This is a genomic window from Micrococcus porci (genome assembly GCF_020097155.1).
GTDB lineage: Bacteria > Actinomycetota > Actinomycetes > Actinomycetales > Micrococcaceae > Micrococcus > Micrococcus porci.
Genome location: NZ_CP083691.1, coordinates 169,905 through 226,100 on the forward strand (window position 1 = coordinate 169,905; position 56,196 = coordinate 226,100).

Here is a 56,196-nt window from a genome sequence, read left to right on the forward strand (position 1 = left end):
TCGGCGCCGCGGAGCACGAGGTAGCTCACCAGGTACGCGGTGACGAGGTAGTAGAGGCCGTTCTGGCCGAGACGCAGGCCGGCGGTCACGAGCACGGGGCGGGCGTGATGGCGCAGCAGCTCGACGACGGGCGCGCGGCTGACGGTCCCCACGTCCCGGTGCACGCGGAACTCCGCCGAGTCCTCGACGCCGAGGCGGATGGCCAGGCCCACCACCACGAGCAGGCCCGAGGCGAGGAACGGCAGGCGCCAGCCGAACGCGGCGAACTGCTCGTCGGTGGTGACCAGCTTGACCAGGGAGAACGCGCCGGTGGCCAGGAGCATGCCGGCCGAGGAGCCGACCTGCGTGAACGAGCCGAACAGGCCGCGTCGGCCCGCGGGGGCGTGCTCCACCGACATCAGGGCGGCCCCGCCCCACTCCATGCCGGCCGAGACGCCCTGCAGGCAGCGCAGCAGCACGAGTCCGGCCACCGCCCACCAGCCCGCCTGGGCGAACGTGGGCAGGACGCCGATGAGCATCGAGGCGCCGCCCATCAGCAGCAGCGAGATGACCAGCAGGGCCTTGCGGCCCACGCGGTCCCCGAAGTGGCCGGCCACGATCCCGCCCAGCGGGCGCAGCACGACGCCGACGGCGAGCGTGGCGAACGAGGCGAGGGTCGCCCCGAACGCGGTCTGGCCGGGGAAGAACTGCACGTTGAACACGAGCGCGGCGGCCAGGCCGTAGAGGTAGAAGTCGTACCACTCGATGGTGGTGCCGATGAACGAGCCGAGCGCGGCCCGGCGACGGTGGGTGCGCAGGGTGCTCATCGGGCGGCCTCCCCGGGGGCGGGGGCGTCGCCGAGGGGCGCGGAGGCGGCCGGGGCGTCGCCGATCGCGTTGAGGCCCTCGGGCACGGTGCCGTTGATCCAGTAGTCGCCGATCGCCCGGGCACGGAACGCGATGGGGTTGTGCGTGGCCACGGTCTGGGCGTTGCGCCAGTGCCGGTCCAGGCCCTTGGCGGTGCTCGTGGCGGAGGCCCCGCCGGTGAGGAACAGCTCCTGGGCGGCGCCGAGGGCCAGCTCCGGGACGGTCACCTGGGCGTGCTCCACCGCGAGCTCGGCCCACGTGAAGGAGGCGGGCACCTCCTCGGGGGCGCCGGAGCCGGTGCGGCCGGCGTCGTGGTCCGCGAGCGCCGCGTCCAGGGCGTCCGCCGCCGAGAGCACCGCGGCCTCGGCCGTGAACGCCTTGGCCGCGATCCGTCCGACGGCCTCCTGGATCAGCGGGTCCTCCCGGAACGGCAGGCCCAGGCCCGTGTTGAAGGTGCGCACGCGGGCGGCCACGGCGTCGGCGGCGTCCCGGCGGGCCGCCCGGGCGATCCCGGCGAGGACCGCGAGCAGGATGAGCTGGAACCACGCCGCCTCGTAGACGGCCTCGGCGCTGCCGGGCACCCGGTCGAGCACGTCCTGCGGCGGCACGGCGACGCCGTCGAACACCGCGGTGCCCGTGCCGGTCAGGCGCTGGCCGAACCCGTCCCAGTCGTCGTCCAGCCGCACGCCCGGGGCCTCCACCGGCACGACGGCGAAGCGCCGGCCCGGGGCCGGGTGCCCGTCCGCGTCGGTCTGGGCGGCGGAGACCCGCGTGTGCGAGGAGAAGATCGAGCCGGTCGCGTAGAACTTGGTGCCGGTCAGGGTCCACGGGCCGTCGCCCGCGGCCGGCGGGGTCAGGACCGTGTTGAGTGTGCCCAGCGCGTTGCCGCCCTTCTCGGTGGATGCGTTGCCGACCGTGGCGCCGGCCAGGATCCGGGCATGCCAGCGCTCGCGGACGGCGGCGGGCTGGAAGCGGAGGGAGTCGAGGAAGCCCAGGTGCGAGCGGTAGAGGTGCGCGACGTTCGCGTCCGCCTCCGCGAGGTCGATCAGCAGGGCCACGGCGGTCCGCACGTCCACACCGGGCCCACCGGCCTCCGCGGGGACCCGCAGCGTGGCGAAGCCGGCCTCGTTGAGCGCGCGGACCTCCGCGAACGGGAGGATCCGGCGGCGGTCGCGCTCGCGGGAGCCTTCGGCGACCCGCGCGAACACCGGGGCGAAGTGGCGGCGCAGGCCGGCCAGGTCGCGGGGCAGGTCCGCGGGGCGCACGAGCGGCGGGACGGTGCCGAGCGGGGTGGGCGCGTCCGTCGGGTCGGTGAGTGGCATGTCGATCTCCTCGGTCCGGAGGCGTGCATCCCGCCGGGCGCGGTGCCGCGGGGCGTGGGTCGTGTGGAGGCCCACGCTAGGAGCAGCGCCGGGGCCGTGTGCCGGCCGCGGTCACATTCGGCGGGCCGGGCGCGGGGAGGGCGCCGGCCGGGGCCGGGGTGGCGCGGCGCGCCCCTAGGCTGAGCCCGTGCGCCTCGTCCTGCTCGTCCTGCTCTCGCTGCTGAGCCAGCAGCTCGGCGCGTCCGTGGCGGGCCTGCTGTTCGACGACGTCGGCGCGTCCGCCATGGTCGCCCTGCGCGTGGTGTTCTCCGCGGCCGTGCTGCTGCTCGTCACCCGGCCGAGCCGCGCCGCCCTCGCCGGCCTGGGCCCCCGGGGGTGGGCCGCCGTCGTCGGGCTGGGCGCGGCGATGACCGGGATGAACCTGGCCATCTACGAGGCGTTCGCGCGGATCCCGCAGGGCGTGGCCGTGACGTTCGAGGTGCTCGGGCCGCTGGCGCTGTCCGTGGCGGCGCGGCCGTCGTGGCGGTCGGCGGCGTGGGCGGCACTCGCTCTCGCCGGGATCGGGGTGCTCGGCCGGGAGGGGTTCAGCGCGGACGGCGGGATCGGCGGGGCGGGGCTGGACCCGGTGGGGGTGGCGCTCGCGCTGGCCGCGGCGGCGTGCTGGGCGGCGTACATCCTGCTCTCCCGGCGTGCGGGGACCCATCTGCCGGGGGTGCAGGGGCTGGCCCTGGCGACGGCGGCCGGGTCCCTCGTGGCACTGCCGGTCGGCGTCGCGACGGCGGGAGCGGCCCTGCTCTCTCCCGTGGTGCTGGGCGTGGGGCTGGCCGTGGCGCTGCTGTCCACGGCGGTGCCGTACGGAATCGACCTGCAGGTGCTGCGCCGCATGCCGACCGCCCTGTTCTCCCTGCTGACGTGCCTGTCGCCGATCGCGGCGGCGCTGACGGCGTGGGCCGTGCGCGGGCAGGAGCTCACCCCGCTGGACCTGGCGGGGATGCTGCTGGTCATCGCGGCGTGCGCGGCCGCCGTCTGGACGAGCCGGTCACCGGGTGTGGCGGGCGGGGGCCGAGGCTAGCCTGGGTCGATGCCCCACCCGCCCCGTCCCACCCCCGACGACGTCCCCGCCGCCGAGCGCGCCGCCCTGCGCCGTGGGCGCTGGATCCCCTGGCTGCCCTACCTGCTCACCGCGGCGGTCAGCGCCGGTCTGCTGGTGTGGGCCATCGTCGCACTCCCGGGCCTGCCGGACCGGGTCCCCGTCCACTGGGGCATCGACGGCCGGCCGGACGCGTGGGAGGAGAAGTCCTTCGGCACGGTGGCGTTCGGCCCGCTGTTGGGGCTCGGCATGACCGCGCTCCTGGCATTCTGCGCGGCGCTGACGCCCGCCATGACCGCCACCCCACAGGACGCCTCCCCCTGGCGCCGCGTCCGCCAGGAGGGCGTGAACCGGGGCGTGCGCGAAGCCCTGGGCTGGCTCACCCTGCTGATCGCCCTGGCCACGGCCCCGTCCACGGTGGAGGTCCTGTCCAACGGCGCCTGGCGTCCCGCGTGGTGGCTCATGCCGCTCGTCCTCACCCTCGTGATGCTCGGGACCGTCGGCGTCTTCGGCCCCGCCCTGCGCCGCTGGACCGGCTGGGCGGACCGCACCGCACAGGACCTCGGCTACCGCGCCGACTTCGCGGAGCTCGCCGAGGACGCGAAGTGGACGCCCCTGGGCCTGAAGAACGACCCCGAGGACCCCTCCGCCTTCCCTGCCAAGCGGGAGGGCTACGGCGTGGGGGCCACCGTCAACCTCGCCACCACCACAGGCCGCCTGCTCGTCTACGGCTTCGTCGCCCTGTTCGTGATCGGCCTGCCCGCCGCCCTCTGGATCGGGGCGTTCCTGAACCGATGACCACGCGCCTGCTCCTGATCGCCGACACCCACATCCCGCGGCGTGCCCGTGCCCTGCCCGCGCAGGTGCGGGCCGAGGTGGCGCGGGCCGACGTCGTGCTCCACGCCGGTGACTGGGTGGCCGAGGACGTGCTCGACGACCTCGACGCGCAGGCCGCCCGGCTGGTGGGCGTGTGGGGCAACAACGACGGGCCTCGGCTGCGGGCGCGGCTGCCCGAGGTGGCGCGCGTGGAGATCGGCGGGGTGCGGATCGCGATGGTCCACGAGACGGGCCCGGCGGCCGGCCGCGAGCGCCGCATGGCCGCGGCGTTCCCGGACGCGGACGTGCTGGTGTTCGGGCACAGCCACATCCCGTGGGACACCGTGGCCGGGCCGGAGACCGCGAACCCGGGCCTGCGGCTGCTCAACCCCGGCTCCTGCACGGACCGGCGGCGGCAGCCGGTGTGCACCCTCATGCGGGCCGTGGTGCGGGGCGGGCGGCTCGAGGACGTGGAGCTGGTGCCCGTGGACCGCACGCCGTGACCGACGGGCCGGCCGCTCCCCGCAACGCGGGTTGAGTTATCGCGGGTCCAGGCGGCTCGCACCCGTGATAACTCAACCCGCGTCGTGCCGGGGCCACCGTATCCGGCGGGCCGGCCGCTCCTGCACAGCCACCACGACGACGGCGGCCCTCCCCAGGGCGCATCGGTTCGGCTCGTCGCAGGGTCCGGGGGCGGCAGGCTCGCCCCATGACCGCGCGCACGCCCCTGCCGCCCGCCCTCGCCGCGGGCGCCTTCACGACGGCCGAGCTGCACGCCGCCGGCCTGCCGTGGCGCCGGACCCTCGCGGCAGACCTCGCCCGGATCTGCCGCGGCGTGCACACCGCGGGCGTCCCCGACCCGTGCGCCCCGGACGGCGCGGCCGCGCTGGCCCGCCTCACGGGCGGGGTGGTCTCCCACGTCTCTGCCGCCCTCTGGCACGGACTGCCGCTGCCGCCCCGCCTCGCGCGGCCGGCCGGGCTGCACCTGACCTTCGACCGGTCCGCGCGCACGCACCGGAGCGACCTGGGCGGCGTCGTCAGCCACCGGGTGCGGCTGCCCTCCGACCACGTGCTCGAGCTTCCCGACGGCCAGCGCGTCACGACGGCGGCGCGCACCTGGTTCGACCTCGCCGGGATGTTCCGCCCCCACGAGGTGGACTGGCTCATCGCGGCCGGCGACCACCTGGTGCGTCCGCCGTGGACGCCGACGGGCCGGGCGGATCCCGTGGCCACCGTGCCCGGGCTGTCGGAGGTGCTCGCCCGCTGCCGTGGCCGGCCGGGCGTCCGTCTCGCACGTGCCGCGCTGGCGGAGGTGCGCGTCGGGGCCGACTCCCCGCCCGAGACCTTCCTCCGGCTCGCGCTGATCCGGGCCGGGCTGCCGGAGCCGGAGCTGCAGGTCGCCGTCGACCCGGCCGACCCGGCCTCGCCTGTCGTGGACCTCGGGTACCGGGCGGCTCGCCTGGCCCTCCAGTACGACGGCGCCGGCCACCGCACGGCTCAGCAGCAGGCGAGGGACGCCCGTCGGGACGCGTACTGCCTCGAGCGGGAATGGACGACCCTGCGCTGCACCTGGGAGGACCAGCGCGCTGGGTTCGGGCGGATCGTGGGGCTGGTCCGGCGTCGGCTCGCCCGCACGCGCTGATCCGCCCCCGCCCGGCCAACGCGGGTTGAGTTGTCACGGGTCCAGGCCCGCGTAACCGGTGATAACTCAACCCGCGTTGCACGGCACCGGCCTGCGCCGCGTGACGCTCTGCGACGTGCCCACCCTGCCCCCGGCGCACCTCGCCCGGGACAATGGGACGGACTGTCCCGAAGCCTCCATCGAAAGGACCCCCGTGGCTGACCACGAGTTCGGCTTCCGCACCCAGGCGCTGCACGCGGGCGCCGTCCCGGACGCCGTCCACGGCTCCCGCGCGGTGCCGATCCACCAGACCAGCTCCTTCGTGTTCGAGTCCGCCGAGGACGCCGCGAACCTCTTCGCGCTGCAGAAGTACGGCAACATCTACTCGCGGATCGGCAACCCCACGGTCGCCGCGTTCGAGGAGCGGGTCGCCACGCTCGAGGGTGGGATCGGGGCCGTCGCGACGGCGTCCGGCATGGCCGCCGAGTTCGTCACCTTCGCGGCCCTCGCCGGAGCCGGCGACCACATCGTGGCGTCTTCGAAGCTCTACGGCGGCACGATCACCCAGCTGGACGTCTCCCTGCGCCGGTTCGGCGTCGAGACCACGTTCGTGGACTCCGCCGAGGCCGCGGACTTCGAGGCTGCCCTCCAGCCCAACACCAAGGCGGTCTACACGGAGATCGTCGCCAACCCCTCCGGTGACGTCGTGGACCTGCCCGGCCTGGCCGACGTCGCCCACCGGCACGGCGTGCCGCTCGTCGTGGATGCGACCCTCACCCCGCCCTACCTGATCCGGCCGATCGAGCACGGCGCGGACATCGTCATCCATTCGGCCACGAAGTTCCTCGGCGGGCAGGGCACCACACTCGGCGGCGTCGTGGTGGAGTCCGGCCGCTTCCCGTGGGACAACGGCAAGTTCCCGTCCATGACGGAGCCCGTGCCCTCGTACGGCGGCGTCTCCTGGTGGGGCAACTTCGGCGAGTACGGCTTCCTCACCAAGCTCCGCTCGGAGCAGCTGCGCGACTTCGGCCCGTCGCTGGCCCCGCAGTCGGCGTTCCAGCTGCTGCTCGGCGTCGAGACGCTGGCCCCGCGCATGGACGCCCACCTCGCCAACGCCCGCGCCGTCGCCACCTGGCTGGACGAGGACCCGCGCGTCTCCTGGGTCCGCTACGCGGGGCTGCCCGACCATCCGCACCACGCCCGCGCGCAGCAGCTGCTGCCCCGGGGCGTCGGCTCGGTGTTCAGCTTCGGCGTGGCCCCGGCGGCCACGGACACCGACGACGGCGCCTCCGGTCCGGAGGCCGGGCGCGCGACGGCGTCGCGCTTCATCTCCGCGCTGCAGCTGGCCTCCCACCTGGCCAACATCGGCGACGCGAAGACGCTGGTGCTGCACCCCGCCACGACGACCCATCAGCAGCTCACCGCCGAGCAGCTCGTGGCCGCGGGCATCCCGGCGGACCTGATCCGCATCTCGGTGGGCATCGAGGACCTCGAGGACATCCTCTGGGACCTGGACCAGGCCCTGACCGAGGCCACCGGACGCACCCGCGACGGCGCCGTCGTCCCCGCAGAGCAGGAGGCCTGAGCCATGAGCACCACCCACCCCGAGCGCACCTGGACCGGCCCGGGCGCCCCCGAGCGCCTCGCGATCCTGCGGCGCACCCGGTCGATCGCGATCGTCGGCGCCTCGGACAAGCCGGCCCGTGCGTCGTACTTCGTGGCCACGTACCTGCTGAGCTCGACCACGTACGACGTCTACTTCGTGAATCCCGTGCTCGCCGCGGCCGGCAAGGAGATCCTCGGCCACCGCGTGTACGCCTCGCTGGACGACCTGCCCGTCACCCCGGACCTCGTGGAGGTGTTCCGCAAGTCCTCCGACGCCCCCGAGGTGGTGGCGGACGCCGCCCGCGTGGGCGCCCGGACCGTGTGGCTGCAGCTGGGCATCTGGAACGAGGACGCCGCGCGTCAGGCCGAGGCCGCGGGCCTGGAGATCGTGATGGACCGCTGCGTGAAGATCGAGCACGCCCGCTTCCACGGCGGGCTCAACCTCGCCGGCTTCGTCACCGGCGTGATCAGCTCGCGGCGCCAGGAACTGGACCGCTAGGCGGGCGACGCCCCGTGTCGGGCGTCGTCCGGCCGTCGTTGCGCACCCGCCCGTCGATGGCGTGGAATGGGGCCATGACCGCCGACCGCGCCTCCGAGCTGCCCTCCGCCGCCCTCTCCCCCGCCTGGACGGGCCGCACCGACGGCGACGCCCCCGAGCACCTGCGCTGGCACCAGGTCGTCCGCTCCGCTGACGGCGGCGCGCCGGCTCAGACCGTCGACGCCGCCCCCGCCCGCTCGACGGCCCTCGTCGGCTTCGCCTCGGACGAGGGCGTGCGCCGGAACCACGGCCGCGTGGGCGCCGAGGACGGCCCGGACGCGCTGCGCGGCGCGCTCGCCTCGCTCGCGTACCTCGAGGGCACGGGCGCGCTCGTGGACGCGGGCGACGTGTCCGTGGACCGCGGCGACGACGACGCCCCGGGCGAGCTCGAGGCCGGCCAGGCCGAGCTGGCCACGGTGGTCAGCGGGCTGCTGAACGCCCACGACCTGGCCGTGGTGCTCGGCGGCGGACACGAGACCGCCTACGCCTCGATCACGGGCCTGACCGGCTCCACGCGCGTGGCTGCGGGCACCCGCGTGGGCATCCTCAACCTGGACGCGCACTTCGACCTGCGCGAGGCGCCGCGGCCCAGCTCCGGCACCCCGTTCCTGCAGGCGCTGCGCGACGCCGAGGAGGCGGAGCATCAGCTCTCCTACGCGGTGGTGGGCATCAGCGAGGCCAACAACACCCGCGCCCTGTTCGACACCGCGCGCGAACGCGGGGTCACGTGGGTGACCGACGAGCAGGCCCAGACCGCCGACGTCACCGGCGTGCGCCGCTGGGTGCGCTCGTTCATCGACGCCGTGGACGTGCTCTACCTGACGATCGACCTGGATGTGCTGCCGGCCGCCGTCGCCCCGGGGGTGAGCGCACCGGCGGGCTTCGGCGTGCCGTACGAGGTGATCCACGCGTGCACGCTGGAGGCCACCCAGTCCGGGAAGCTGGCCCTGGCCGACGTCGTGGAGCTCAACCCCGCCCTGGACGTGGACGGCCGCACGGCGAAGGCCGCGGCCCGGCTGATCCACACGATCGTCAGCCGTCACCGGACGGACGCGTCGCTGCTGGCCTGAGGCGGGCGGGGGTCCATGCAGGCGCGGGGGCCGCGCGTCAGCGTCCCGCCGCCCACGGGGCCGGGGGCTCGGCGCTGCCGTGGGCCGCGCGTCGGGCGGCGTAGTCCAGCGCCGAGCGTGCCAGGAAGTCGTGCAGGGCCAGCACCCCGGCCCGGGCTCCTGCCGAGTCCCTCCGGGTCACCGCCTCCAGCGCCGGGACGTAGAACGCCCGGCCGCGCTCGACCTCGTCGGGCAGACCCTTCGTGGTGGCGAGCCAGAACCGCCGGGAGAGCCCCTGGAGCGGGACCAGGGAATCGGCGAGATAGCGGTTGTTCGCGATCGTGCGCAGGAGTTCGTGCGAGCGCCCGACGGCGGCGACGTACGCCGGCAGGTCCTCCACCGTGCGCAGGTGCCGCACGTGGGCCGCGACGGCGGCCAGCTGCTCCTCGTCCGCCCGCGCGCAGGCCAGTCCCACGGCCAGCGCCTCGAGCGACCGCCGCACCTCCAGCCTCTCCAGCTGGTCGTCCACGGAGATCGGGGGCACCTGCAGGCCACGTCCCCCACCGACCAGGAGCCAGTGGTCTCGGATGAGGCGCTGCACCGCCTCGCGCAGGGGCGTGCGCCCCGTCTCAGCGGCGTCGATGAGGGCCGCCTCGCTGAGGATGGCTCCCGGTGGCAGCTCCCCGGTCTCGATCTTCTGCGTCAGGCGGGCGTAGGCCTCCTCCGACTTGTTCATGGGCCCAGCCTAGGCAGTCAGCTGCCCCCCTCCGCTTGATATATCCGGGATATGCGGCGTAGCGTGGCTCACACCCTGTTACCGGCATCACATGGAGGACTCATGAAGTACCGCCCGCAGCACGAGGCCAACCCCCTGCCCTTCTCCCCCTTCAAGAGCTCCACCGTGCCGCGGCCCATCGGCTGGCTGTCCTCCGTGAGCACGGACGGCCGGGAGAACATCGCCCCCTACAGCCAGTGGCAGAACCTCACCTTCGACCCGCCCATGGTGATGTTCTCCGCGAACCAGTACCCGGACGGACGCCGCAAGGACACCGTCCTCAACGCGGAGCAGACCGGCTGGTTCGTATGGAACATGGCCACCTACGACCTGCGCGAGGCCGTCAACGTCTCCGCCATGGCCCTGGAGCCGAGCGAGAGCGAGTGGGACCGCATCGCGGAGCACGGCGTCACCAAGGTCTACGCGGACAACCACCCCATCCCGATGGTCGCCGAGTCCCCCGTGCGCTTCGAGTGCCGCTACCACTCGACGCACCGCATCAAGGGCGACTCGAACGTGGGCACCATCGACGTGGTCTTCGCCCACGTCGACACCATCCACATCGACGACGACGTCATCACCGCCGACGGCCGCATCGACATCCCGCGCATCCAGCCGATCGCCCGCCTGGGCTACTTCGACTACACCGTGGTGCGGGAGACCTTCGAGATGCGGGTGCCCGGCGCCGACGGCGATGCCCAGGCCGGCCTCGAGGGACGGGCATGAGCACCGCGGCCACCGGCGCGGCCCGGCCCGCTCCCGTGCCCCGGACCCGCCCCCGGAGCCTGAAGGACATGCTGGCCGTGAACTTCGGCAACGCGCTGGAGTGGTACGACTGGAACGTCTACACGATCTTCGCCCCGGTCTTCGCGGCGCAGATCTTCCACGCGGACAACCCCACCTCCGAGCTGCTCGCCACCCTGGCCGTCTTCGCGGTGGGCTTCGTCGCCCGCCCCATCGGCGGCTACGTGTTCGGCGCCTACGCGGACCGGGTGGGCCGCAAGCGCAGCCTCTTCGCGGCGATGATGATCACCGCGCTCGGCAGCCTGATCATCGCCTTCACCCCCACCTACGGCATGGTGGGCGTCCTCGCCTCGGTGATCCTCGTCATCGCCCGCCTGCTGCAGGGCCTGGCGCACGGAGGCGAGATGGGCACCTCCGTGACCTACCTCGTGGAGCGGGCGCCGCAGGGCCGGCGCGGGCTGTTCGGGGCGACGTCGTGGGTGTCCGTGGTGGTGGGCACGATCCTGGCGACGCTCGTGGGCCTGACCATCAACACCCTGCTCACCCACGAGCAGGTGGCCTCCTGGGGCTGGCGGGTGGCGTTCGGCATCGGCGGCGTCCTCGGCCTCTACGCGTTGTACCTGCGACGGAGCCTGACGGAGTCGGAGCACTTCACGGCGGCACAGCAGGTGGTGCCCACCGCCGACGACGCTCCCCGCCGGGAGTCGGGTGCGGTGTGGCGCGGCCTGCTGACGATCTTCCTGGTCTCCGCGGGCGGCTCCCTGATGTTCTACACGTGGCTGATCTACCTGCCCACGCACGCGCAGGTGGCCCATCACATGGACAAGTCCACCACCCTCTCGGCCTCGCTCCTGGCCCAGGTGATCTTCCTGGCCGCCATCCTCGGGGCGGGCCTGCTGGGCGACCGGGTCGGCCGCCGTCCGCTGGTCATCGCCTTCGGCCTGCTCTTCGTGCTGCTGCCGTTCCCGCTGTTCGGCATGCTCGACGGCACCTTCGCCTCGTTCCTGCTCGTGCAGACCATCGCCCTGCTGGCCGTGGCGCTGCTGTTCGGCGTCAACGGCGCCGTCTGGTCCGAGGCGCTGCCCACGGCGGTGCGCGCCAAGGGCGTGGCCACCATGCTCTCGCTGGCCACCGCGATCTTCGGCGGCACGGCGCCGTACCTGATCACGTGGCTGACGGCGCAGGGGTGGACCAGCGCGTTCCCGATCTACCTCATGGTGGTCGGCGGCCTCACCGGGCTGACCGGCCTGGTCATGAAGGAGACGAAGGACGTGGACCTGGCGGCCTGAGCCAGCAGGGCCGCCCGCACACAGAGTGGTCACGACACGCCGTCTCGTGCAGACGCACGCGGCATGTCGTGACCACTCTGTGGCGTCTGACCGCTCGGCGGCGTCAGTGTCCCTCGGCCTCGGCGCCCGCGGACTCCTCGGCCAGGTCCTGCGGCTCGGCGTCGGCGGACGCGCCCGCGAGCGCCTCCGCCACGGCGGCCAGCACGGACCCGTCGCGCAGGGCCTGCTCGGCGGCGGCCAGCTGCGGGGCCATGTACTGGTCCGGGCCGGGGCCGGGGACGCCGGCCTCGCGGATCACGCGGACGGCGGCACCGGTCGCGGCGGAGGGCTGCAGCGGGGCGCGCAGCTCGATCGCGCGGGCGGCGGCCACGAGTTCGACGGCGAGCACGCGGCGGAAGTTCTCCACGGCCGAGCGCAGCTTGCGGGCGGCGTGCCAGCCCATGGAGACGTGGTCCTCCTGCATCGCGGAGGAGGGGATGGAGTCCACGGACGCGGGCACGGCCAGGCGCTTCATGTCCGAGACGAGCCCGGCCTGCGTGTACTGGGCGATCATCATGCCGGAGTCCACGCCCGGGTCGTCCACGAGGAACGCGGGCAGCCCGTGCGAGCGGGCCGGGTCCAGCATGCGGTCGGTGCGGCGCTCGGACATGCTGGCGACGTCGGCCACCGGGATGGCCAGGAAGTCCAGCACGTACGCCACGGGTGCCCCGTGGAAGTTGCCGTTCGAGCTCACCCGGCCGTCGTCGAGCACCACCGGGTTGTCCACGGTGGCGGCGAGCTCGCGCTCGGCCACGGTGCGCACGTACGCGAGGGTGTCGCGCAGGCCGCCGGCCACCTGCGGGGCGCAGCGCAGCGAGTAGGCGTCCTGCACGCGGGAGTCGCCCTCCTTGTGGCTGGCCACGATCGGCGAGCCCGCCAGGATCTTCAGCATCCGGTCGGCGGAGGCCGCCTGGCCCGGGTGGGGGCGCAGCGGCAGGTGCAGCTCCGGCACGAACACGCGGTCGGTGCCGAGCAGCGCCTCCACGGACATCGCGGCGGTGAGGTCCACGGTGTCGACGAGCTCGTCGAGGTCGGCCAGCGCCATGATGAGCATGCCGAGCATGCCCTCGGTGCCGTTGACGAGGGCCAGGCCCTCCTTCTCCCGCAGCTCGACCGGCTCGATCCCGGCCTCGGCGAGCGCCTCGCCGGCCGGACGCAGCGCGCCGTCCGCCCCGACGACGTCGCCCTCGCCCATCAGCGCGAGGGCCACGTGGGAGAGCGGGGCGAGGTCGCCGGAGCAGCCCAGGGAGCCGAACTCGCGCACGGCGGGGGTGATGCCCGCGTTGAGCATGGCCACGAAGGTCTCGACCACCACGGGGCGCACGCCCGTGCGTCCGGAGGCCAGCGTGGTGGCGCGCAGGAACATCAGCGCGCGGACGACCTCGCGCTCCACCACGGGGCCCATGCCGGCGGCGTGGGAGCGGATCAGCGACTTCTGCAGCTGCGCGCGGGACTCGAGCGGGATGTGCTTGTCCGCGAGCGCGCCGAAGCCGGTGGACACGCCGTAGGTGGGCGTCTCGGCCTCGGCCAGCGCCTCGACGTGGCGGCGCACCGCGCCGACGGTCTCGAGCACGTCGTCGGCGAGCACCACGCGGGCGTCGTGGCGGGCCACGGCGACGACGTCGTCCAGGGTGGCCCCGGACGTGCCGAGGGTGACGGTGGTGGTCATGGTGATGCGTTCTCCTTGATGTCGGTTGATCAGACGGCCCGGCGGCCGGCACGCCACACGGCGTGGGTCAGCGGCATGCCGGGGCGGTAGGCCAGGTGGATGGCGGCGGGGGCGTCGAGCACGTGCAGGTCGGCGCGCTTGCCGACCTCGAGGCTGCCGACGCGGTCCTGCGCCCGCAGGCCGATGGCCCCGCCGAGGGTGGCGGCGCGCACGGCCTCGGCGAGGGTCAGGTGCATCTGCAGCACGGCGGTGCCCACGTTGAAGTTCATGGACGTGGTGTAGCTGGTGCCCGGGTTGCAGTTCGAGGCCAGGGAGACCTCGATGCCGGCATCGAGCAGGCGACGCGCGGGCGCCAGCGGGGCGCGGGTGGACAGGTCACACGCGGGCAGGCAGCCGGCCACGGTGCCGGGCGTGCCGGTGGCCGAGGCGCGGTCCCAGCCGGACCACGTGCCGGCGAGGGCCTCCACGTCCGCGTCGGAGAGGTGGTTCACGTGGTCCACGGAGGCGGCGCCGAACTCGACCGCGAGCGCGACGCCCGGGCCCTGCTCGATCTGGTTGCCGTGCAGGCGCGCGCGCAGGCCCGCCGCCACTCCCGCGGCGAGCACGCGGCGGGTCTGCGCGGCGTCGAAGGCGCCCGTGTCGCAGAACACGTCCACCCAGCCCACGTGCTCCCGCACGGCCTCGAGCATCGGCCCGACGACGTCGTCGAGGTAGTCCTCCACGTCCCGGCCCGGGGGCACGAGGTGGGCGCCGAGGAAGGTCACCTCGTCCACGAGGCCCTCCTCGCGCAGCCCGGCCAGCAGGCGCGCGTGGCGCGCCTCCTCCTCCACGGTGAGCCCGTAGCCGGTCTTGGTCTCGAGGTACGTGGTGCCGCCGCGGACGGCGTCGGCCACGCGGCCGAGCACGAGCTCCCGGAGGCGCTCGTCCGAGGCGGCGCGGGTGGCCTCCATGGTCAGGCCGATCCCGCCGGCCGCGTAGGACTCACCCGCCATGCGGGCCTCGAACTCGGCGGAGCGGTCCCCGTCGAACACGAGATGCGTGTGGGAGTCCACCCAGCCGGGCAGCACGGCGCGGCCCGCGACGGAGACGCGCTCGTCCGCGGCCGGGGCCTGCGCGGCGGGGCCGATCCAGGCGACGTCCTCGTCGTCGAGGACGACGGCGGCGTCGCGCAGGACGCGGCCCTCCGGGTCCACCGTGGTGAGCTCGGCGATGTCCGTGATGAGCGTGCTGGCCATACGGCCTCCTTCGGGAATCGGGTCGTACGGGTCAGGAGGTGAGGGCGGCCACGAGGTGGCCGAGCGGGGTGGCCAGCAGGACGGTCAGGACGACGCGCTCGACCCAGATCACCACGAGGTGCCACAGCTTCACGGGGATGTCCGTGGCCAGGATGGCAGGGACCAGGGCCGAGAAGAAGATGATCGCGGACACGCAGACCACCCCGATCACGAAGCGGGCCACGAAGTCCTCATGTCCGGCCAGCATGGTGGCGGGGATGAACATCTCGGCGATCGAGGTGGCGGAGGCCGAGGCCATCAGTGCCGGATCGGAGAACCCCAGCGCCCAGAACACCGGCTGGAAGATCAGGCCGACCCACTCGAACACGGGCGTGTAGGTGGCCAGCACCAGGGCGATCAGGCCCACGGACATGATCGAGGGCAGGATCTGCAGGACCATGACGAGGCCGTCGCGGAAGTTCAGCCAGACGTTGCGGCCCAGGCTCGGCGCCTCGGCGAGGGTCTGCTCGGCGGCGCGGCGGGCGACGCGGAAGCGGTCCTGGGTGACGGCCTCTTCGGGGACGTGCACCGCGCCGGGGAACGGCTCGTCCGGGATGCGCGAGAGCGGGGGGATGCGCACGGTGATGGCCGTGACCACGAACGTCACCACGAGGGTGCCGAAGAAGTACCAGAGCCAGTGGTCCATGAGGTCCAGGGTCTTGGCCACGATCACCATGAACGTGGCGGAGACGGTGGAGAAGCCGACGGCGATGATGGCGGCTTCGCGCGCCGTGTAGCGTCCGCCGGTGTACATCCGGTTGGTGAGCAGCAGGCCCAGAGCGTAGGAGCCCACGAAGGAGGCGACGGCGTCGACGGCGGCACGACCGGGCACGCGCCAGATCGGGCGCATGGCCGGGCGCAGGTAGACCCCCACGAACTCCATGAGGCCGTAGCCGATGACGAGAGCGAGGAACACGCCGCCGATGGGCACGATCAGGCCGACGGGGATGACGAGCTTGTCCAGCAGGAACGGGCCGATGCCCTTGTCCAGCACCCAGGACGGCCCGAAGCCGAAGACGACCATGCAGGCGGTCAGCAGACCGACGACGCCGAGGAACGCGAACACGGTCGTGGTGACGCTCTGGCGCCAGCGGCCGGTGGCGAACGGGAAGACGGCGCCCGCGGCGATCAGGGCGAGAGCCACGTAGCGGTCCGCCGGGCCGAGGAGCCCGCGCACCCAGGTCACCAGGTGGTCCAGGGGGATGGAGCTCGCCCCGTTGATCGTGACGGGCACGAAGAACATGACGATGCCGATCAGGGAGTAGACCACCATGCGCCAGCGCGCCGGCGGGCGGGGCGAGTCGGCCTCGATCGCCGCCATGGCGGTGGTGTCGGTGTGCAGCTCGCCGTCGGCGGGGTGCGCGTGCGTCATCGGGAGGTCCTCTCGGCGAACGGCCCGGACGTCGTCGGGCGTCCGGGCCGCTGTGGGGTGGGGCCCACCGCGTGTCACCGCGGGGGCCGGTGTTCCGGTCAGTCGCGGACCGTGGGCTCCATCGGGATGCGGACGCCGCGCTCGGCGGCGACCTCGACGGCGCGGGAGTAGCCGGCGTCGACGTGGCGGATGACGCCCATGCCCGGGTCGTTGGTGAGCAGGGCGGTCAGCTTGGCCGCCGCCAGCTCGGTCCCGTCGGCGAGACCCACCTGACCGGCGTGGATGGAGCGGCCGATGCCGACGCCGCCGCCGTGGTGGATGGACACCCACGTGGCGCCGGAGGAGGTGGCGGTCAGCGCGTTGAGCAGCGGCCAGTCGGCGATCGCGTCGGAGCCGTCCAGCATGGACTCGGTCTCGCGGTACGGGGAGGCCACGGAGCCCGAGTCGAGGTGGTCGCGGCCGATCACAATCGGCGCCTTGACCTTGCCCTCGGCCACGAGCTGGTTGAAGAGCAGGCCGGCCTTGTGGCGCTCGCCGTAGCCCAGCCAGCAGATGCGGGCCGGCAGGCCCTCGAACTCCACGAACTCGGCGGCGCCGTCCAGCCAGCGGTGCAGGTGCTCGTTCTCGGGGAACAGCTCCTTCAGGGCCTCGTCGGTCACGCGGATGTCCTCCGGATCGCCGGAGAGCGCGGCCCAGCGGAACGGGCCGAGGCCCTCGCAGAACAGCGGGCGGATGTAGGCCGGGACGAAGCCCGGGAACTCGAACGCCCGGGAGTAGCCGGCCTTGCGGGCCTCGTCGCGGATGGAGTTGCCGTAGTCGAACACCTCGGCGCCGATGTCCTGGAAGCCGACCATGGCCTCGACCTGGCGGGCCATGGACTCCTGGGCCTTCTTGGTGAAGGTGTCCGGGTCGGCCTCGGCCTCGGCGTGCCAGTCCTTCTCCTCGATCTCGATCGGCAAGTAGGACAGCGGGTCGTGCGCGGAGGTCTGGTCGGTGACGATGTCGATCTCGACCTCGCCGGCCTTCTGCCGCTTCAGCAGCTCCGGGAACACCTCGGCGGCGTTGCCGACGAGCCCGACGGAGACGGCCTCGCCGTCGCGCTTGGCCTGCATCACGCGGGCGATCGCGGCGTCGATGTCCGTCTCCACCTCGTGGAGGTAGCGCTTGCCCATGCGGCGGCGCAGCCGCTCCTCGGAGACGTCGACGATCAGGCAGACGCCGCCGTTGAGGGTCACGGCCAGGGGCTGGGCGCCGCCCATGCCGCCGCAGCCGCCGGTGAGGGTCAGGGTGCCCTTCAGGGTGCCGTCGTACTTCTTGCGGCCGATCGCGGCGAAGGTCTCGTAGGTGCCCTGGAGGATGCCCTGGGTGGCGATGTAGATCCAGGAGCCGGCCGTCATCTGGCCGTACATCATCAGGCCCTCGGCCTCGAGCTCGCGGAAGGTCTTCCAGTCGGCCCAGTCGCCCACGAGGTTCGAGTTGGCGATCAGCACGCGGGGAGCCCACACGTTCGTGCGGAACACGCCGACCGGCTTGCCGGACTGCACCAGGAGGGTCTCGTCCTCCTCGAGGTCCTTGAGGGTCTCGACGATCGCGTCGAAGGCCTCCCAGGAGCGGGCGGCGCGGCCGGTGCCGCCGTAGACCACCAGGTCCTCGGGGCGCTCGGCGACCTCGGGGTCGAGGTTGTTCATGAGCATGCGCAGCGGCGCCTCGGTCTGCCAGGACTTGGCGTTGAGCTCGGTGCCGCGGGGGGCGCGGATCGTGCGGGACGGGTCGTGCTGGGTGAAGCCGGCGGCCATGGCCTGGTCCTCTCGACGGGGGGTGCTTGCGCCGCCGGACGGGGGTCCACGGCGTTTCATTCAGCGGCAGGTGCTTGCCGCTCATTGAAACAGTGACAGGGGTCACGTGCAACTCCGCCGCGGCGCGTCACCCCCGCTACGCTCGGCCCATGCCCACCACGCCCCCCGCCTCCACCCGCACCGTGGACCGCGCCCTGGCCCTGCTCGCCGCCGTCGTCGCCCAGCCGCGCCTGAGCCTGGCGGAGGCGGCCCGCGCCACCGACCTGCCCGCCTCGACCGCCCTGCGCCTGCTGCGCAGCCTCGAGACCGCCGGGTTCGTGGACCGCCAGGAGGAGGGCGAGTACCGCCCCGGGGCCCGCCTCATCCAGCTGGGTGCCCGGGCCTTCTCCCGCGAGCCCCTCGTCCGCCTCGCCCGCGCCCCCATGGACGGCGTGGCGGAGGCCACCGGAGAGTCCGTGTACCTGTCCCTGCGCAACGGCGCGCAGGAGGCCGTGTACATCGCGATCGTGGAGGGCACCCACTCCGTGCGCCACGCCAGCTGGGTGGGCCGCACCGTACCGCTGGAGGGCACCGCGGTGGGCGAGGTGTACCGCGGGGAGGTGCCCCCCGGCGGGTACGCCCACGGCGGGCACTCCGTGGAGCAGGACGTCACGGCGCTGTCCTCGCCCGTCGTCGTGGGAGGACGGGTCGTCGCGGCCCTCAGCGCGCTCGTGCCGGACTACCGCTGCACCGCGGAGCACGCCGACCGCTGCGGCCGGGCGCTCGCGGGCGCCACCACGCGGCTCGCCAGCGCCCTCGGCGAGGAGGCCCCGCCGGAGGACGCAGACTGACCCCGCGGGGTCGGGCGGAGGCCTCACCTCCGGACCGGGATTGCCAGGGGACTGCCAGGCTCCTCCCCCGGTTCCCCCAAGGAGGGTTCGTACGCTGAAGGCACCTCATCGAAGGTGCGAGCGATGCAGGTGCGAGTGATGACAGGCGAAGGGCCCCGGACGGCGAATCCGGGGCCCTTCCCACGTCTCGGGGACGGTTCGGCGCTCCGAGGCCATGCCAGGCCCCTACGACGACGCCGGGCCACCCCCTCCTCGGGGACGGCCCGGCGTCGTGCCGCGCGGGACGGCTCAGGACTTGGCGGAGGTGATCCCGGCCCAGACGCCGCCGATCAGGCCCGCGAGCGGGAGCATCCAGAACAGGTGGCCGCCCACGGACAGGGCGGCGGTGTTGGAGAACACGAAGATGACGCCGACGGCGGCGAGGAAGCCGCCGATGAGGCCGCCGATGGCGTAGCGCGCGGCGGAGCGGGCGGCGCCACCCATGAGCAGCACGATGCCGTAGCCGGCGGCGCCGGCGATGGCGCCGCCCACGAGCGCGAACATGAACGCCTCGAGCACGGCGACCCAGCCCACGCCGTCCTCACCCAGGACGCGGGGGCCGTCGGAGAGCAGGCCGGTGGCGGCGCGCCACAGCTCGAACGCCACGATCAGCACGGTGGCGACCACCAGGATGCGGTTGACGAAGCCCCAGCCGTCCACGGGACGGGCCGGTTCGACGGCCTCGGGGGCGACGACGGCGCGGCGCGCCGGGGCCTGCGGGGCGGCGGTGCCGCCGACGGTCTGGACGGCGTGCGCGCCATGGGCCTGGGTGTTCATCGGGTGCTCCCTCGGTTCCGCCCCCGACGGGGCGTGGTGCGATGCGGGACGCGGGGGTCCCGGCGTGATGGATCTGCCCCGATTCTAGGCACCCCGCCACAGGGGCGGCCAACGGTGACCGGCCAGGGGGCCGTGCGCGGCACCGTCGGCCGCGGACCCGGCCCCTCGGCGCGTCGGCTCAGCCCCCAGGCTCGACGTCGACCGGCGGGGTCAGCACGTCGGTCCGGCGGTTCGCCAGCACGGGCACGGTGCGGCGCACCTCCTCGACCCGCTCGGCGGTGACGTCCGCGCACAGCAGGGTCTCGGGGGCGGCGTCGTCGTCGGCCTCGGCGAGGGTGAGCGCGAGGGGGTCGATGATCGCGGAGTGCCCCACGGTGGCGGCGGAGGCGGTGTCCGCGGCGGCCACCCACACGGTGTTCTCCACGGCGCGGGCGCGCAACAGGGTCCGCCAGTGGTCCACCTTGTGCTCGCCGGCGAACCACGCGGCGGGGATCGCCAGCACCTGGGCCCCGGCGAGGGCGAGGGCGCGGGAGACCTCGGGGAAGCGGAGGTCGTAGCAGGTCTGCAGCCCCACGGTCAGCCCGCCGACCTCCACGGTGACGAGGCCGCGGTCCCCGGGGGTGATGAGCTCGGACTCGCGGTGCTCGAACGCGTCGTAGAGGTGGAGCTTGCGGTACGCGCCGGCGACGGCGCCGTCCGCGTCCACCGCCACGAGGGTGTTGTACGGGCGGTCCGTGGCGGAGGGCTCGTACCCGCCCGCGACGATCGCCAGCCCGTGCTGCCGCGCCAGCCGGGCCAGGCCCTCGGTGAACGGCTCCCAGGAGCCGGCGACGGCGTGCGCGAACTCGTCCTCGACCTCCCGGAACGTGAGCATCGCCTCCTCGGGGAGCACGAGGAGCCCGGCGCCCTCCGCGGCCGCGCGCGCGGCGAGCCGGCCCATGGCCTCGAGGTTGTCCTCCACGCGGCCCGTGGGCCCGAACTGTCCGACGGCGATCCTCATGCCCGCCAGCCTAGCGACGCCGTGCCCCCACCTCAGCGCGTCCGTCGAGGAACAGGGAGGACGTCACCCCTGGTCAGCACCGGTTCCACCCTCCACGCTGAAGACGGGCGCGACGTCGGCCCGCCCGCCGCCGTCGTCGTCCGACCGGATCCGCGCCCCTCGGCGCGGAGCAGCCGAGACCCAAGGAGTCACCGCCATGGCCGAGCAGCCGAAGATCCCGGGCACCCCGGGCCCGATCACCCCCGACCTCGAGGAGCACACCGCCCTCACCGACCCGGACCAGCCCGTGGCCGTCCCGGCCCCGGACCAGCGCGGTCCGGCACAGGTCTCCCCCACCGGCCAGGACACCGGCGCCGACCCCGCGACCGCCGCGCAGGGCTGCCCGTACCTGACCACCGCGCACGGCGTGCGCCTGCAGGACTCGGACCACTCGCTCAAGGCCGGCCGCCGCGGCCCCACCCTGCTGCAGGACCATCACCTGCGGGAGAAGCTCAGCCACTTCGACCACGAGCGCATCCCCGAGCGCGTGGTCCACGCCCGGGGCGCCGGTGCCCACGGCGTGTTCCGCGGCTACGGCACCGCCGCGAAGATCAGCCGGGCCGGGCTGTTCGCGAAGGACAAGGAGACGGAGGTGTTCGTCCGCTTCTCCACCGTGGCCGGCTCCCGCGGCTCCATGGATCTGGCCCGCGACACCCGCGGCTTCGCCACCAAGTTCTACACGGACGAGGGCACGTGGGACCTGGTGGGCAACAACATGCCCGTGTTCTTCGTGCAGGACGCCATCAAGTTCCCGGACGTGGTGCACTCGGTGAAGCCGCACCCGGATCGCGAGATCCCGCAGGCGCAGTCCGCGCACGACACGTTCTGGGACTTCGTCTCCCTGCACACCGAGGCGCAGCACCACACCATCTGGAACATGTCCGATCGGGGCATCCCGCGCTCCTTCCGGATGATGGAGGGCTTCGGCGTCCACACCTACCGCCTGATCGCGGCGGACGGCTCCACCGTGCTGGTCAAGTTCCACTGGAAGCCCAAGCTCGGTGTCCACTCGGTGACATGGGAGGAGGCGCTGATCACCAACGGCGCGGACCCGGACTACCACCGCCGTGACCTCGCCGACGCGATCGAGGCCGGCGCCTTCCCGGAGTGGGAGCTCGGCGTGCAGGTGTTCGAGGACAACGAGGAGCAGATGTTCGAGGGGATCGACCTGCTCGACCCCACGAAGCTGGTCCCGGAGGAGCTCGTCCCCGTGCAGACCCTCGGCCTCATGACGCTGAACGCCAACCCGTCCAACTACTTCGCGGAGACGGAGCAGGTGGCCTTCAATCCGGCCAACCTCGTGCCCGGCATCGACGTCACCAACGACCCGCTCCTGCAGGGCCGCCTGTTCTCCTACCTGGACACCCAGCTCACCCGCCTCGGTGGGCCGAACTGGACCCAGCTGCCCATCAACCGCCCGCACGCCCCGGTCAATGACATGCTGCGTGACGGCTTCCACCAGAGCGCCGTGCATCGCGGGGTGGCACCGTACCGGCCCAACTCGCTCGACGGCGGCCTGCCGTACGAGACTCCCGCGGACGACCACGCGCTCATTGAGCACCCGGAGCCGCTGCCGGCCTCGGTCAAGGAGCGCGCGCACGCCGCGTCCTTCGACGACCACTTCTCGCAGGCGCGCCTGTTCTTCCTCTCCCTCTCCGAGGTGGAGCGCGAGCACGTGGCGCAGGCGTACACGTTCGAGCTCGGCAAGTGCTACGAGGAGACGATCCGCGTGCGCCAGCTGCAGAACCTCGGCGCGATCGACCCGCGCCTGGCCCAGCAGGTGGCCGACGGGCTCGGCATGCCCGTGCCGGCGCCCGCCGACGCCCCTGCGGACGTCCAGCCTTCGGCGGCGCTGTCCCAGGTGGGCGGCACGTGGCCGCTCGACGGCCGTCAGGTGGGCCTCGTGGTGGGCCCGCAGGTGGACGAGAAGGAGCTCGGCGACGCCGTGCAGGGCATCCACGGCGCGGGCATGGTCCCGCTGGTCATCGCGCCGAAGGGCGGCCCCGTGGCCGGCGAGGTCGTGGCGCAGCGCGCCTACCTCACCGCCGCCTCGATCGAGCTGGACGCCGTCGTGGTGCTGGGCGCGACCCCGCCCGCCGGGGACGCCCAGCACGGCCTGGACGCCAAGGCCGCGGCGGACGCCCCGGACGCGGTGGACCCGCGCGTCGCCAAGCTGGTCCAGGAGGCCTGGCGCCATGCCAAGGCCATCGTGGCCGTCGGGGAGGGAACGTCCGTGCTGGACGAGCTCGGCCTGACCGGCACCCCGGGTGTGCTCACGGTGGACGCCGGCGCCGACGCCGTCGCCCAGTTGAAGGAGCTCATGCCCGCGCACCGCGTGTGGGAGCGCTTCCCGACCACGGGCCGCCTCGCCGACTGACCCCCACCCACCGCTTTCGTTCGGGAAACGGGGGCGTGTCGCAGCGCTGTCGTTGCCGAAACGGGCCCCGGCCCGGGAGTTCGCTCCCGAGCCGGGGCCCGTCGGCACCTTGACCCGGGGGGTACCGGGCCACAGACTCCTCTCAGCCCGTGCCCGCGGGCGGAGAGGAGGGCCGCATGGACATCCCGACGCGCCGGTCCGCCGTCGCCCTGGCCGCGGCCGGAGCCGCCCTGCTCGCCGGGTGCGCGGCTCCCACGCCGGAGATCACCGTGGTCGACGACGCCGGCACCCGCCTCTTCCTCGCGGCCTCACCCTGGGAGCAGCGTGAGGGCGAGTCGAGGGGTCTGCTCACCGGCACACTCGAGGTGAGTGAGGGCGGCTGTCTGGTGGTGGACGACGGCGCGGTCGGCGTACCCGACCACACCTCCCTCCCCCTCGCCTTCCCGTCCGGCAGCACCCTGGTGCGCGAGAGCGACCGCGTCACGGGTGTCCGTGCTCCGGACGGCGCGACCGTCCTGCTGGGCGACTCCCGCGGCTGGACGGGCGGGCGGGTCCTCGTCGACGACCTCGAGCGGGACGCGCGGGACGCCCTCACGCAGTGCACCACGGAGCAGGCCGTGTTCGTGCCGCTTGCGGAGGGCTGAGGACGCTGGAGGCCGAGGCGCCCCCGTCCCGCCCTGCCGCCCGGAGAACGGGACGCCCAGGGCGCCGTCGGGACCAAACGAAACGGGCCCCGGTCCGGGAGATCACTCCCGGACCGGGGCCGTTTCCCGAACGAAAGCGCGGCGACACGCCGCCGTTTCCCGAACGAAAGCGTCCGGTTCAGTCCTCGATGAGGCCCCGCACCTGCACGACTTCGTCGCGGCCCGGGCCCACGCCGATCGCGGAGATCCGGCAGCCGGAGAGCTTCTCGAGGGCCTCCACGTAGCGCTGGGCGTTCAGCGGCAGATCCGTGAACGCGCGGGCGCCGGAGATGTCCTCGGTCCAGCCGTCGAAGTGCTCGAAGATCGGCTTGGCGTGGTGGAACTCGGTCTGGGTCATGGGCATGCGGTCGTGGCGCACGCCGTCCACCTCGTAGGCCACGCACACGGGGATCTTCTCGATGCCGGTGAGCACGTCCAGCTTGGTCAGGAAGTAGTCCGTGAACCCGTTGACGCGGGCCGCGTAGTGGGCCAGGACGGCGTCGTACCAGCCGGTGCGGCGGGGGCGGCCCGTGTTCACGCCGAACTCGCCGCCGGTCATGCGCAGCTGCTCGCCCATCTCGTCGAAGAGCTCGGTGGGGAACGGGCCGGCGCCCACGCGGGTGGTGTAGGCCTTCACGATGCCGATGGTGCGGGAGAACCGGGTCGGTCCGATGCCCGCGCCCACGGACGCGCCGCCGGCCGTGGGGTTCGACGACGTCACGAACGGGTAGGTGCCGTGGTCCACGTCGAGGAAGGTGGCCTGGCCGCCCTCCATGAGCACGACCTTGCCCTCGTCCAGGGCGTCGTTGAGGAGGTTCACGGAGTCCACCACCATGGGGCGCAGCCGGTCCGCGTAGCCCAGGAAGTACTCGGCGATCTCGTCCACGGTGACGGCGCGGCGGTTGTAGAGCTTCACCAGGAGCTCGTTCTTCTGCCGCAGGGCGCCCTCGATCTTCTGGCGCAGGATCGACTCGTCGAAGATATCCTGCACGCGGATGCCCAGGCGGGCCACCTTGTCCATGTAGGTGGGGCCGATGCCGCGGCCGGTGGTGCCGATGGCGCGCTTGCCCAGGAACCGCTCGGTGACCTTGTCCATGGTCTGGTGGTACGGGGCCACGAGGTGCGCGTTGGCGGAGATCTTGAGGTTCGCGCAGGAGTGGCCGCGGGCCTCGAGCCCGTCGATCTCCTCGAAGAGGGCCTCCAGGTTGATCACCACGCCGTTGCCGATCAGCGGCACCGCGTTCGGGGACAGGATGCCGGCGGGCAGGAGCTTCAGCTCGAACTTCTCCCCGTTGACGACGACGGTGTGCCCGGCGTTGTTGCCGCCGTTGGGCTTCACGACGTAGTCCACGCGGCCGCCCAGCAGGTCGGTGGCCTTGCCCTTGCCCTCGTCGCCCCACTGGGCGCCGACGATCGCGATCGCTGGCATGCTGCATCTCTCCTCTTGGGGCCGCGGCGCTCGACCGCGCGGTCCCGCACATGGAAAACGCCCCCTTGCGTGCGCACGGAGGCCGTACCCCCGAATCCTACCAGCGTGACCTGGGACACCCTCCTGGGTGAGGGCTGCGCCTAGGCTGGGGGCATGGCCGTGCCGCACCCCGTGATGCCTCCGCCCGGAACACCCCTCCCCCACCAGCTGCGCCCCGCGGGCCCGTCCGTCGGGACGCCCCGCTGGCTGCCCGCGGTCCTCTGGATCGTCGCTTTCGCGCTCCTGCCGCTGTGCGTGATCGTGGGGCGCTTCGCCACGGAGAACGGCGGCTGGCTGCTGTTCACCTACATCATGTTCGGGTGGATGGTCCAGGGCGGCCTCGGCGTCCTGGCGGCGGCGTCGCTGTTCCTGCTGCCCCGCGTGAACCCGCCGGTGGAGCGCCGGGCCGGGGTGCGCACCGGCGTCGTGGTGCACCTCCTGCTGGGCGCGTCCTGGCTGACGGGCCTGCTCGGCATGCTGGCGTTCGGCGACTACGGGGACGCCCCCGGCTCCGAGACCGCGCCGGCCCCGCTGGTCGACCTCTACGGGATGGACCGGGCGGTGGAGATCGGCGACGCCGTGGGGCCGCCCCTCGTGGGCATCAGCCTCCTGACCGGCCTGGCCGCGGTGGTGCTGGTCGTGGTCCGGAGGCTGGCCGCCGCCGTCCGCAGCTGAGTCCTCCCCGGCCTGAACCGGACGCGGCGAAGGGCCCCGGGTTCGCCGTCCGGGGCCCTTCGCCTGTCATCACTCGCACCTGCATCGCTCGCACCTTCGATGAGGTGCCTTCAGCGTACGAACCCTCCTTGGGGGAACTGGGGGAAGAGCCTGGCAGTCCCCTGGCAATCGCGACTCCGGGCTCTCATCCGAGCCGGCCACCGGACTCCTCCAGGTAGCACGCCGCGCACAGGGACTCGTAGGTGACCTCGACCCCGTCGATGGCCACCTGGTCCCCCTCGAACACGAAGCGCGAGCGCCCCGTGGCCGCGTCCACGACCTTGCGGGTGTTCAGCACGGCCTTGCGCCCGCACCGGCAGATGGTCTTGAGCTCCTCGAGCGAGTGCGCCAGCTCCAGCAGCCGCGCCGAGCCCGGGAACGAGTGCGTGCGGAAGTCCGTGCGCAGCCCATAGGCCATCACGGGGACGTCCTCCAGGACGGCGATCCGCAGCAGGTCGTCCACCTGGCCGGCCTCCAGGAACTGCGCCTCGTCCACCAGCAGGCATGCCACCGGCGGCGCGTCCACGTGGTCCACGAGGGCGTCGGGGTCGTCGCCGGCGGCATGCGCGCGGAACAGGGCCAGCACATCCGCCCCGGCGGGCACCAGGAAGTCCACGGCCCGGGTGACCCCCAGGCGCGAGACGACGGCGGCGTCGCCCTTGGTGTCCACGGCCGGCTTGGCCAGCAGGACCCGCTGCCCGCGCTCCTCGTAGTTGAAGGCGGCCTGCAGCAGGCCCGTGGACTTGCCGGAGTTCATGGCTCCGTAGCGGAAGTACAGCTTGGCCATCGGGGTTCTCCGGGGGACGACGCGCGGCGCTCAGGCCTGCGCGGCCTCGATCTGCTGGGCGGCGGTGGGGTCGGAGTCCTTGAGGAAGGTGCGGATGCGGTCCACCTCGGCGGACTCCCCGATCCCGGCGGCCGCGCGGCCCAGCGCGTACAGGGCGCGCAGGAAGCCGCGGTTGGGCTCGTGGGACCACGGCACGGGGCCGGCCCCGCGCCAGCCGGCGCGGCGCAGGGCGTCCAGGCCGCGGTGGTAGCCCACCCGGGAGTAGGCGTAGGAGTCCACGGCGCGGCCCTCGGACCAGGCGTCCTCGGCCATGAGCGCCCACACCAGGGAGGACTCGGGCGCCAGGGGGACGAGGTCCTCGGGGAGGTCGCCGGCGTCGAGGCGGGCGAGGACCTCCGGCTCCTCGGGGAGGAGCGTTGCCGGGGGCTCCATGAGGTTCTTGCCGATCAGGGACTCGGACATGGCTGCGCCTCTTCCTGCCCGCGAGGGGGCGGATCGGGGGGCCGGGACGGGCCCGGCGGGGTCGCGGCGAGTCTATCGAGGGCCCGGGATCGGTGCCGCGTCGTCCAGGCTCGTCCGGTACCGTGGCCCTCGCGTGTGTCCGGCGGCGGAAGGCCGTCCGCCCGGGCCCGCACGCCAGCCGAAGGAGCCCCCGCATGACCCACCCGACGTCCGCGCCGCACCGCGCCGCCGCCGCGCTCGGCGCCGCCGCCCTCGCCCTGACCCTCGCCGGCTGCTCCGACTCCGGCCAGCCGAGCCCCGCGAGCTCCACCTCCACCGCCACCGCCGCCGCGGGCTCCTCGGCCTCCGCCACCGGCGACCCGCAGAGCCCGGCCTCCGCCGCGGCCTCCGAGATCCGCGCCGCGCGCGCCTCGGAGAAGGCCGACGGCTCCGAGCGCCCGCAGCCCCGCGAGGCCCTCGAGACCCAGGGCCCCGGCATCACCTCGGGCGCGGCCTCCGCGGGCTGGAAGTCCGTGGCCGCCCGCTACAACGACACGGTCTCCGTGATGGACTGCACCCAGGACGTGCTGGACCAGACCACGCTCGACGCCGTGGCCACCCACATCCCGGTGGCCAACGACATCGGCATCGTGCAGCTCTTCGCCTCCCGGGACCAGACGCACGAGTTCCTCACCTGCCAGTACCAGGGCTCCTCGAGCCGCTCCGAGGGCGCCCCGCTGGTGATGGTCCACTACCAGCACAACCTCGACGGCAGGCGCCTGGAGTGGTGCCGGCCCGAGGCGCCCGTCATGGCGGACGAGTACTCGTACGACGAGTCGACCCGGAAGGGCCTGCTCGCCCTGCTGCGCCCCGGCATGGTCGGCGGCGCGGACGGCGCCCCCCTGCTCCCCCAGCGCACCGCGTGGGCCTGCAACGAGGACGGCACCCAGCTGGTCTCCGTCACCTTCGGCGCGATGAAGGGCTACGGCTCCGTGAACGAGGGCCTCACGCAGGTGACGAACTCGCCGATCGCCAACAGCACCACGCTGGCCACGCAGGCCCGCGACCACCTGGCCGACACGGTGCTGAAGGACCCGTCCGACTTCCAGGCGGACATCGAGACCAGCTCCCCGTTCTTCCTGAACGCCCAGACGGACCAGGAGACCCTCGACAAGGCGAAGGGCCTGCCCACCGGGATCATCCCGCAGGACCAGCTCTCCGACCAGTCCACGATCGACCGGCCCGAGGGCGCACCCGAGCCCGTGGCCCCCGGCCAGCCTCCGCGCCCGTTCGTGGGCGCCGCCCGCGACGCCGCCGAGTCCGCGGCCGCTGAGTCCGCGGCCTCGTCCTCCGGCTCGGACTCCGCGTCCCCCTCGGACGACGGCGACGGCAACCCCGTGGTCAGCGAGAGCGGCACCCCCTCGCCCTCCAACACGACGGACTGACCCGCCCGGGCCCGTCCCGGACACGACGACGGCCGGCCGCCTCCCGGAGGAGGCGACCGGCCGTCGTCGTGCGTGGGGGGCGTCAGCCGATGGACTTGCCGGCGGCGTTGAGCTCCTGGCAGGCCTGGACCACGCGGGCGGCCATGCCGTCCTCGGCCTTGGCGCCCCAGACGCGGGGGTCGTACATCTTCTTGTTGCCGACCTCGCCGTCGACCTTGAGGACGCCGTCGTAGTTCTCGAACATGTGGCCGGCCACGGGACGGGAGAACGCGTACTGCGTGTCCGTGTCCACGTTCATCTTCACGACACCGTAGGAGACCGAGTCGGCGATCTCCTGGGCGGCGGAGCCGGAGCCGCCGTGGAACACCAGGTCGAACGGGCGCTGCCTGCCGAACTTCTCGCCCACGGCCTGCTGGATGTCCTGCAGGATCTGCGGGCGCAGCTTCACGCCGCCCGGCTTGTACACGCCGTGCACGTTGCCGAAGGTCAGGGCGGTCAGGTAACGGCCGTTCTCGCCCAGACCCAGGGCCTCGATCGTCGCGATGCCGTCCTCGACGGTGGTGTACAGCTTGTCGTTGATCTCGTTCGCGACGCCGTCCTCCTCACCGCCGACGACGCCGATCTCCACCTCGAGGATCTGCTTGTTGGCGTGGGTGCGGGCCAGGAGCTCCTGGGCGATGCGCAGGTTCTCCTCGAGGGTCTCCGCGGAGCCGTCCCACATGTGGGAGTTGAAGAGCGGGTCGCGGCCGGCCTTGACCTCGGCCTCCGAGGCGTCGAGCAGGGGCTTCACGAAGCCGTCCAGCTTGTCCTTGGGGCAGTGGTCCGTGTGCAGGGCGATGTTCACGGAGTACTTCTTGGCGACCTCGCGGGCGAACGCGGCCATGGCCAGGGAGCCGGCGACCATGTCCTTCACGGAGGAGCCGGAGAAGTAGGCGGCGCCGCCGGTGGAGACCTGGATGATGCCGTCGGAGCCGGCCTCCGCGAAGCCGCGGACAGCGGCGTTCAGCGTCTGGGAGGAGGTGACGTTGATGGCCGGGTAGGCGAACGCGCCGTTCTTGGCCGCGTCGATCATCTCGGCGTACTTGTCCGGGGAGGCGATGGGCATGCGGGTGTGCTCCTGACTCGCGAGGCGTCGGTTTCTGTTGCTCAGGCGGCATGCTGCACACGTGCACAGCAGCGCCGCCGTGCCGGTCCTCATCGTAGCCGCCGCCCGGGCGGCTGGCCCGGGACCGCCGTCGCCTGCGGCGCCTAGGATCCTGGGCAGGACGCCCCCGACGACGAAGGAGCCCGCGATGCGCGCCGACCAGGTCACCGACCCCCTCTGCTACCACGGCGAAGGCCCCGTCTGGGCCGAGTCCTGGGGCGGGCTGCGCTGGGTCGACATGCTCGCCGGCGACGTGCTCTCCCTCGGCGCGGACGGCGGGGTGACCCGCCGGAACGTCGATCCGAAGGTGTGCGCGGTGGTGCGCCCGCGCGTCGGCGGCGGGGCCGTGTTCGCGGTGGAGCGCGGCTTCGCGCTGGAGGACCCGGACGGCACCCTGCACCGCCTGCCCCCGCTGTGGGACGACGCCGCCGGGCTGCGCATGAACGAGGGCGGCTGCGACCCCGACGGGCGCTTCTACGCCGGCTCCATGGCCTACGCCAAGACGCCCGGGGCGGCGTCGCTGCACCGGCTCAGCCCCGCCCCGGAAGGCGGCGCGGGCGAGGTGGACGTGGTGCTCGAGGGCGTGACCACGTCCAACGGCCTGGCCTGGTCCCCGGACGGCTCCCTGGCCTACTACGACGACACCCCCACGCGGCAGGTCGCGGTGTTCGACTACAGCCGCGAGGAGGGCCTGACGAACCGCCGCGTGCTCGTGGACGTGCTCGACGGCGAGGGCAAGCCGGACGGCCTGTGCGTGGACGCCGAGGGCGGCATCTGGGTGGCGGTGATCAGCCACGGGCGGATCCACCGGTACACCCCGGAGGGCGTGCTGGACGAGGTGGTCGAGGTGCCCGTGCAGAAGACCACGGCCTGCACCTTCGGCGGGGACGACCTCGGCACCCTCTACATCACCACCTCCTGGGAGGGCATGGAGCGCGGCGAGGACCCCCTGGCCGGCGCGCTGTTCTCCGTGCGGCCCGGCGTGGCCGGCCTGCCCACGCTGCCCTTCGCCGGCTGAGCCGCCCACGGCGCCCCCACGCCTTCGTTCACGAAACGGACGGCGCGTCGAGCGCATTCGTGCGTGAAACGGACGGCTCCGCGCCCGCCTCACACCGGCGCCGGACCCCCGTGCTGCCGGATCCAGGCGTGCATCGCGATGCCCGCGGCCACGCCCGCGTTGATCGACCGGGTGGAGCCGTACTGGGCGATCGAGAGCACCGCCTCGCTCGCCGCCCGCACCTCCTCGGAGAGGCCCGGCCCCTCCTGCCCGAACACCAGCACGCAGGCACGCGGGAAGTCGAAGGTCTCCACCGGCACGGACTCCGGGAACAGGTCCACGCCCAGCACCGGCAGGCCCTCCCCCGCCGCCCAGGCGGTGAACGCCTCCACCGTCTCGTGGTGATGCACGTGGAGGTACCGGTCCGTCACCATGGCCCCGCGCCGGTTCCAGCGCCGCCGCCCGATGATGTGCACGCCTGCCGCGTTGAACGCGTTGGCAGTGCGCACGACGGTGCCGATGTTCAGGTCGTGCTGCCAGTTCTCGATGGCCACGTGGAACGGATGCCGAGTGCGGTCCAGGTCCGCGACGATCGCTTCCACGGTCCAGTACCGGTAGCGGTCGGCCACGTTGCGGCGGTCCCCGTCGCGCAGCAGCGCCGGGTCGTACCGCGGGTCCTCGGGCCAGGGGCCCTCCCACGGGGGCGCGCCGACCTCACGTCCGACCTCCCGGGCGTCGACGCCCTCCCCCGACCCCACGGCGCCCCCGGCCTCCGAGGCGGAGGCGGGGGCGCCGTCGTCGTGCGCGGGACGCTCCGGGCTCAGCGGCGACCGTCCTTGCGGTCCACGGCGGCGTACGCGGCGCCGGCCGAGGCGGCGGCCACGGACAGCACTGACGGCCACGCGCCGATCTTCTTGGCCAGCGGGTGGGACGCGCCGAAGCCGCCCAGGTACAGGGCGCCGAGCGTGCCGGCGACGGCGGGGCCGCCCTTGGCCGCCCAGGTGCGGCCCGCGTACAGGCCGGCCGCGCCGAGGACGACGCCGCCGAGCCAGCGGATGCCGGTCTCGCGGGCGACGAGGTAGCCGCCGACCAGGCCGAGCGCGGCGATCGGGGCCGTGGTGACGGCGTCGGCGGGGAGGAGGGTCTTGCCGTCGCGGGCGACGGGGGTGCTGGTGTCCTTGCTCATGGGGCCACGGTACGTCCGCAGGCTGGGTGCGCGCCCGACGTCGCGGCCGCGGGGGCTTTCGGGGCGGGACACGCCGCTTCCTCTCCGGGTGATGCGGCGTGTCCCGTCCGCACAGTGCCAGGGGGCGGCTCGGGCACAATGTCCCGGTGACCCTGATCGATAACGCCGTGTACGTGGACGGCCGCCGAGTCTTCGCCCCGACCTCCCTCTCCGACACCTGGGACGCCATCGAGCGCACCGGCGGGATGGCCTGGCTGGGCCTCTACCGCCCCCACCCGGACGAGCTGCAGGAGGTCGCCGACGAGCTGCCCCTGCACCCGCTCGCCGTGGAGGACGCCCTGACCCCCGGCCAGCGCGCCAAGCTCGAGCGCTACGGGGACGACTGGTTCATGGTGCTGCACCCGGCCCGGTACATCGACGCCACCGAGACCGTGGAGTTCGGCGAGCTGGACGTGTTCACCGGCAAGGACTACGTGGTCACCGTGCGCCACGCCGAGGAGCCGGACCTCGCGGACATCCGCGCCGGCATGGAGCAGCGGCACACGGACCGCCTGGCCCAGGGCCCCTCCCAGGTGGCCTTCGAGATCCTCGACCACGTGGTGGACGCCTACTTCCCCGTGGCCGAGGGCCTGGAGCAGGACATCCGGGAGATCGAGGACCAGATCTTCTCCGGCGACGCCGCCGTCTCCCGCCGCATCTACGAGCTCTCCCGCGAGATCATCGGCTTCGAGCGCGCCACCCGCCCGCTGCCGCGGATGATCGAGCAGCTCCAGGAGGACATGCGCGCCCGCCTGGGCGACGCCGCCAACGGGTCCCACGCCTCCCACCTCGAGGCCCCCGAGCCGGAGCCGGGCGAGGAGGAGCGCGCCGAGCTCGTCGAGACCCTGCGCGCCCTCCGCGACATCCACGACCACGCCGTGCAGGTCACCGACCGCGTGGCCGCGATGCGCCAGATGCTGGAGAACGCCCTGGAACTGGACTCCACCCTTGCCTCCAAGCGGCTGGCGGAGCAGTCGATCGCGCAGAACGAGCAGGTCAAGAGGATCTCGTCCTGGGCGGCCATCATCTTCGCGCCGCAGCTGATCGGCTCGGTCTACGGCATGAACTTCCAGCACATGCCCGAGCTCGAGTGGCCGCTGGGCTACCCGTGGGCGCTCGGCCTCATGCTGGGCGTGGCCGTGGCGCTGTACGCGCTGTTCAAGAAGGCCGACTGGCTCTGAGGCCCGGCCCGGCCCCCGACACCGCTTTCGCTCAGAAGAACGTCGCTACCTTCCCACACGGACGGGATGGTAGCGACGTCTTGTCTCGCGAAAGTGCGGGGCGGGGTCGGCGGGCCGGGGCCCCGGCTCAGTCGAGGTCGAGCTCGTCCTTGCCGAACGCGTACAGGTAGGGGACGCCGGCCTCCTCGGCCACGCGCTCGGCGGCGCCGGTGGCGCGGTCCACGATCACGGCCACGGCCTGCACGTCGCCGCCGGCCTTGCGCACGCCCTCCACGGCGGTCAGCGCGGAGCCGCCGGTGGTGGAGGTGTCCTCCAGCACGACGACGCGGCGCCCCTCGACCCCGGGGCCCTCGACCTGGCGGCCCATGCCGTAGGACTTCTGCGCCTTGCGCACCACGAACGCGTCCAGCGCGCGGCCCTGGGCGCCGGCCTGGTGCATCATCGCGGTGGCCACGGGGTCGGCGCCCATGGTGAGGCCGCCCATGGTCTCGAACTCGATGCCGTTCTCCTCCAGCAGCCGCAGCATGACGCGGCCGATCAGCGGGGCCGCCTCGTGGTGGAGGGTCACGCGGCGCAGGTCCACGTAGTAGTCGGCCTCGGCGCCGGAGGACAGCGTCACGCGGCCGTGCACCACGGCCAGCTCCTTGATGAGCTCGCGCAGGCGTTCGCGGTCCTGCTCGGGAGTGGGGGCGACGGAGGTGTGCTCGGCGGTCATGCGCCCAGCGTAACGGCCAGCCCCTGTCCCTGCGCCGAGGCGCGGGGCTAGCCTCGGCCCATGACGGACAACACCCAGACCCCGGAGAACCGGCAGACCCAGGCCCCGCGGAGGGACTCCCATCCGTCCGGCCTGCCCCTGTCCCACTGGCTGACCGTGGCCGAGGGCCTGCTGGCCGCCCGCGTCGCCGCGTCCCTCGAGGAGCACGGCCTGACCCGCGCCCAGTGGCAGTCCCTGAACGCGCTCACGGCGGCACCGCTGAGCGCCGCCGAGATCGGGGCGGGCTTCGAACCGGAGGTGCGCGGCGCCGTCGTCGAGCAGCTGGACGAGCTGGTGGACGCCGGCTGGGTGACCGTGGAGGGCGACCTGTTCACCCTCACGTCCACCGGGCGCACGGCGGGCGAGCGCGTGGGCGAGGCCGTGGAGCGGCTCCGCGGGGAGGCGACGGCGGACCTGCCCGCCGAGCACTACGAGGTCACCGTCGCCACGCTGCGCACGATCGCCCGCAACCTGGGGCATCCGGATGCCTGAGCCCTACGCTGGGGCCATGCGTGAACTCCAGCAGCAGATCATCGCCGAGATGGGCGTGCGGCCCGAGGTCGACCCGGCCGCCGAGGTCGAGGCGCGCGTCCGGTTCCTGGTGGACTACCTGGAGGCCACGGGTGCGTCCGGGTTCGTGCTGGGGATCTCGGGCGGCGTGGACTCCACCACGGCCGGGCGGCTGGCGCAGCTGGCGGTGGAGCGGCGTCGCGCGGAGCTGGGCACCGAGGCGGGGGACGACGCCGCCCCCTCCCGCGAGAACCCACGGTTCACCGCGGTGCGCCTGCCGTACAGGGTGCAGGCGGACGAGGCCGACGCGACCGCGGCCATGGACTTCGTGGGCGCCGACGGGCGCGTCACGCTGAACATCGCGGAGGCCGTCGCCGGGATGGCCTCGGCGTTCCAGGAGGCCACGGGAGAGCCGATCTCCGACTACAACCAGGGCAACGTCAAGGCCCGCATGCGCATGGTGGCGCAGTACGCGATCGCCGGGGCGCACGGTCAGCTGGTGATCGGCACCGACCACGCGGCCGAGTCCATCACCGGGTTCTTCACCAAGTTCGGCGACGGCGGTGCGGACGTCCTGCCGCTGGCCGGCCTGGACAAGCGGCAGGTCCGCGCCGTCGCGAAGGAGCTGGGCGCCCCCGAGCACCTGTGGGCGAAGGTCCCCACCGCGGACCTGCTGGACGGCAGCCCCGGCCGCGCCGACGAGGACGAGCTCGGCCTGAGCTACGAGCACATCGACGACTACCTCGAGGGACGGGAGATCCCGGAGGAGGCCGCCGAGAAGCTCGAGGGCGTCTGGCGGCGCTCCCGCCACAAGCGCACCACCCCGGTCACGATCCACGACGACTGGTGGCGCTGAGCCGGCCGTCCTCCCCCTCGGCTAGCCTGGCCGGGTGAAGATCGCCACCTGGAACGTGAACTCCCTCCGTGCCCGCGCCGACCGCGTGGAGGCCTTCCTCGACCGGCAGGACGTGGACGTCCTGGCCATCCAGGAGACCAAGTGCCGGGACGAGAACTTCCCCTGGGAGCTCTTCGAGCGTGCCGGCTACGAGGTCGCCCACAACGGCACCTCGCAGTGGAACGGCGTGGCCATCGCCTCCCGCGTCGGCCTGAGCGACGTGCAGCGCGGCTTCCCCGGCCAGCCGCACTTCGGCAAGGGCGGCGTGGACCCGCAGGAGGAGTCCCGCGCCATCGGGGCGACCGTGGGCGCCGAGGCGGCCGACGGCGTCGCCCCGGTGCGCCTGTGGAGCCTGTACGTGCCCAACGGGCGCGGCCTGGAGAACGAGCACATGGGCTACAAGCTCGAGTGGCTGCGCGTGCTCCAGGAGCACGCGGCCGCTCGCCTCGCCGAGGACCCGGACACCCGGCTCGCCCTGACCGGCGACTGGAACATCGCTCCGCAGGACGAGGACGTGTGGGACATCGAGCTGTTCCAGCGCGAGGGCTACACGCACGTCTCCCCGGCCGAGCGCGCGGCGTTCCACGCGTTCGAGGACGCCGGGCTGGTGGACGTGGTGCGCCCGCGCCACCCCGGCCCCGGCGTGTACACGTACTGGGACTACACGGGCCTGGCCTTCCCCAAGAAGAAGGGCATGCGCATCGACTTCCAGCTGTGCTCGCCCGCCCTCGCGCGGACGGTCACGGACGCCTGGATCGACCGTGAGGAGCGCAAGGGCAAGGGCGCCTCGGACCACGCCCCGGTGATCGTCGAGCTCGGCTGAGCGTGCGCACCGCCGCCGCGAACCTCCGCGTCTTCCAGCCGCTGTCCGCGTACCCGGACGCGGTGGCCGCGCGCATGGTGGCCGCCGCCCACCGCACCCGCGCGGAGGTGGAGGCGGAGGCGGCCGAGCGCGCTCGGCGTCGTCTGCTGCGCCTGCCCGCCGACCCCTTCCCCGCCCCCGGGGAGGACGACCTGGTGCGCGTGCTGGAGCGGGGCGGCTCCGCGTTCTACTGCCCCGACGAGCTCGCGCTGCGCATGGAGATGGCCGCCGAGATGCTGGAGGCGTCCGCCCCGGAGGCCCTCTACGCCGCCGCCGTGCCCGCCGCCGCCCGGGCCATGAACCGCGGCCGCGCCCTCGTGGCCCTGGAGGACGAGTGGGGGCTCTCCCCCGACCCCGACGCCCCCGCGCCGGACGACCCCCAGGACGCCGCGCACCAGGACCAGGACGCCGACGCCGGCACCCACCGCCTCCAGACCCGCACCTCCCTGTGGGGCGTGCCTCACGCGTGGCTGGCGGCGTTCGACCCGGAGGAGCCCGCGCGTCGGCTGGTGGACGGGGAGGACGTGGCGTACCGGCGCACCCCCGTGGCCGAGGCCGTGGAGCGCGTGGGCCACGCCGCGGCCGTGCTGGCCGGCGCCGCCCCGGACGCCGAGCTGCTCGGTGAGCTGGCCGTGATGATCCCCTGGCTGCAGGCCTTCCACCCGGACGCCGTGCTGGAGCTGGACTACGGCCGCGCCCTGACCTCGCTCGTCTGGCCGGACGACTCCGTGTTCGACCTCTGGACGCTGCTCGACGCCCTCGAGGAGGGCGACGAGGTGGGCGCGGGCATGGCCCAGGAGCGGCTCAACCGCCGCTGGGCGCGGGTGGGCATGCACGCCCACGACGGCTGAGGCGCACCGGGCCCGCCCCTCACGACCGGGCGCTCACGCCCGCGGCATCGTCCCCAGGAACGGTGCCGGGTCCAGGGCCGGCTTCCGGGACGCGGCGAGCTTGACCCGGTGCTCCGGGTCCACGTCCCCCACGTACAGCCAGCCCATGAGCAGCTCGTCGTCGGCCAGGCCGTGGGCGGCCCGCACCTGCGGGGCGTTCGCGTGGAGGCCGGAGCGCCACATCACGCCCCAGCCGGCCTGCCACAGGGCCAGCTCCAGCAGGTGCGCGGCGCCGGCGGCGGTGGCGTGCTGCTCCCACTCGGGAACCCCCGGGTGCGGGACGTGGCGGGCCACCACCGCGATCAGCAGCTCCGCCCGGTACGGCTTCTCGTTGCGCTCGCCCTCCGCCCGCTCGACGCCGGCCGCGGCGTCCAGGGCGGCGCCCAGCACGGCCCGGTCCTCCCCGCGCAGGGTGATCAGCCGCCACGGCCGCAGCGCCTTGTGGTCGGCCACGGGGGTGACGGCGACCAGCAGTCGGGCCAGCTCCTCATCCGACGGCGTGGTCGGGCCCACCTTGGACACGGAGCGGCGGGAGGCCATGGCCTGCAGGACGGGGTCGTCGAAGTGCTTCATGCAGACCATTGTGGCCGCCGTGCCCGCCGCGGTGTCCGAGGGCGGGGCTACGGTGGTCGGGTGAGCGCCGCCGACTCCCTGTACTCCCGCCTGGTCACGCGCGACCCCGAGGCCGAGGCGGCGCTGCCCGGGCAGGTCCGCCGGGACCTGCCCGCCAACGGCCTGCGCCTGGTGGGCGCGAACACGCTGCAGTCCTCCGGGGACCAGATCGTCGACGCCGGCACCGTGCTCCCCTGGCTGTTCGCCGTCCTCGGCGTGCCAGCCGGCCTCGCGGGCCTGCTCAAGCCGGTCCGGGAGTCCCTGTCCATGCTCCCGCAGGCGCTGCTCACCCCGGTCGTCCTGCGGGCCCGGCGCCGCACCCGCGTGTTCGCCGCCGGCGCGGCGGTGCAGGCGGCCGCGGTGGCCGTGATGGCGGCCGTCGCCGCCGTCGGGCACGGGGCGGGAGCCGGTGTCGTGATCCTGGCGGCGCTGGCGGTGTTCTCGCTGGGCCGCTGCCTGTGCTCGATCGCGTCGAAGGACGTGCAGGGGCGCACCGTGCCCAAGGGGCAGCGCGGGCAGCTCACCGGCTGGTCCACCACAGCCTCGGGGCTGGTGGCGATCACCCTGGGCCTGGGGATCCGCCTGCTCGGCGGGGACGCGCTCTCCGCCGGGCGGCTGGCCGGGCTGCTCGCGGGCGGCGCGCTGCTGTGGGTGGGCGTGGCCCTCGTGTACCTGCGCATCCGCGAGCCCCGCGAGGACCCGGAGGAGTCCGGCGGCGCCCACGACGACGCCGGCGCCGCGGCCGTGCTCCGCCGGTCCTGGGCGCTGCTGCGGGACGACCGCCCGTTCCGGAGCTTCGTGACCGTGCGGTCCATGCTGCTGGTGACCTCCCTGTCCCCGCCGTTCCTGGTGATGCTGGCCCTGCAGGCCGGCACGGACGCGCTGGCCGGCCTGGGCGGGTTCGTGATCGCCTCCGGGGTGGCCTCGCTGATCGGCGGGCGGCTCTTCGGCCGGGCCGCCGACCGGTCCAGCCGTCGGCTGATGGGGTCCACGGCCGGCGCGGCCTCCGCGGTGCTGGTGGCGGCGCTGGCCCTGACCTCCTGGCCTGGACTGCCGGCGTCGGCGGCGGGCGCGGTGCTGGTGGCGGCCTACTTCCTGGTGACGCTGCTGCACACCGGGGTGCGCACCGGGCGGAAGACCTACCTGGTGGACATGGCCTCCGGGGACACGCGCACCCTGTACACGGCCGTGTCCAACACGGCGATGGGCGTCATCCTGCTGGTGGTGGGCGCGGTGAGCTCGGCGATCGCCGCCGTGACCGTGCCCGGGGCCCTCCTGTTCCTGGCGGTGCTGGGCGTGGGCGGCGTCGTCGGCGGGGCGCGGCTGCCCGAGGTGTCCCAGGGCTGAGCGGGGCGCCGCCTAGGCTGGTCCCCATGACCACGCAGCGCCTGACCACCCCGCCCTCGGAAGCCCGCAACCGACCGGAGACCCCGTGGTGGGTGGACGCCGTCGTCTACCAGGTCTATCCGCGGTCCTTCGCGGACGGGGACGGCAACGGCATGGGCGACCTCCCGGGCGTCACCGCGAAGATCCCCTACCTGTCCCGGCTGGGCGTGGACGCGATCTGGCTCTCCCCGTTCTACCTGTCACCCCAGCACGACGCCGGCTACGACGTCGCGGACTACCGCACCGTGGATCCGCGCTTCGGCACGCTGGCGGACGCGGACGCGCTGATCGACGCCGCGCACGCCGCGGACATCCGCGTGATCGTGGACCTGGTGCCGAACCACACCTCCTCCGAGCACCCGTGGTTCCAGGCCGCCATGGCCGCCGGCCCCGGCTCCCGCGAGCGCGCCCGCTACCACTTCACCGAGGGTCGCGGCGAGCACGGCGAGCTGCCCCCGAGCAACTGGGAGTCCACGTTCGGCGGCGGCGCCTGGTCCCGCGTGACGGAGGCCGACGGCACCCCCGGCCAGTGGTACCTGCACCTGTTCGACACCACCCAGCCGGACCTGAACTGGGAGAACCCGGAGGTCCGCGAGGAGTTCGAGTCCATCCTGCGGTTCTGGCTGGACCGCGGCGTGGACGGGTTCCGGGTGGACGTGGCCCACGGGCTCGTCAAGAAGCCCGGCTACCCGGACGCCGACCACACCCGCATGGGCATGGTCACGGACGCCGGTGAGGATCAGGACCCGGACTTCGACGTCGACGCGTTCGAGCCGGCCATGCCGTTCCTCGACCAGGACGGCGTGCACGAGGTCTACCGGCAGTGGCGGCGGGTGCTGGACTCGTACCCGCACGAGCCGATGATGGTCGCCGAGGCGTGGGTGTCCCCGCTGCCGCGCACCTTCCGCTATGTCCGCCCCGGGGAGATGCACCAGGCGTTCAACTTCACCTACCTCATGGCGGGCTGGGACGCGGAGTCGCTGACGTCGGCGATCGACCGCTCCTTCACGGAGGCGGAGAAGGTCGGCGCGCCCAACACCTGGGTGCTCTCCAACCACGACACCGTGCGCCACACCTCCCGCTACGGCCTGTCCGACCCCACCGCCTACCCGGCGGGCATCACCGCCGAGGACGAGCAGCCGGACGAGGCCCTGGGCCGCCGTCGGGCGCGCGCCGCGGCCATGATCGAGCTGGCCCTGCCGGGCTCCGCGTACATCTACCAGGGTGACGAGCTCGGCCTGCCCGAACACACCACCCTGCCCGCGGAGCTGCGCGAGGACCCGTACTTCTTCCGCACCGGGGGCGCGGAACCCGGCCGCGACGGCTGCCGGATCCCCCTGCCCTGGGCCGCGGACGAGCCCGCGCTCGGGTTCAGCGGCCCCGACGCCGACGCCGCCCCGTGGCTGCCGCAGCCGGACTCGTTCCGCGTGCTGGCCGCAGACCGGCAGGTGGGCGTGGAGGGCTCGCACTTCGAGCTGTATCGCCACCTGCTGCAGATCCGCGCGGAGCTGGACCTGGGCACCGGCACGTTCGCGTGGTCCGCGGAGCACCACCGCCCGGAGCAGGGCGTGCTCGCGTTCACGGTGAGCTCGGGCGGGGGCCGCCACCTGGGGTCCGGCGTGCCCATCCCGGCCCGGACCGTGCTGGTCATGGCCAACATCGGCGACACCCCCGTCGCTCTGCCCGGGGACCACGTGCGGGCGCAGTTCTCGCTGCCCGAGTCCGAGGCCGTCGTGGACGACCGTCTCGCGCCCGACGCCGCGGCCTGGCTGCTGTTGCGCTGAGATCCACCGCCCCGTGGACATCCCGTCGTCACGCCTCGTGAGTGACGACGGGATGTCCGCCTGGACCGCCCCCGGCGGGCGAGCCGTCTCCGTTCGACGCGGGAATTGGCGCCGACGTGTGGGGCACGCCACCATAGCGTGTCATCCACCTCACTTCTCGAGCGGAGCACCCACGTGAACGCTTCCCCCTCCGGCGCCCATGCCGTCGACCACCCGCGCGACGACGCCGCGCATGCCGCGCAGTCACAGCTGCACCGCGGCCTCAGCCAGCGCCACATCATGTTCATCGCCCTCGGCACCGCGATCGGCACGGGCCTGTTCTACGGCTCCGCCGGCGGCATCCAGACCGCGGGCCCCGGCGTCATCCTGTCCTTCCTCATCGCCGGCTTCGCCGTGTACCTCGTGATGCGCGCCCTGGGCGAGATGACGCTGCGCGAGCCCGTCTCCGGCTCCTTCGCGGCCTACGCCTCGCGCTACCTCGGGCCCTTCGCCGGCTACGTGACCGGGTGGACCTTCGTGTTCGAGCTGGCCGTCGTGATCGTGGCGGACACCGCGGCCGTCACCAAGTACATGGCCTTCTGGTTCCCGGGCGTGCCCGCATGGGCGTGGGTCGCCGCGACCATCCTCGTGATCGGCCTCGTGAACCTCACCCACGTGGGCAACTTCGGCGAGGCCGAGTTCTGGCTGACCCTCATCAAGATCGGCGCCATCGTCGCCATGATCTTCGGCGGCCTCATCCTCATGTTCACCGGCGCCTCGTTCACCGACGGCACCCCCGCCGGCCTGCACAACCTGGTCGACCACGGCGGCTTCCTGCCCCACGGCTTCGGGGGTGTCCTGATCGCGCTGACCATCGTGACCTTCTCCTTCGGCGGCATCGAGACCCTCGGCGTGGCCGCGGGCGAGGCCAAGGACCCGGAGACGGCGCTGCCGAAGGCCATCAACACGGTCCCGGTGCGCATCCTGCTCTTCTACGTGCTCACCATGGTCGTCATCATGTCCCTGGTCCCGTGGAGCGCGGTGGACGGCAAGACCAGCCCGTTCGTGCAGATCTTCGAGGGCCTCGGAGTGCCGTTCGCGCCGCACATCCTCAACTTCGTGGTGCTCACCGCGGCGATCTCCGCCATCAACGCGTGCATCTACGCCTCGGGTCGCCTGCTCTACGCGATGGCCCACGACGGCCAGGCGCCCCGCGCCTTCACCCGCACCACCGCCAACGGCGTGCCGTGGCTGACCGTCGCCGTGATGCTGGGTGTCATGGTGCTCGGCGCCATCCTCATCACGGTGAACCCGGACGCGTTCGGCCTGATCGCCGGCGTCGCCTCGTTCGCCGTGGTGCTGACCTGGACCATGATCTTCCTGTCCCACCGCGCCATGCGGGCCCGCGTCAAGGAGGCCGGCGCCCCGCCGTCGGTGTACCCCATGCCGTTCGGGATCGTCGGCACCGTGCTCGGCCTCGCCTTCGTGGCGACCGTGGTCATCACCATGGCCACCATCCCGGAGTCCCGCCAGGCGCTGCTGATCGGCCTGGCCTGGGTCGTGGCCCTGACGGCCGCGTGGTTCGTCACCGGCGTGCGGAAGACCGCCGCCCTGCACGACCGCACGGGCCAGCTGCCCGTGGTGCACCGGCACCACTGAGCGCGACGGCGTCGCAGGTCGGAGGCCCTTCCCGCCGGGGAGGGCCTCCGACCGTCCTCGGACGAGGAGGGGGCGACGTCGTCCGCCGGAACGAACCGGGCCCAGACGACGACGCGCGGTACTGTGGCCCCGCTCTCGTCCCTTCCCCCTGGAGTGGAGACCCCGTGCAGTCCACCCCCGCCCCCGAGGCCCCCGCGCAGGCGCAGCTGCAACGCGGGCTGAACCCTCGGCACATCACCTTCATCGCGCTCGGCACCGCCGTCGGGACAGGCCTGTTCTACGGCTCCGCCGCGGGCATCCAGGCCGCGGGCCCCGGCGTCGTCCTGGCATTCATGCTGGCTGGCGCGGCCGTGTACCTGGTGATGCGCGCCCTCGGCGAGATGGCCGTCCGGGAGCCGATCTCCGGCTCCTTCGTCGCCTACGCGTCCCGCTACCTCGGCCCGTTCGCCGGATTCCTCACCGGCTGGACCTACGTGTTCGAGCTCGCGGTGGTGATCGTGGCGGACACGACCGCCGTCACCGTCTACATGGCCTTCTGGTACCCCGACGTCCCGGCGTGGGTGTGGGTGGCCGCCACCATGGTCGTGCTGGGCCTGATCAACGTCACCCACGTGGGCAGCTTCGGCGAGGCGGAGTTCTGGTTCTCCCTCATCAAGGTCCTGGCCATCGTGGGCATGATCTTCGGCGGCGTGATCCTCATGTTCTCCGGCGCGTCCTTCCAGGACGGCGTGACCCCCGGCCCCCACAACCTCGTGGAGCACGGCGGCTTCCTCCCGCACGGGCTCATGGGCGTCCTGACCGCCCTGACCATCGTGACGTTCTCCTTCGGCGGCACGGAGACCCTCGGCATCGCCGCGGGCGAGGCCGAGGACCCGGCGAGCGCCCTGCCCCGCGCCGTGAACACGGTGCCGGTGCGCATCCTCTTTTTCTACATCGGCTCCATGCTGGTGATCATGTCCCTGGTGCCGTGGACCACCGTGGACGGCGAGACCAGCCCGTTCGTGCAGATCTTCGAGACCCTCGGGGTGCCGTTCGCCCCGCACCTGCTGAACTTCGTGGTGCTCACCGCGGCGGTCTCCGCGATCAACGCGTGCATCTTCACCAACGCCCGCCTGCTGCACCACATGGCGCACGACGGGCACGCGCCCCGCGTCTTCACAGCCGTCACCCGCGGCGGCGTGCCGTGGGTGACCGTGGTGGCGATGCTGGGCGTGATGGCGGCCGGCGCCGTGTTCATGAGCGTGAAGGAGGACACCTTCGGGATCGTCGCCGGCGTGGCCACGTTCGCGGTGGTGTTCACCTGGGCCCTGATCCTGGCCTCCCACCTCGGCATGCGGCGGGCACTCGCGCGGCACGGCCAGGCACCGGGAGCGTTCCCGATGCCCGGTGGGCGGGTCGGCGCGTGGCTCGGCCTGGCCTTCGTGGCCGTGGTGGCCGGGACCATGGCGTTCGACCAGGGCGGCGCCGTCCTGGGCGCCCTCGGCGGCCCGGACGCCCTCCAGACCGCGCTCGCCCAGCCGTTCGTGATCGGCGTGCTCTGGCTGGCCGTGCTCGCGGCCGCGTGGGCGGTGCCCGCGGTGCGGCGCAGCGCCCACCGCCACGACCGCCACGGCACCCCGCCGCCCCTCACCTGGGACGTCTGAGACCGTCCCCCGCACGACGGCGGCCCGCCGCCTCCACGGGGAGGCGACGGGCCGTCGTCGTCCCCGGAGGCCCGGGGAGGGTGCTGGACGGGGCGACGTCAGCGGGCGGGGCGTCAGCGGGCGGTGGAGCCGCCGCGCGTCGTGTCCGGCCGCGCCGATGTGGCCGTGGCGTCCTCGTGCAGGCGGATCTCGTCGTCCGGGCCGGGGGAGGCCAGCCGTGCGATCGTGCGCTGGTGGTCACGGCTGAGCGAGGCCCACCACTGCGAGGCGGCCACGGGGCCGCCCTCGACGACCTCGTCGTCGTCCGTGTCCTTGCCGAGCCGGTCCTGGATGGAGGCCAGCATGGCCTGACGGCGGACCGCCTCCACGCGCGCGGCCGAGTAGCCGAGCGAGCGGAACGTGGCCACGCACATGACCAGCATGAGCACGGAGAACGGCAGGCCGATGGTGATGGCCAGCGTCTGGATGGCGGACAGGCCTCCCGCGGCGAGCAGGGCCGCCGCCATGAACGCAGTGGCGATCGCGAAGAAGATCTTGACGGCGGTCTTCGGGTTCACGTCGCCGCCCGTGGCCAGCATGCCCATCACGAGCGCGCCGGAGTCCGCGGAGGTGACGAAGAAGATGCCCGAGAGGATGATGGCGCCGATCACCAGCAGCAGGCCCGCCGGGAGCTGCTCCAGGACCTGGAAGAGGGCGGAGTTGGAGTCGATCGCGCCGTCGGCGCCCACCACGGAGGTGTAGCCGGCCGGGCGGACGGTCTCCAGCCAGATGGCGGTGCCGCCGAGGATGCCGAACCACACCACGCAGACGAGGGTGGGCACCAGCAGCACGCCCATCAGGAACTCGCGCACGGTGCGGCCGCGGGAGATGCGGGCGATGAAGATGCCCACGAACGGGGTCCAGGACATCCACCAGCCCCAGTAGTAGGCGGTCCATCCTGCCTGCCAGGCGTCGCCCTCGGCGCCGTAGAACGCGGAGACGTTCAGGGAGTCGGCGAAGAAGTTCTGCAGGTAGGCGCCGAACGACTGCACGGTCTCCTTCAGGAGGAAGGGGGTCGGGCCGACGAGCGCGATGAACAGCAGCAGCCCCGCGGCGAGCACGAGGTTGATGTTGGAGAGCCACTTCATGCCGCGCTCCACGCCGGAGACCACGGTGTACATGACCACGCAGGTCACCGCCGCGATCATGGCGTACTCGAGCCAGGGGGAGTCCGCGGGGACGATGCCCAGGGAGCGCAGTCCGGCGGCCATCTGCGTGACGCCGAGGCCGAGGGAGGTGGCCACGCCGAAGACGGTGCCGATCAGGGCGATGTTGTCGATCAGGTGCCCCCAGCCGCCGCGCACGCGCCGCTCGCCGAGCAGCGGCTCGAACGCCCAGCGCAGGGAGAGGGGGCGGCCGCGGCGGTGGATCGCCAGGCCCACGGCCACCCCCACGACGGCGTAGATCGCCCAGGGCTGCAGGCCCCAGTGGAGGAACGTGGTCGCCAGGGCGGACTGGGCCGCCTGGGCCTCGGTGGGATTGGCCGCGGCCAGATCCGGGCGGGGACTGGTGAAGTGCATGAGCGGCTCGGTCATGCCGAAGAAGACGAGGCCGATGCCCATGCCCGCCGCGAACAGCAGGGCGAACCAGGACATCGTGGAGAACTCAGGCTTCTCGTCGGGCTTGCCGAGCGTGATGGAGCCTTTGCGGGAGAACACGAGGTAGGCGCAGAACACCACGAAGGCGAACGCGACGATCGCGTACCACCAGGAGAAGTTCCGGATGATCGCGGCCTGGACGTCGCCGATGACGTCGGTCATCTGCGCGGGGAACGCGAGGGTCGCGACCACGAAGAGCAGGACGATCAGGGTGGAGGGCCAGAAGACCCAGGGCAACAGGCCCGCGTGGCCCCGGTCGGCCTGATCCGCGGTGGCGGGGGCCGGGTGCTTCACGTCGGGGTCGGGCCCGGTCCGGTGGGGGCGGTTCGCTGCCGGCGCATCGGCGTCGCGCCCCGCGGGGGCGGGTGTCATCGAAGGCGGAGTGTCGGTCATTCCATCGAAGTTACGGGGTCGACGTCGCCGCACGAACCGCTGATCGCCCCGGATCCCCCGGAATCACGTCAGTGGATGTGAGGGATCTCACGCCACCCGGCCCCGATCGGAGGTCGGAGGACGACGAAGGCCCCCGCAGCAGCGGGGGCCTTCGTGAGTGTGGCTCCGACCGGCGTCGATCCGGTGACCTTACGATTTTCAGTCGTACGCTCTACCAACTGAGCTACAGAGCCAGGCGATTCGCATCGCCGGGATCCTCGTGTCACCGGACTCCGTAGAACCGAAGAAACCGGTGATCGGATGATCCGAGCGACCCTGACGGGACTTGAACCCGCGACCTCCGCCGTGACAGGGCGGCGCGCTAACCAACTGCGCTACAGGGCCTTGTTCTGTTGTACGCCGCTCCGGATCTCTCCTTGCAACGAGTAGAGACTCTATCAGAGCGTCTGCGCGCCGTGCAAATCGACTCTCGCGCGTCCTCCGCAGACGCCGTGGAGCCGGCCTGCCGTGCGTACCCCCAACGGGATTCGAACCCGTGTCGCCGCCGTGAAAGGGCGGTGTCCTAGGCCTCTAGACGATGAGGGCGCGCCCGCCGGCGGACCGACGGACCCGTGAAGTCTATAGGGTGGGCGCACCCGACCGACACCCGCCGTCCGAACCCCAGGAGGCCCCGTGGAGACGTGGATGAGCGAGGAGGAGTTCGACGCCGCCGTCGACGCCGCCCTGCTGCGCATCCCGGACGAGCTCGCCCGGCTGCTCACCAACGTCGTGGTGATCGTCGAGGACGAGTACGAGCCGCAGCGCTGGGAGGACCCGGACACGGAGCTGTTCGGCGTGTTCGAGGGGTTCAGCCTGGCCGAGCGGGCCGAGGCGGCCTGGCAGCTGCCGGACCGGATCGTGATCTTCCGCGGCCCCCTCACCCGGCACTGCCGCAGCCGCGCGGAGCTCGAGCACGAGATCACCGTGACGGTGATGCACGAGGTGGGGCACTTCTTCGGGATCTCGGAGGAGCGCCTCCACGAGCTCGGCTGGGGCTGAACACGGCGGACGCCCGGCCCGTGGCGGGCCGGGCGTCCGGTGCGTCCGAGGGGCGGGGGCGGCTCAGACGCGCGGGTCGTCCTGGTCCACGACCGCGCCGAACTCGGCGCGGCGGCCGAGGCGGACGTCCTCACGGAAGGGCACGACCATCACCGGGCCCTTGGCGTGATTGGCCACGCCGGCGCTCGTGGAGCCCATCAGGGCGCCGCTGAACCCGCCCAGGCCCCGGGTACCCAGGACGGTCAGGCGCGCGGTGGCGGTCTGCTCCACCATCACGTCCACGGGCACGCCCGAGGCGAGCTCGGAGGTCACCTCCAGGCCGGGGAACTCGGAGGCCAGCCAGCGGGCGCCGTCCTCGAGACGCTCGCGCAGCTCCTGCTCGCGCGCCTCCTCGTCGAGGGAAACGGCCAGCCAGGCGGCGTTCGGGGAGATCGGGGGCAGCGCGGAGATCAGGTGCAGCGGCGCCTTCCGGGCCTGCGCCTCCTCCGCGGCCACCAGGGCGGCCGCCCGGCCCTGCTCGGAGCCGTCCACGCCGACGACGACGGGCGCCCCCGAGTCCGCCCGCGAGGCCTCCACGCCCGCCGGGATGATGGCCACGGGGCAGTGCGCGTGGCCCGGCAGCGCCGAGGACACCGAGCCCAGCAGGCGGCCGATGAACCCGCCGCGGCCGCGGCTGCCGGAGACCAGCAGCTCCGCCTGGGCGGAGAGGTCGATCAGCACGCCGGCGGCGTCGCCGACCTCCACGCGCAGCTCGGGGGCCACCCCGGCGGGGTCGAGCTTGCCGGCGACCTCCCTCAGGAGGGCCTCCACACCGGCGTGGAGGCGGCCGTCGTCGGTGAGGAGGCCGGCGCCGTCCGCGGCGTAGCCCCAGAACGCGGGGACGGTGTACGCGGTGGCGAGGGTCAGCGGGAGGTTCCGCAGGCCCGCTTCGCGCTGCGCCCAGCGGGCGGCGGAGATGGACTGGTCGGAGCCGTCCACGCCCACGAGCACGCCCAGCGGGGCCTCGGCGGGGAGGGTGGACGGGGTGGTCTCGGCGGACATGGCGGCCTCCTGACGTCGGGGGCTCCGGCCTCGTCGTCGGGACCGGAGGGTCGCCTCCAGCCTAGTCCGGCGTTTTCGTGCGTGAAACGGGCCGCGCGTCGGGCGCTTTCGTGCGCGCTGTGGACCCCGTCAGCCCTCGGCCGGGGTCACGAGTGGCGTCGCGTCCGGAGTGAGGCCGGCGGTGAAGGCGACGACGTCGTCGAGCAGCTGCGCCGGCAACGCGTCCGAACGCAGTGCCCGGGCCAGCGCGGACCGCCCCCCGAGCCCGTCCGCGGACAGCGGGGCGGACGACGCGGCGGCGATCACGTTCCCGCGTCGGCGGCCCTTGAGCATGGCCGGGTCCGCCATGACCTCCACGTGCGCGAACGTCTCGGTGAGGGCGGCGACCTCGCGGCGCACCGACGTCAGGTCCGGCCCGCCGCCGATGTTCAGCAGGTACACCCCGCCCGGGGTGAGCACACGGGCGGCGTGGGCGGCGGCGTCGAGGCCCGTGAGGTGGGCGGGGGTGACGTGGAGGGCGCCGGTGGGGTCGGCCGGGTCGGGGGCGAAGACATCCCGGAACACGACCTCACGGGTGGCGTCGCGGAGGCCGGCGAGCACCTCCCCCGCCTCGCCCACGCGGATCTTCAGCTGCGGGGCGCGGGGCAGGTCGAAGTGCTCGCGCGCGACGGCGGCCAGGCCGGCGTCGAGCTCCACGGCCAGCTGGTGCGAGGCCGGGTAGGTGTGCGTGACCCAGCGGGCGAAGGTGCAGCCGGCCCCGCCGAGGTGCAGGACGCGCAGACGCGCGTCCGGGGCGAAGCGGTGCGTGAGGACGGCCGCGGCCCAGCGCATGTACTCGAAGCCGAGGGTCTCCGGGCGGTCCGGGTTGAGCTGCGAGGACTCCACGCCGTTGACCTTGAGCAGGAACACGCCGTCCGTCCACGGGTCCGGGACGATCTCGGCCGTGCCGGAGCTGATGGGGAAGGTGCCGGGCGTGATCATGGACCGATTCTCCCGCGCCCCGGCCGGGCGGGGACTGTGCGGGCGGGACACGCCGGGCCGTCGTGGGCGGAAGCGGCGTGTCGCGCCCTGAGAACGAGGGTGGGCAGCGGGTCAGCGGCGGACCATGCGCTGCTCCCGCGCGTCGCCCCACGGGCCGCCGAGCACCGCCGGCTCGCCGACCGCCACGAAGCCGTGGCGCTCGTAGAACGCGATCGCCCGCTCGTTGCCGACGAGGACGTCGAGTCGGGCGGGCCGCCCGCCGACGGCCGCCCGCAGCAGCGCGGCCCCGAGGCCGGCGCCGTGGAGGCGGGCCCGGACATACAGCGCGATGAGCTCGCGCCCCTCGGGCCCCAGAGCGGGGTCGTCCGCCGGGCCCGCGGCCGCCATCCCGACGACGACGCCCGCTCCCTCCGCGAGCCAGACCTCCATCCCGGGCTCGCCCAGGAGCCGGGTCCACGCCTCGACCGCCCGGGGAAGCTCGGCCTCCTGGGCGGCGAGGAACCCGGGCTCCAGCAGATGCGCATAGGTCTCCCGCCAGGCCGCGTTCTTCATGGCGAGCACGGCGGGCAGGTCGTCGGCCCCGGCGGGGCGGACGGTCGGTGCCGGGGCGGACGGAGGGTTCACATCGCGAACGACAGCGTCCGACGCGCCGTCCGTTTCACGCACGAAAGCGGTCGGGGGTGGCGGGGGTGCCGTCCGTGAGGGCGGCCTCGAGGCGCTCCAGCTTGCCGTCGAGCTCGCCGGTGCGGCCCCGCCGGATGTCCGCCTTCAGCACCAGCGAGACCCGCGAACCGTAGGGCTCCACGGCCTCCACGGCGCGCTTGACCACGCCCATCACCTCGTCCCATTCCCCCTCGACCTCGGTGAACATCGAGGAGGTCCGGTGCGGCAGGCCCGAGGCGCGGACCACGGCGACGGCGGCCGCCACCGCGCGATGCACCGAGGCGGAGTCGCCGTCGGAGGAGGGGGCGTAGGCGGCGTCGGCGGGGGCGCCGGACGGGGACACGGAGAAGGCGACGATCATGCACCCAGGGTGCCCCGCCTCCGTCGCCGGCGCCAGACCGACGCCGCCCGTCCCGTCGTGTCCACGACTCGCCGCAGGGGCCGGGGGCGTGCGGCGAGTCGTGCACACAACGCTGGGCAGGCGGCCGCCGGACTGCCGTCAGCCGCCGATCAGCGGCTTCAGCGCCTTGAGCAGTTCGTTCCCGCCGATCACCAGGAACACGGCCGTGGTCAGGGCCAGCAGGACGTTGCGCACCCAGCCGTTGCGGAACTTCCCAGGCACCCTGCGGGAGTTGTTGAGGAACAGCAGGGTCACGGCCAGGAACGGCATGAACAGGGCACCGAGGGTGCCGTAGAGCAGGATCAGGAAGATGGGCCGATCGAGGAACAGCAGCACCATCGGCGGGAACGTCAGCCACAGCAGGTAGAAGCGGCCGGGCTTCGAGGCCAGGGACGGGGCGTCGTCCTGATCCAGCTCGTCGGCGGGGCGACGGAAGTTCGTCCAGAAGTCCGCGAACATCAGGGACACGCCGTGCCACACGCCGATCACGGAGGAGAAGGACGCCGCGAAGAACCCGATGAGGAACACCGTGGCCCAGACGTCGCCGTACCGCTGCGCCAGGACGTCGCCGACGTCGAGCAGGCCCTTGTCCCCCGAGGAGATCGCGATGCCCGCCGAGTGCAGCAGCTCCACGCCCATGATCATCGTGGCGATCACGAACACGCCGGTCAGCACGTAGGAGACCGTGTTGTCGAAGCGCATGACCCGCATGTACTTGGGGGTGTTCCAGCCCTTCTCGCGCAGCCAGTAGCCGTACGCGCCGAGGGTGATGGTGCCGCCGACGCCGCCGGCCAGGCCCAGGACGTAGAACATGACGTCCGGGTCGCCGGAGGGGATGCGCGGGACCAGGCCGCCGAGGATGTCCCCGAGGTTCGGCACGGTCAGGGCCGCGGAGATCAGCACCGTCACGAACATGACGCCGATCAGGACTGTCATGACCTTCTCGACCAGCCCGTAGCGGTTCAGCCAGACCAGGCCGAGGCCCACCAGGCCGGAGGCGATCGCGAAGACCTTGGAGTCCACCCCCGGGAAGAGGGCCGCCAGCGGCAGGGCGGTGGAGGACATGGCCGTGGCGCCGTACACGAAGCCCCAGATCAGGATGTAGGGGCCGAAGTACCAGGAGGTCCACGACCCGAGCCCGCGCCAGCCCTGGAAGATCGTCTTGCCGGTGGACAGGTAGTACCGGCCCACGCCCTCCACGAGGACGATCTTGAAGACCACGCCCAGGACCACGGCCCACAGGAGCATGTAGCCGTAGCGGGAGCCGGCGGTGAGGGTGGCCACGAGGTCCGCGGCGCCCACGCCCGTGGCGGCGGCCACGATGCCGGGGCCGAGCGAGTTCCACTTCGGCTTGATGGGGGTCTCGTTGAGTTCGGCCTCGGTGAAGCCGACGATGTCCGGGTCGTGCACCGGGTGGTGCCGGTCGACGAGCCCGTGGCCCGGAGGGGTGGTGTGCGACATGGGGGGTCCTCGAGTCGGTGCGAAGGATGCGGGGTGACCCTCCTCACTCTATGCCGTGCTCCGGACCGCCCCGGGGCGGGCGTCCGTCGCCCGCCCCTCCCCGCTCCGCGCGGCCGCCTCCTACGCTGACGGGAGACCATCCGCCGCACATCGAACACGTCGAAGGGGCAGCATGCCGCAGGGGATCCTCGTCACCACCACCACGGCCGGCGCCGGCAAGTCGCTGGTGAGCCTGGGCCTCGCCGACTCCCTGTACCGCCGCTCCGGCACGGTCGGCTACTTCCGCCCCGTGGTCCCGGGCGACGACGTCGAGGCCGACCCCATGGTCCTGCTGATGCGCGAGCAGTTCGGCCTGACCGCCGAGCAGGCCCGCGGCGGGATCACCGCCGCCGAGGCCCGCTCCCTCATGGCCGAGGGCCGCGGGGACGAGCTGCAGGAGCGCTGCGTCGAGGTGTACGACCGGATGGCGCGGGAGTGCGGCGTCGTCGTCGTGGAGGGCACGGACCTGACGGGAGCCGACGCCGCCGCGGACCTCGAGCTGAATGCGGGGCTCGCGCTGAACCTCAGCACGCCCGTGGTCGCCGTGGTCTCCGGGGCGGGCCTGGGCGCGCAGGAGGCCGCCGACGCCGTCGACCTCACCCGCCACGCCCTCGCCGAGGCCGGCGCGGACCTGCTGGCCGTGATGGTCAACCGCGCGGACGCCGGCCGGCTGGACGAGATCGCCGAGGCCATCCGCCCGGGCCGCCGCTCCTGGCCCGTGTACGTGCTCCCCGAGCTGCCCGAGCTCGCCCACCCGTCCGTCGCGGAGGTCGCCGCCGCCCTCGACCTGGAGCAGGTGGCCGGCCGACCGACCCAGGACCGCGACGTCACCGAGGTCAAGGCCGTCTCCATGGAGGGCGGCAACTTCCTGGAGGTGCTGCGCGAGGGAGCCCTGGTAATCGTCTCCGGCGACCGCTCCGACGCGATCCTGGCCACCCTGGCCTCCTCCCTCACCCCGGACTTCCCTACGCCCTCAGGCATGATCCTCACCAACGGGATCCTCCCGAACGCCCAGCTGCAGCGCCTCTACCAGGACGCCGCGTTCCCCGTGCTCGCCACCGACGACGACACGTTCGGGACCGCCGCCGACGTCTCCCGGGTGCGCTCCGAGCTCTCCAGCGCCCAGCCCCGCAAGACGGCCGCCGCGCTCGGCACGTGGCACCAGCGCGTGGACGGGGACGAACTGCTGCAGCGGATCGACCTGCCCCGCACCGACGTCGTCACCCCCCTGCGCTTCCTGCACGACCTGATCGAGCGGGCCCGCGCAGACCGGCGGACCGTGGTGCTGCCCGAGGGCGAGGACGCCCGCGTGCTGCGCGCCGCGGAGATCCTCCAGCGCCGCGACGTCTGCGACCTCGTGGTGCTCGGCGGCGAGGCCGAGGTGCGGGAGCTGGCCTCCCGCGAGGGCGTGGACCTCACCGGCATCACCCTCGTGGACCCGGCCACGTCCGAGGACCGCGAGCGCTACGCCGCCGAGTACCGGAGGCTGCGCTCCCACAAGGGCGTGGACCTGGAGCGGGCCCGCGAGGTCATGCTCGAGGGCGCCTACTACGGGACGATGATGGTCCACCTCGGCGACGCCGACGGCATGGTCTCCGGCGCCGCCCACACCACGGCCAACACCATCCGCCCGGCCCTCGAGTTCGTGAAGACGAAGCCGGGGGTGTCGATCGTCTCCTCGGTGTTCTTCATGCTCCTGCCGGACCGCGCCCTGGTGTACGGCGACTGCGCCGTGAACCCGGACCCCGACGCCCGGCAACTCGCGGACATCGCCGCCGCCTCCGCGGAGACCGCCGCGCAGTTCGGCGTGGACCCGCGCGTCGCGATGCTCTCCTACTCCACCGGCGCCTCCGGCTCCGGTGACGCGGTGGACAAGGTCCGCGCCGCCACCGAGCTGGTGCGGGCCGCCCACCCGGAGCTGAAGGTGGAGGGCCCGCTCCAGTACGACGCCGCCGTGAACGCCTCCGTGGCCGCATCCAAGATGCCGGGCTCCGAGGTGGCCGGCCAGGCCACCGTGTTCGTGTTCCCCGACCTGAACACCGGCAACAACACGTACAAGGCGGTCCAGCAGTCCTCGGGCGCGGTCGCCGTCGGGCCCGTCCTCCAGGGCCTGAACAGGCCGGTCAACGACCTCTCCCGCGGCACCACCGTGGAGGACATCGTGAACACGGTGGCGATCACCGTGATCCAGGCCCAGACCGGGTCCCCGCAGCCCACCCCGAAGGACGCCCCGTGACCGCCTCCCCCGCCACCATGACCCTGCCCACCGTGTCCGCGCGGCAGCTGCCCGAGGACGCCCTGCTGGTGCTCGTGGTGAACTCCGGCTCCTCGTCCCTGAAGTACCAGGTGCGCGAGCTCACCCCCGACGGCCGGGACACCGACCAGCCGGTGGTCCTGAAGGGGCTCGTGGAGCGGATCGGCGTCGCCGGCTCCGACGTGCCGGACCACGCGGCCGCGCTGGAGCGGGTGGAGGCGGAGATCACCGCCGTCGTCGGCTCGCGCCGGCTGGCCGCGGCCGGGCACCGTGTGGTGCACGGCGGCGAGCGCTTCCAGCGCCCGGAGCTGGTGACCAACGAGGTCATCCGCGCGATCGAGCGCCTGGCCCCGCTCGCCCCGCTGCACAACCCGGCGGCCGCGCAGGGTCTGCGCGCCGTGGCGCAGCGCTGGCCGGACCTGCCGCAGGTGGTCGTGTTCGACACGTCCTTCCACCAGTCCATGCCGCGCGAGGCCTGGCAGTACGCGATCCCGGACGAGCTCTACACCGAGCACGGCATCCGCCGGTACGGCTTCCACGGCACCAGCCACGACCTCGTGACCGGGCTCGCCGCGGAGCACCTGGGCCTGGAGCGGAGCGAGTTCGACGGGGTGGTGCTGCACCTGGGCAACGGCGCGTCCGCGACGGCGATCCGCGGCGGCCGCTCGATCGACACGTCCATGGGGTACACCCCGCTGGCCGGCCTGGTGATGGGCACCCGCTCGGGCGACCTCGACCCCTCGATCGTCACCCACCTCATCACCGCGCACGGCATGAGCGCCGAGGACGTGGACGCCATGCTCAACAAGGAGTCCGGCCTGCTGGGCCTGTCCGGGAACGCGGACATGCGCCAGGTGCTGGAGGCCGCCGAGGCCGGGCACCGGGCGTCGCGGGACGCCCTGAGGATCGCGTCCTACCGGCTGGCGAAGTACGTGGGCGGCTACCACGTGGCCGTGGGCGGGGCGAAGGCGATCGTGTTCACCGCGGGCATCGGCGAGAACTCCGCCCCGTTCCGGGCGCGCGTGCTGGACCGGCTCGAGCCGCTGGGCGTGCGCTACGACCACGCGCGGAACATGGTCCGCGGCGACGAGCCGCGCACCATCTCCACCGACGACTCCGCGATCCCCGTGCTGGTGGTCCCCACGGACGAGGAGATGGCGATCGCCCAGCTCACCCACCACGTGGTGGAGCAGGCCGAGGCCTGGACGCTGGGCTGAGGCCCGCCGCCCGGGCCTCGGCTCGTCCCCGGCCCTTCGGCTGTGCGGGCGGGACCTGCCCCTACCTCGCGGCGGGTGAGGGCATGTCCCGCCCCGAAATCGCACCGGGGGAGGCCGACGTCGCCGCCTGCGTCACCCAGCGCAGGACGTCCGCGGGCCGGTTGGTGGTGAGCTCCTGCACGCCCTGGGCGGCGAGGAACAGGGCGTCCTCCCGCTCGTCCACGGTCCACACCCGCAGGCGCCGGCCGGAGGCCAGCCACGCCTTCACGTCCGCGAGGTGGCTGCGCACGTAGGCCACGGAAGGCCCGGCCAGCCCGGCCCGCCCCCGCCAGACCATCGTCTCGGCGTCCGCGAGGGACTGGCGCACCGTGGCGCGCACGGCCGCCCGGCTCAGCGGCCCGCGGGCCAGACGGGAGGGGATCTCGTCCGGCACCAGGTCGATCAGCGGGCACAGGGCGTCCGGGCCGGTCAATGGGGCGAGGTACTGGAGGGCGCCCGGGTGGAGGCTCATGAGCGACACCCGCACCTGGCCCATCAGCCCGGTCTCTGCGTCCCAGCCCGCGGCGACCAGTTCGCGCAGGACCCGCTCCTCCAGCTCGTGCCCGAACGGCGAGGGGTGCTTCAGCTCCACGGCCAGGCGCAGGGGGCGGTCGGCCGCCAGCACCATGCGCAGCAGGTCGGCCAGGGTGAGCACCTGCTCGTCACGGCGCCCGTAGACGGCGGGGACGCGCCCGGCGGCGTCGCCGGGCGCGTCCCCGCCCATGCCCTGGTGCCAGGAGACGACGTCGAGGGCGCGCAGCTGCGCGAGCGTGTGGTCGGCGAGGGGGCCACGCCCGTCGGAGGTGCGGTCCACGGTGGGGTCATGCCAGAGGACGACCTGGCGGTCCCGGGTCAGCTGGACGTCGCACTCGATGCCGTCCGCGCCCACGGCGAGGGCGTGCAGCATGGCGGCGCGGGTGTGTTCGGGGAAGGCGGCGGACGCGCCGCGGTGGGCGATCACGAGGGGGAGCACGCCCGTCACGGTAGGCGGCCCGGCTGGCCGCTCCCCGACGCGCACCCGACGTGCGCCCGACCGGCAGGTGAACCGACGACGACGGCGGCTGCCGC

At 73.5% G+C, this 56,196-nt stretch carries 51 protein-coding genes and 3 tRNA genes (1 of these 54 cut by a window edge); 27 read left to right on the forward strand and 27 right to left on the reverse strand.

The features are described 5' to 3' along the window. Together KW076_RS00745 and KW076_RS00750 are read right to left on the reverse strand one after the other, a co-directional pair. Positions 1-806 carry the 5' portion of an MFS transporter gene (locus KW076_RS00745; protein WP_224355736.1) on the reverse strand. 574 nt of this gene lie to the left of the window's left edge, so only the first 806 of its 1,380 coding nucleotides appear in the window; its start codon is at positions 804-806; its stop codon lies off the left edge, out of view. Further along, on the reverse strand, positions 803-2,167 hold the full coding sequence (locus KW076_RS00750) for an acyl-CoA dehydrogenase family protein (protein WP_224355737.1): 1,365 nt from the start codon (positions 2,165-2,167) through the stop codon (positions 803-805). The genes KW076_RS00745 and KW076_RS00750 overlap by 4 nt, the downstream gene beginning before the upstream one ends. Positions 2,168-2,354: 187 nt before the next feature. Here KW076_RS00750 and KW076_RS12560 point away from each other — a divergent pair, with 187 nt between their 5' ends. The 7 genes from KW076_RS12560 (at position 2,355) to hutG (ending at position 8,907) form a co-directional block, all read left to right on the forward strand. After that, positions 2,355-3,239, forward strand: coding sequence for an EamA family transporter (locus KW076_RS12560; protein WP_286670224.1), 885 nt, complete (start codon positions 2,355-2,357; stop codon positions 3,237-3,239). A gap of 9 nt (positions 3,240-3,248) precedes the next feature. Next, positions 3,249-4,055: a DUF1648 domain-containing protein gene (locus KW076_RS00760; protein ID WP_224355738.1), complete on the forward strand. Its 807-nt coding sequence runs from the start codon at positions 3,249-3,251 to the stop codon at positions 4,053-4,055. Next, the gene (locus tag KW076_RS00765; protein ID WP_224356748.1) at positions 4,052-4,576 is read left to right on the forward strand and encodes a metallophosphoesterase family protein; all 525 of its coding nucleotides are present in this window, start codon (positions 4,052-4,054) and stop codon (positions 4,574-4,576) included. Before KW076_RS00760 ends, KW076_RS00765 begins: the two co-directional genes overlap by 4 nt. A 206-nt stretch (positions 4,577-4,782) precedes the next feature. Continuing rightward, positions 4,783-5,715, forward strand: coding sequence for a hypothetical protein (locus KW076_RS00770; protein ID WP_224355739.1), 933 nt, complete (start codon positions 4,783-4,785; stop codon positions 5,713-5,715). A 193-nt stretch (positions 5,716-5,908) separates the two neighbouring features. Then, on the forward strand, positions 5,909-7,279 hold the full coding sequence (locus KW076_RS00775; RefSeq protein ID WP_017488439.1) for an O-acetylhomoserine aminocarboxypropyltransferase/cysteine synthase family protein: 1,371 nt from the start codon (positions 5,909-5,911) through the stop codon (positions 7,277-7,279). A gap of 3 nt (positions 7,280-7,282) precedes the next feature. After that, positions 7,283-7,798, forward strand: coding sequence for a CoA-binding protein (locus KW076_RS00780; RefSeq protein ID WP_002857647.1), 516 nt, complete (start codon positions 7,283-7,285; stop codon positions 7,796-7,798). A 74-nt stretch (positions 7,799-7,872) separates the two neighbouring features. Next, positions 7,873-8,907, forward strand: coding sequence for a formimidoylglutamase (gene hutG, locus KW076_RS00785; protein ID WP_224355740.1), 1,035 nt, complete (start codon positions 7,873-7,875; stop codon positions 8,905-8,907). A gap of 37 nt (positions 8,908-8,944) precedes the next feature. Here hutG and KW076_RS00790 read toward each other — a convergent pair whose 3' ends face one another. Further along, complete coding sequence (locus KW076_RS00790; RefSeq protein WP_224355741.1) at positions 8,945-9,622, reverse strand: GntR family transcriptional regulator; 678 nt, start codon at positions 9,620-9,622, stop codon at positions 8,945-8,947. A 102-nt stretch (positions 9,623-9,724) separates the two neighbouring features. Here KW076_RS00790 and KW076_RS00795 point away from each other — a divergent pair, with 102 nt between their 5' ends. Then, a complete protein-coding gene (locus KW076_RS00795) occupies positions 9,725-10,387 on the forward strand; it encodes a flavin reductase family protein (protein ID WP_224355742.1) in 663 nt (220 codons plus the stop codon). Beyond that, positions 10,384-11,694 carry an MFS transporter gene (locus KW076_RS00800; protein ID WP_224355743.1) on the forward strand — a complete coding sequence of 437 codons (1,311 nt, stop codon included), beginning with the start codon at positions 10,384-10,386 and terminating at the stop codon, positions 11,692-11,694. Before KW076_RS00795 ends, KW076_RS00800 begins: the two co-directional genes overlap by 4 nt. Before the next feature lie 103 nt (positions 11,695-11,797). On the opposite strand, the gene hutH is transcribed toward KW076_RS00800, so the two are convergent. The 4 genes from hutH to hutU all read right to left on the reverse strand — a co-directional run bounded on the left by hutH (position 11,798) and on the right by hutU (position 17,844). Next, entirely contained in the window at positions 11,798-13,402 is a 1,605-nt protein-coding gene (hutH, locus tag KW076_RS00805) for a histidine ammonia-lyase (RefSeq protein ID WP_224355744.1), read from the reverse strand. 29 nt (positions 13,403-13,431) lie between these two features. Further along, positions 13,432-14,637, reverse strand: coding sequence for an imidazolonepropionase (gene hutI / locus KW076_RS00810; RefSeq protein ID WP_224355745.1), 1,206 nt, complete (start codon positions 14,635-14,637; stop codon positions 13,432-13,434). Between the two features lie 31 nt (positions 14,638-14,668). Beyond that, positions 14,669-16,048, reverse strand: a complete 1,380-nt coding sequence (locus KW076_RS00815; protein WP_224355746.1) for a YjiH family protein — start codon at positions 16,046-16,048, stop codon at positions 14,669-14,671. A 98-nt stretch (positions 16,049-16,146) separates the two neighbouring features. Further along, the gene (hutU, locus tag KW076_RS00820; protein WP_224355747.1) at positions 16,147-17,844 is read right to left on the reverse strand and encodes a urocanate hydratase; all 1,698 of its coding nucleotides are present in this window, start codon (positions 17,842-17,844) and stop codon (positions 16,147-16,149) included. Between the two features lie 149 nt (positions 17,845-17,993). Between hutU and KW076_RS00825 the strand changes: the two genes are divergently transcribed. Continuing rightward, entirely contained in the window at positions 17,994-18,674 is a 681-nt protein-coding gene (locus KW076_RS00825; protein WP_224355748.1) for an IclR family transcriptional regulator, read from the forward strand. A 288-nt stretch (positions 18,675-18,962) separates the two neighbouring features. Here KW076_RS00825 and KW076_RS00830 read toward each other — a convergent pair whose 3' ends face one another. Next, a complete protein-coding gene (locus tag KW076_RS00830; RefSeq protein WP_224355749.1) occupies positions 18,963-19,490 on the reverse strand; it encodes a hypothetical protein in 528 nt (175 codons plus the stop codon). 178 nt (positions 19,491-19,668) lie between these two features. Then, positions 19,669-20,490 carry a carbon-nitrogen hydrolase family protein gene (locus KW076_RS00835; RefSeq protein ID WP_224355750.1) on the reverse strand — a complete coding sequence of 274 codons (822 nt, stop codon included), beginning with the start codon at positions 20,488-20,490 and terminating at the stop codon, positions 19,669-19,671. A gap of 196 nt (positions 20,491-20,686) precedes the next feature. Here KW076_RS00835 and KW076_RS00840 point away from each other — a divergent pair, with 196 nt between their 5' ends. After that, positions 20,687-22,906 carry a catalase gene (locus KW076_RS00840; RefSeq protein ID WP_224355751.1) on the forward strand — a complete coding sequence of 740 codons (2,220 nt, stop codon included), beginning with the start codon at positions 20,687-20,689 and terminating at the stop codon, positions 22,904-22,906. A 176-nt stretch (positions 22,907-23,082) separates the two neighbouring features. After that, complete coding sequence (locus tag KW076_RS00845) at positions 23,083-23,550, forward strand: hypothetical protein (RefSeq protein WP_224355752.1); 468 nt, start codon at positions 23,083-23,085, stop codon at positions 23,548-23,550. Between the two features lie 178 nt (positions 23,551-23,728). On the opposite strand, the gene KW076_RS00850 is transcribed toward KW076_RS00845, so the two are convergent. Next, on the reverse strand, positions 23,729-25,018 hold the full coding sequence (locus KW076_RS00850) for an adenylosuccinate synthase (RefSeq protein ID WP_224355753.1): 1,290 nt from the start codon (positions 25,016-25,018) through the stop codon (positions 23,729-23,731). Positions 25,019-25,171: 153 nt separating this feature from the next. On the opposite strand from KW076_RS00850, the gene KW076_RS00855 reads away from it, so the two are divergent. After that, positions 25,172-25,732, forward strand: a complete 561-nt coding sequence (locus KW076_RS00855) for a hypothetical protein (RefSeq protein WP_224355754.1) — start codon at positions 25,172-25,174, stop codon at positions 25,730-25,732. A gap of 184 nt (positions 25,733-25,916) precedes the next feature. Here the strand turns inward: KW076_RS00855 and KW076_RS00860 are convergent, their stop codons facing one another. Further along, a complete protein-coding gene (locus KW076_RS00860; RefSeq protein ID WP_224355755.1) occupies positions 25,917-26,558 on the reverse strand; it encodes a thymidine kinase in 642 nt (213 codons plus the stop codon). 30 nt (positions 26,559-26,588) lie between these two features. Then, complete coding sequence (locus tag KW076_RS00865; protein WP_224355756.1) at positions 26,589-27,020, reverse strand: DUF3151 domain-containing protein; 432 nt, start codon at positions 27,018-27,020, stop codon at positions 26,589-26,591. Positions 27,021-27,214: 194 nt separating this feature from the next. Between KW076_RS00865 and KW076_RS00870 the strand changes: the two genes are divergently transcribed. Next, a complete protein-coding gene (locus tag KW076_RS00870) occupies positions 27,215-28,444 on the forward strand; it encodes a hypothetical protein (RefSeq protein WP_224355757.1) in 1,230 nt (409 codons plus the stop codon). A gap of 82 nt (positions 28,445-28,526) precedes the next feature. Here KW076_RS00870 and fbaA read toward each other — a convergent pair whose 3' ends face one another. After that, on the reverse strand, positions 28,527-29,549 hold the full coding sequence (gene fbaA / locus KW076_RS00875) for a class II fructose-bisphosphate aldolase (RefSeq protein ID WP_224355758.1): 1,023 nt from the start codon (positions 29,547-29,549) through the stop codon (positions 28,527-28,529). A 187-nt stretch (positions 29,550-29,736) separates the two neighbouring features. On the opposite strand from fbaA, the gene KW076_RS00880 reads away from it, so the two are divergent. After that, entirely contained in the window at positions 29,737-30,606 is an 870-nt protein-coding gene (locus tag KW076_RS00880; RefSeq protein ID WP_224355759.1) for an SMP-30/gluconolactonase/LRE family protein, read from the forward strand. Positions 30,607-30,695: 89 nt separating this feature from the next. On the opposite strand, the gene KW076_RS00885 is transcribed toward KW076_RS00880, so the two are convergent. Together KW076_RS00885 and KW076_RS00890 are read right to left on the reverse strand one after the other, a co-directional pair. Beyond that, a complete protein-coding gene (locus tag KW076_RS00885) occupies positions 30,696-31,343 on the reverse strand; it encodes a TrmH family RNA methyltransferase (RefSeq protein WP_224355760.1) in 648 nt (215 codons plus the stop codon). A 62-nt stretch (positions 31,344-31,405) separates the two neighbouring features. After that, entirely contained in the window at positions 31,406-31,771 is a 366-nt protein-coding gene (locus KW076_RS00890; protein WP_224355761.1) for a hypothetical protein, read from the reverse strand. Between the two features lie 146 nt (positions 31,772-31,917). On the opposite strand from KW076_RS00890, the gene KW076_RS00895 reads away from it, so the two are divergent. Beyond that, on the forward strand, positions 31,918-32,991 hold the full coding sequence (locus KW076_RS00895) for a magnesium and cobalt transport protein CorA (RefSeq protein ID WP_224355762.1): 1,074 nt from the start codon (positions 31,918-31,920) through the stop codon (positions 32,989-32,991). Positions 32,992-33,118: 127 nt separating this feature from the next. Here the strand turns inward: KW076_RS00895 and pyrE are convergent, their stop codons facing one another. Further along, positions 33,119-33,706, reverse strand: a complete 588-nt coding sequence (gene pyrE, locus KW076_RS00900; RefSeq protein WP_224355763.1) for an orotate phosphoribosyltransferase — start codon at positions 33,704-33,706, stop codon at positions 33,119-33,121. 60 nt (positions 33,707-33,766) lie between these two features. Here pyrE and KW076_RS00905 point away from each other — a divergent pair, with 60 nt between their 5' ends. The 4 genes from KW076_RS00905 to KW076_RS00920 are packed head-to-tail and all read left to right on the forward strand — an operon-like array spanning position 33,767 to position 36,863. Beyond that, a complete protein-coding gene (locus KW076_RS00905) occupies positions 33,767-34,237 on the forward strand; it encodes a MarR family winged helix-turn-helix transcriptional regulator (protein WP_224355765.1) in 471 nt (156 codons plus the stop codon). Positions 34,238-34,253: 16 nt separating this feature from the next. After that, on the forward strand, positions 34,254-35,111 hold the full coding sequence (nadE, locus tag KW076_RS00910; protein WP_224355767.1) for an NAD(+) synthase: 858 nt from the start codon (positions 34,254-34,256) through the stop codon (positions 35,109-35,111). A 34-nt stretch (positions 35,112-35,145) separates the two neighbouring features. Beyond that, complete coding sequence (locus KW076_RS00915) at positions 35,146-35,973, forward strand: exodeoxyribonuclease III (RefSeq protein WP_224355768.1); 828 nt, start codon at positions 35,146-35,148, stop codon at positions 35,971-35,973. A gap of 2 nt (positions 35,974-35,975) precedes the next feature. After that, positions 35,976-36,863, forward strand: coding sequence for a DUF8083 family protein (locus KW076_RS00920; protein ID WP_224355769.1), 888 nt, complete (start codon positions 35,976-35,978; stop codon positions 36,861-36,863). A gap of 33 nt (positions 36,864-36,896) precedes the next feature. On the opposite strand, the gene KW076_RS00925 is transcribed toward KW076_RS00920, so the two are convergent. After that, a complete protein-coding gene (locus tag KW076_RS00925) occupies positions 36,897-37,475 on the reverse strand; it encodes a nitroreductase family protein (protein WP_224355771.1) in 579 nt (192 codons plus the stop codon). Positions 37,476-37,535: 60 nt separating this feature from the next. On the opposite strand from KW076_RS00925, the gene KW076_RS00930 reads away from it, so the two are divergent. The 4 genes from KW076_RS00930 to KW076_RS00945 all read left to right on the forward strand — a co-directional run bounded on the left by KW076_RS00930 (position 37,536) and on the right by KW076_RS00945 (position 43,965). Further along, positions 37,536-38,861 carry an MFS transporter gene (locus KW076_RS00930; protein ID WP_224355772.1) on the forward strand — a complete coding sequence of 442 codons (1,326 nt, stop codon included), beginning with the start codon at positions 37,536-37,538 and terminating at the stop codon, positions 38,859-38,861. Positions 38,862-38,887: 26 nt separating this feature from the next. Beyond that, positions 38,888-40,684: a glycoside hydrolase family 13 protein gene (locus tag KW076_RS00935; RefSeq protein ID WP_224355773.1), complete on the forward strand. Its 1,797-nt coding sequence runs from the start codon at positions 38,888-38,890 to the stop codon at positions 40,682-40,684. A gap of 174 nt (positions 40,685-40,858) precedes the next feature. Continuing rightward, the gene (locus tag KW076_RS00940; RefSeq protein ID WP_224355774.1) at positions 40,859-42,322 is read left to right on the forward strand and encodes an amino acid permease; all 1,464 of its coding nucleotides are present in this window, start codon (positions 40,859-40,861) and stop codon (positions 42,320-42,322) included. A gap of 164 nt (positions 42,323-42,486) precedes the next feature. Continuing rightward, positions 42,487-43,965 (forward strand): amino acid permease, encoded by a 1,479-nt coding sequence (locus KW076_RS00945; protein ID WP_224355775.1) that lies wholly within the window; start codon positions 42,487-42,489, stop codon positions 43,963-43,965. 113 nt (positions 43,966-44,078) lie between these two features. Here the strand turns inward: KW076_RS00945 and KW076_RS00950 are convergent, their stop codons facing one another. The 4 genes from KW076_RS00950 to KW076_RS00965 form a co-directional block, all read right to left on the reverse strand. Then, positions 44,079-45,974, reverse strand: coding sequence for a BCCT family transporter (locus KW076_RS00950; RefSeq protein WP_224355776.1), 1,896 nt, complete (start codon positions 45,972-45,974; stop codon positions 44,079-44,081). A gap of 181 nt (positions 45,975-46,155) precedes the next feature. Continuing rightward, positions 46,156-46,228, reverse strand: a tRNA-Phe gene (locus KW076_RS00955). 77 nt (positions 46,229-46,305) lie between these two features. Beyond that, positions 46,306-46,379 (reverse strand) — tRNA-Asp (locus tag KW076_RS00960). A 128-nt stretch (positions 46,380-46,507) separates the two neighbouring features. Then, positions 46,508-46,580, reverse strand: a tRNA-Glu gene (locus KW076_RS00965). A gap of 99 nt (positions 46,581-46,679) precedes the next feature. On the opposite strand from KW076_RS00965, the gene KW076_RS00970 reads away from it, so the two are divergent. Beyond that, positions 46,680-47,033, forward strand: a complete 354-nt coding sequence (locus tag KW076_RS00970) for a metallopeptidase family protein (protein ID WP_224355777.1) — start codon at positions 46,680-46,682, stop codon at positions 47,031-47,033. 63 nt (positions 47,034-47,096) lie between these two features. Here KW076_RS00970 and KW076_RS00975 read toward each other — a convergent pair whose 3' ends face one another. The 5 genes from KW076_RS00975 to KW076_RS00995 form a co-directional block, all read right to left on the reverse strand. After that, entirely contained in the window at positions 47,097-48,074 is a 978-nt protein-coding gene (locus tag KW076_RS00975) for a universal stress protein (RefSeq protein WP_224355778.1), read from the reverse strand. A gap of 129 nt (positions 48,075-48,203) precedes the next feature. Continuing rightward, the gene (locus KW076_RS00980; protein WP_224355779.1) at positions 48,204-49,055 is read right to left on the reverse strand and encodes a spermidine synthase; all 852 of its coding nucleotides are present in this window, start codon (positions 49,053-49,055) and stop codon (positions 48,204-48,206) included. Positions 49,056-49,166: 111 nt separating this feature from the next. Further along, entirely contained in the window at positions 49,167-49,679 is a 513-nt protein-coding gene (locus tag KW076_RS00985) for a GNAT family N-acetyltransferase (RefSeq protein ID WP_224355780.1), read from the reverse strand. Positions 49,680-49,713: 34 nt separating this feature from the next. Continuing rightward, the gene (locus KW076_RS00990; RefSeq protein WP_224355781.1) at positions 49,714-50,079 is read right to left on the reverse strand and encodes a thiamine-binding protein; all 366 of its coding nucleotides are present in this window, start codon (positions 50,077-50,079) and stop codon (positions 49,714-49,716) included. A 138-nt stretch (positions 50,080-50,217) separates the two neighbouring features. After that, positions 50,218-51,579: an Nramp family divalent metal transporter gene (locus KW076_RS00995; RefSeq protein WP_224355782.1), complete on the reverse strand. Its 1,362-nt coding sequence runs from the start codon at positions 51,577-51,579 to the stop codon at positions 50,218-50,220. 172 nt (positions 51,580-51,751) lie between these two features. Between KW076_RS00995 and pta the strand changes: the two genes are divergently transcribed. After that, positions 51,752-53,854, forward strand: a complete 2,103-nt coding sequence (gene pta, locus KW076_RS01000; protein WP_224355783.1) for a phosphate acetyltransferase — start codon at positions 51,752-51,754, stop codon at positions 53,852-53,854. Positions 53,855-53,916: 62 nt separating this feature from the next. After that, positions 53,917-55,089, forward strand: coding sequence for an acetate/propionate family kinase (locus tag KW076_RS01005; protein ID WP_224356749.1), 1,173 nt, complete (start codon positions 53,917-53,919; stop codon positions 55,087-55,089). A gap of 61 nt (positions 55,090-55,150) precedes the next feature. On the opposite strand, the gene KW076_RS01010 is transcribed toward KW076_RS01005, so the two are convergent. Next, positions 55,151-56,101: a glycerophosphodiester phosphodiesterase family protein gene (locus tag KW076_RS01010; RefSeq protein WP_224355784.1), complete on the reverse strand. Its 951-nt coding sequence runs from the start codon at positions 56,099-56,101 to the stop codon at positions 55,151-55,153. Between the last annotated feature and the right edge of the window lie 95 nt (positions 56,102-56,196).

What these genes read in the sequence shown, in the direction of transcription:
- KW076_RS00890 (WP_224355761.1), bottom strand. Translation starts at nt 31,771, where the DNA reads ATGAGCAAGGACACCAGCACCCCCGTCGCCCGCGACGGCAAGACCCTC.
- KW076_RS00925 (WP_224355771.1), bottom strand. Translation starts at nt 37,475, where the DNA reads ATGAAGCACTTCGACGACCCCGTCCTGCAGGCCATGGCCTCCCGCCGC.
- KW076_RS00850 (WP_224355753.1), bottom strand. Translation starts at nt 25,018, where the DNA reads ATGCCAGCGATCGCGATCGTCGGCGCCCAGTGGGGCGACGAGGGCAAG.
- KW076_RS00860 (WP_224355755.1), bottom strand. Translation starts at nt 26,558, where the DNA reads ATGGCCAAGCTGTACTTCCGCTACGGAGCCATGAACTCCGGCAAGTCC.
- KW076_RS00765 (WP_224356748.1), top strand. Translation starts at nt 4,052, where the DNA reads ATGACCACGCGCCTGCTCCTGATCGCCGACACCCACATCCCGCGGCGT.
- KW076_RS00980 (WP_224355779.1), bottom strand. Translation starts at nt 49,055, where the DNA reads ATGATCACGCCCGGCACCTTCCCCATCAGCTCCGGCACGGCCGAGATC.
- KW076_RS00825 (WP_224355748.1), top strand. Translation starts at nt 17,994, where the DNA reads ATGCCCACCACGCCCCCCGCCTCCACCCGCACCGTGGACCGCGCCCTG.
- KW076_RS00935 (WP_224355773.1), top strand. Translation starts at nt 38,888, where the DNA reads ATGACCACGCAGCGCCTGACCACCCCGCCCTCGGAAGCCCGCAACCGA.
- KW076_RS00865 (WP_224355756.1), bottom strand. Translation starts at nt 27,020, where the DNA reads ATGTCCGAGTCCCTGATCGGCAAGAACCTCATGGAGCCCCCGGCAACG.
- KW076_RS00880 (WP_224355759.1), top strand. Translation starts at nt 29,737, where the DNA reads ATGCGCGCCGACCAGGTCACCGACCCCCTCTGCTACCACGGCGAAGGC.
- KW076_RS00995 (WP_224355782.1), bottom strand. Translation starts at nt 51,579, where the DNA reads ATGTCGCACACCACCCCTCCGGGCCACGGGCTCGTCGACCGGCACCAC.
- hutI (WP_224355745.1), bottom strand. Translation starts at nt 14,637, where the DNA reads ATGGCCAGCACGCTCATCACGGACATCGCCGAGCTCACCACGGTGGAC.
- hutG (WP_224355740.1), top strand. Translation starts at nt 7,873, where the DNA reads ATGACCGCCGACCGCGCCTCCGAGCTGCCCTCCGCCGCCCTCTCCCCC.
- KW076_RS00770 (WP_224355739.1), top strand. Translation starts at nt 4,783, where the DNA reads ATGACCGCGCGCACGCCCCTGCCGCCCGCCCTCGCCGCGGGCGCCTTC.
- KW076_RS00795 (WP_224355742.1), top strand. Translation starts at nt 9,725, where the DNA reads ATGAAGTACCGCCCGCAGCACGAGGCCAACCCCCTGCCCTTCTCCCCC.
- KW076_RS00760 (WP_224355738.1), top strand. Translation starts at nt 3,249, where the DNA reads ATGCCCCACCCGCCCCGTCCCACCCCCGACGACGTCCCCGCCGCCGAG.
- KW076_RS00845 (WP_224355752.1), top strand. Translation starts at nt 23,083, where the DNA reads ATGGACATCCCGACGCGCCGGTCCGCCGTCGCCCTGGCCGCGGCCGGA.
- KW076_RS00870 (WP_224355757.1), top strand. Translation starts at nt 27,215, where the DNA reads ATGACCCACCCGACGTCCGCGCCGCACCGCGCCGCCGCCGCGCTCGGC.
- hutU (WP_224355747.1), bottom strand. Translation starts at nt 17,844, where the DNA reads ATGGCCGCCGGCTTCACCCAGCACGACCCGTCCCGCACGATCCGCGCC.
- KW076_RS00970 (WP_224355777.1), top strand. Translation starts at nt 46,680, where the DNA reads ATGAGCGAGGAGGAGTTCGACGCCGCCGTCGACGCCGCCCTGCTGCGC.
- KW076_RS00990 (WP_224355781.1), bottom strand. Translation starts at nt 50,079, where the DNA reads ATGATCGTCGCCTTCTCCGTGTCCCCGTCCGGCGCCCCCGCCGACGCC.
- KW076_RS00780 (WP_002857647.1), top strand. Translation starts at nt 7,283, where the DNA reads ATGAGCACCACCCACCCCGAGCGCACCTGGACCGGCCCGGGCGCCCCC.
- KW076_RS00750 (WP_224355737.1), bottom strand. Translation starts at nt 2,167, where the DNA reads ATGCCACTCACCGACCCGACGGACGCGCCCACCCCGCTCGGCACCGTC.
- KW076_RS00835 (WP_224355750.1), bottom strand. Translation starts at nt 20,490, where the DNA reads ATGAGGATCGCCGTCGGACAGTTCGGGCCCACGGGCCGCGTGGAGGAC.
- nadE (WP_224355767.1), top strand. Translation starts at nt 34,254, where the DNA reads ATGCGTGAACTCCAGCAGCAGATCATCGCCGAGATGGGCGTGCGGCCC.
- fbaA (WP_224355758.1), bottom strand. Translation starts at nt 29,549, where the DNA reads ATGCCCATCGCCTCCCCGGACAAGTACGCCGAGATGATCGACGCGGCC.
- hutH (WP_224355744.1), bottom strand. Translation starts at nt 13,402, where the DNA reads ATGACCACCACCGTCACCCTCGGCACGTCCGGGGCCACCCTGGACGAC.
- KW076_RS00905 (WP_224355765.1), top strand. Translation starts at nt 33,767, where the DNA reads ATGACGGACAACACCCAGACCCCGGAGAACCGGCAGACCCAGGCCCCG.
- KW076_RS00815 (WP_224355746.1), bottom strand. Translation starts at nt 16,048, where the DNA reads ATGACGCACGCGCACCCCGCCGACGGCGAGCTGCACACCGACACCACC.
- pta (WP_224355783.1), top strand. Translation starts at nt 51,752, where the DNA reads ATGCCGCAGGGGATCCTCGTCACCACCACCACGGCCGGCGCCGGCAAG.
- KW076_RS00800 (WP_224355743.1), top strand. Translation starts at nt 10,384, where the DNA reads ATGAGCACCGCGGCCACCGGCGCGGCCCGGCCCGCTCCCGTGCCCCGG.
- KW076_RS00950 (WP_224355776.1), bottom strand. Translation starts at nt 45,974, where the DNA reads ATGACACCCGCCCCCGCGGGGCGCGACGCCGATGCGCCGGCAGCGAAC.
- pyrE (WP_224355763.1), bottom strand. Translation starts at nt 33,706, where the DNA reads ATGACCGCCGAGCACACCTCCGTCGCCCCCACTCCCGAGCAGGACCGC.
- KW076_RS00790 (WP_224355741.1), bottom strand. Translation starts at nt 9,622, where the DNA reads ATGAACAAGTCGGAGGAGGCCTACGCCCGCCTGACGCAGAAGATCGAG.
- KW076_RS00975 (WP_224355778.1), bottom strand. Translation starts at nt 48,074, where the DNA reads ATGTCCGCCGAGACCACCCCGTCCACCCTCCCCGCCGAGGCCCCGCTG.
- KW076_RS00840 (WP_224355751.1), top strand. Translation starts at nt 20,687, where the DNA reads ATGGCCGAGCAGCCGAAGATCCCGGGCACCCCGGGCCCGATCACCCCC.
- KW076_RS00855 (WP_224355754.1), top strand. Translation starts at nt 25,172, where the DNA reads ATGGCCGTGCCGCACCCCGTGATGCCTCCGCCCGGAACACCCCTCCCC.
- KW076_RS00830 (WP_224355749.1), bottom strand. Translation starts at nt 19,490, where the DNA reads ATGAACACCCAGGCCCATGGCGCGCACGCCGTCCAGACCGTCGGCGGC.